A 40,804-nucleotide genomic window follows, 5' to 3' on the forward strand; every position below is an offset into this window, starting at 1 on the left:
CCCGTGGGAATCCTCCTTCCGCGCCCTCACCGCCATCGGGTACACCGGCCCCATCTCCATCGAATGGGAGGACGCCCGCATGGACCGCCTCCACGGCGCCCCCGAAGCCCTCGCCGCGCTCAAGAAGTTCGACTTCCCCGCAGCCCAGGGCAGTTTCGACGCCGCCTTCAGGCAGTAGCCCGATGACGCACACCATCCGGCAAGCAACAGCGGACGACGTCGGGCGGCTGGCTGAGCTGGCGGCCGTCACCTTTCCGCTGGCGTGCCCGCCGGCCTCCTCCCCCGAGGACATCGCGGCCCACCTTGCGGGCACGCTCAGCGAGCGCCACTTCCGCGCATACCTCGCCGACCCCGCGGTGACGGTGCTGGTGATCGACTCCGGCGGCGGCCTCCGCGGCTACAGTCTGCTCGTGAACAGGCCCGCCCTGGATCCGGACGTGGCCTCGGCGCTTACCGCGCTGCCCTCGGCGGAGCTCAGCAAATGCTACGTCCACCCTGACCACCACGGGCTCGGCGCCGCGGCTGACCTCATGCACGCCAGCATCGAGTCGGCCGCAGCCGCCGGGGCAAGGGGAATGTGGCTCGGCGTCAACAGCGAGAACACCAGGGCCATCCGGTTCTACGAAAAGTCAGGCTTCCGGAAGGTGGGGACCAAGTCCTTCCGGCTGGGAAGCGCTGTCGAACACGACTTCGTGATGGAGCGGCCGCTGCGCGGCTAGTTGGCGAGGTCCTTGTAAAGCGGCAGGCGGGGGTCGCTCCGGAGCTTCAGTGCCGGCGGCAACCCCTCCACGCTTCCCTCCCTGCCCCGGCCGTGGATGGTGATCCTGGAGCGGCCCAGGAGGACGTTATCTGCCCGGAAGTCGCCCATCCGGTCCGGAAGGATCGGTGCCAGGTGGACTTCGTTCCGGGTGAAGTCGGGGTCAAAACGCAGCAGGATGCGGGCCAGCTGCACCGGTGCCGCGGCCGCCCACGCCTGTGGGGAGCACGCCGTCGGGTATGGCACCGGTTCCGGGAAGTCGCTCCGGTCAAACCCGCAGAACAGCTCCGGAAGCTGCCCGCCAAAATGGGCCGCCGCCGCAAAGAGCCCGCTGGCAATCCGGCTGGCCTCGTCCACGAAGCCGTACCGCATGAGCCCGGTGGCCACGAGCGCGCTGTCGTGCGGCCACACCGAACCGTTGTGGTAGCTGACGGGGTTGTACGCGCCCATGTCCGAGGCCAGCGTCCGGATGCCCCAGCCCGTAAACATCTCCGGCGACATCAGGTGCTCCGCGACCATCGGAGCCTTGTCCTCGTCGACGAGCCCGACCCAGAGACAGTGGCCCATGTTGGATGCGCACGAGTCAACCTGCTGCTTGTCCTTGTCCAGGGCGATGGCGTAATAGCCCTTGTCGGGCATCCAGAACCGCTCGTTGAAGGACGCCTTGAGGCGTGCAGCGCGCCCGGCCCAGTGGCGTTCCAGGGAATCGTCGCCGGTCCAGCGGGCCAGCAGCGACCGTGCCACGTAGGCGGCGTACACGTAGCCCTGGACCTCGCACAGCGCGATCGGCGGCTCAGCCATCCTGCCGTCGGCGAAATTGATCCCGTCCCACGAGTCCTTCCATCCCTGGTTTAGCAGTCCGTGGGGGTTGGGCCTCAGGTACTCCACAAAGCCGTCACCGTCGCCGTCCCCGTAGTGCTCGATCCATTCCAGGGCACGATCCGCATGCGGCAGCAGCGAATCAATGATGTCCTCGCCGAGGCCCCAACGGCTGAGCTCCCCCAGGACGGCGACGAACAGCGGGGTGGCGTCCGCGGTGCCGTAGTACGCCGTGCCACCCAGCGCAAGGCCGGCATTGATGCCAAACCTCACCTCGTGCGGGATCCGCCCCGGCTCTTCCTCAGAATCCGGATCCACCTTTGTCCCCTGGATCCCGGCCAGGGTCTGCAGCGTCCCGGCGGCCAGGTTGGGGTCGACCAGCAGCGACATGTAGGCAGACAGCAGGGAATCCCGGCCGAAGAGCGCCATGAACCAGGGGGCGCCGGCGGCAACCGCAGCCCGGTCAGGGTGGGCATCGTCGAATATCCGCAGGGAACCCAGATCCTTCTGGCTGCGGTCCAGCACATTTTGAACGTTCCGGTCCATGACGGTCACCCGCGGCACATGCTCCTCCCATGCCAGGTGCCTCTTGACGCCCATCCGGTGGTGCGGAGGCGAGGCCTCGGAAAAGGGCTCCTCCGGCCCCACCCCATTGATCAGTGGAACCGCAATGACGGCGGTGGACCATTGTCCCCTGGCCGGAATCTCCACCCGGAAAGCCAGTGCATCCTCGCGGACCAGGGCCCCCGCTGCGCGGATGGCCACGCCCCGGCGCTGGCCGTTGCGCTCGGCTTCGATATGGAGCTCGGCGCCCTGGACCGACCTGCGGGTAACGGCACCGGTGGGCGCCCTGCCGCCCTTGACGTCAAAGAGGTCCGCCATGTCGGCCTCGACGCTCAGCTCGATGTCACAGTCGGCCGGCTCAGACGAGTAATTGATGAGGGTAATGTCATCCCGAAGGCCGGGTCCTATGTGCCGCTGGTGCCGGACCACCAGCGGGCTGTCGAACCTGCCGTCCGGCCAGCGCGCCCTGCCAACGAAGGTGGCCTGGAAAGCCCTGGGCGTCTGGGCCCCCAGCGGCTCGCGAAGGGACCCGTTGACCCGGAGCATCCAGCGGGAAATTACCCGTGTGTCCTGGTAGAAGACCCCTTGTGAGCCGCCGGGAATGATGTCGCCATTGTGGGAGGAGATGCAGAACGAGGACCCTTCGACCACGGTGACCGCGCCGGCTTCGGAGGGGCCCGCCTCCGTGTCGGCATTCCAGGCGTTCATGGGCTGGTCCCTTCCCTTGTACAGGCGCGGCCGGGGTCAGGTGCCCGGCGCCAGCGAATCGTGTATCTGATTCTCATGCACTGTGCCCGGATCGGGAACCCCGAAAGGCAACTTCTGCCCAAGCAGCCGGGTGAACAGATCCAGGTGGTCCGCGACCATCCGCTCCGAGCTGAACCGTTCCGCAACGGAGGCGCGGCAGGCCGCCCTGCTGAGCTCTTCGGCCCGGAGCAACAGATCCGGCAGCTCGTCCAGCGAGGACAGGTAGCCGGTGGATCCGTGCTCCACCACTTCGGGTGCGGCGCCAACGGGAGTGCCTATGACGGGGGTTCCCGTGGCCAGAGCTTCGATCATCACCAGCCCGAAAGGCTCGGACCACTGGATGGGGTTCAGGAAGGCGAAGGCCTCGCCCATCAGCGCGTACTTTTCGGCGTTCGCCAGCTCGCCAATAAATTCCTCGTTGGGCCCCATGAGCGGCTCGATAACCTCCCGGAAGTATCGCATTTCCTCGGGTTCGCGGATTTTTGCCGCAAGGCGCAGCGGGACTCCGGCCTTCCGGGCGATGGCGATCGCTTGGGCTGGACCCTTGTCCGGGGACATCCGTCCCACAAAGCACGCGTAGCCTCCCTGCCCGCTGCCTGTGGGGACGGCCGCCAGGTCCATCCCATGATGGATGACCCGGGCAACCGGAACGTCCGGCGCATGGCTGACCTGGTCGCGGGAAATGGCGACAATGCTCGCGGTCTTGCCGATGGCCCGGTAAACGTCCACCGCCGACGGCGTCAGCTGGCAATGGATGGTTGTGACCACCGGCACCGAGGCCGGACGGTGCGGATACAACGGGCCGGCCATCGTGTGATCGTGGATGATGTCCACTCCCCGCATGCCCCGGTAAGCGCGGATCACGTGACTCAGTTCCGAAAGCGTGAACCCCAGTTCGGCCGGTTCGGCCTGCCGCATGTCCGGGACCCGGGGAACAGGACATTCGCTGTCCGACGGGGCAGCCAAGACCACCTCGTGGCCGGCATCAGCAAAGCCGCGGGCAAGGCTGTCCACCACCCTCTCGGTCCCACCGTAAGCGGGCGGTGGAACCGGAATCCAGGGTGCTGCAATTAGTCCTATCCGCATGCCTGGCCTCCCAGCCCGCAGGCAGGATGCTTCCGCACAACGGTAGAAGCGCCTGCCTGGCGCCTCGTGGTCAACCACGAGTATGTTCGGACGAACACCATCCGACGGCTGACTTCATAACCTATGTCAAACGATAGGATCCCCGGTGCCGCCGGGCAAGACCGCCCGCCTTCAGGTTGGCTGTGGCCTAACCGACACCGCCGCTGAGGAATGCCACAGCTCGGGTGGAGGTTGTGGCAGGCATGAAGATTGAAATCTGGTCAGACGTCGCGTGCCCCTGGTGCTACATCGGCAAACGGCGCTTCGAGGCCGCCCTGGCCGAGTTCCCCCACCGCGATGCCGTGGAGGTGCAGTGGCGCAGCTACCAGCTGGATCCGTCCCTGCCCGAACACTACGACGGCACCGAACTCGACTACCTCAGCACCCGCAAAGGCATGGCCCCCGAACAGGTTTCTCAGATGTTTGACCACGTGGCGGCGCAAGCCAGGGGTGAGGGGCTCGACTACCGGTTCGACGCCGTCGTGGTCGCCAACAGCTTCACCGCCCACCGGCTGATCCATCTGGCGGCCGCGCACGGGAAGCAGGACGCCGCCAAGGAGCGGCTGCTCAGCGATCACTTCGAGCACGGCCAGGACATCGGCAGCCGCGATTACCTCACCGGGCTCGGCGGGGAACTGGGTCTCGACGCCGGCGCGGTGGCCGAGCTGTTCACCTCCGACAAGTACGCCGACGACGTCCGCCAGGACTTTGCCGAAGCGCGCGCGCTGGGCATCAGCGGGGTCCCCTTCTTCGTGATTGACCGGAAATTCGGTCTCTCCGGGGCCCAGCCCTCGGCAACTTTCAGCGTGGCCCTTGAACAGGCCTGGCAGGACGCCCATCCGCTGGCCATGGTCAACGCCGGCGGCCCCGGAACTGAGGACGGCACAGAGAAGGACGGCGGGGCGTGCGGGCCGCAGGGCTGCGCCGTCTGACGTTGCGGTTTTGGGCGGCCAACGCGCGCCGCCCCACGGCACACTAGCGGCGCAAAACGTGCACAAAACCCGCAGGGGTTTACTGACAGAGCGCGGTAAAGTGTGCGTATGCCACGGATTTCGGCCCCCAGCAATGCTGCGCAGCGCGCCGAGACCCAGCGCCGCATACTCACTGCCTTTGGCGAACTTCTCTTCACGCACGGGCTGCCCGGGCTGACCATGACGGACGTGGCCCGCCATGCAGGCATCGGGCGCACGGCCGTGTACAACTACTATGCGGACATCGAAGAGCTGCTCATTTCCTATGCGCTGGTTGAAACGGAGCGTTTCCTCGCGGAACTGAGGGAATCCCTGAACCTGCTGGAGAACCCGGTGGACCGGCTGGCGCTCTATGTGCGCTCCCAGGTGGAGGACCTCAGCCGCCGCCACCTTCCACCCGGCCCGGCCATGGGCGCCGTGCTCTCCCCTGCGTCCTTCGCCAAGCTCGCCGACCACGTCGGTGGCCTCAGCGACCTCCTGCAGGACATCCTGCGCGAAGGCATGGACCAAGGCTACTTCCCCGTGGCGGACGTCCGGCAGCAGGCCCAGCTGATCCACGGAACCCTGTCCTCCAGCGCGGCCCGCAGCAGCGAGGAGACGGACGACCTGGAGGAACGGGTCTCCCGGACAGTGCGGTTCATCCAGTTGGGTGCCGGTGCGAGGTTCGACGACGGCGGCCGGCCCGTCCGCATGGCGTGACCTCCCGCTGCTGCTGGCTAGCGGTCAGCCTTTGGCGCCCTGGGTGGGGACCACGGGCCACTGGCCGTCGTCGGCAATGCGACGGCTTTCCCGCGGGCACTCCAGCTTGCCTGGAGTCTGGTCCACCAGTTCCGGTTTGGCCAGGCCCCTGTAGTCGCCGGTGAGAATCACGTCAACGCTGGCATCGGAGCGCGCGTCCTGGAAATAGTCCGAACCCGGGAGGTTCCGCTGCACGGCGAAGGCCGCGGCCTGGCCTGCGGCGCCGGACACGATGGCTGCCACGCCGCGGTAGCCGGTTTCGATGTTGCCAACCTTGCCCATTGCAAATTTCCGGACCTTGAACTCGTTGGCTGCTGACTTCGCCAGTCCGGCCCTGGTGGTGGCGTTGAAGACATTGACGGTGACCTTGGCGTGCGGCGTGTAGTCGAAGGTCGTGGCGGGGCACGCGGACGCCTGCACCTCGGTGTTTTCCGTCCCGGGAAATTTGATTTGTCCGTTCATGATCGCCACAGCTCCCATGACGCTCGTAACAATCAGCCCGAGGAGCATGAACAGCACCACGCCGTGCAGGATTTTCCGGCGCAGCTTTCGGGAGTGGTCGGCCGCCTCGTCGTCGGGCACGAACGTGGCACGGAGCTCAGGACCTGTGATGACGCGGTGCCCATGCAGAACCGTGACGTCCTTGGGTTTTCTAGCCATCGATCACCAACACCCGGGCGTGGATGGCGGTGCGCTGGTGGAGCGCGGTGCGGACAGCCCGGTGGAGACCGTCCTCGAGGTAGAGCGTTCCCTTGTACTGCACCACATGCGGGAAAAGGTCGCCGAAAAAGGTGGAATCCTCGGCCAGCAGGGCTTCGAGGTCCAGGGTCCGCTTGGTGGTCACAAGTTCATCCAGCCGCACCGGCCGTGGCGGCAGCGCGGCCCAGTCCTTGGGCGTGCTGTAACCATGGTCGGGGTAAGGGCGTCCCTCGCCCACAGCTTTGAATATCACGTTGCAAGCCTAAGCACCTTGCCTGTTCTAGGGAATGTGGATCGGGTCCCGGATCGAGGTTGTAGCCAAACAGTAACCATGAGTCACATGCGGGGCACTCGCGTCCCCCTGGGGCGCCGCGGGGGCGGCGGCTGACAGAATGGAGCCATGACTGCTCCTCCCGCGAATGCCACCGCTGCCGCCTTCGGCTCCCACACGCCGTCGGCCCCGGCCCTTGCCCTCCTCCTGGACGTCGACGGCCCGGTCGCCAGTCCCGTCACCCGCGATGTGAAGCCCGGCATCATCGCCGATCTGGTGGCCCTTGCGACAGCCGGGGTACCGGTCATCTTCAACACGGGCCGCTCCGACGCCTTCATCCGGGAGCAGGTCATGGAGCCGATGATCGCAGCGGGCATGCCGAGCGGCACCCTGATCCATGCCATTTGTGAAAAGGGCGCCGTCTGGTTCAGCTACACCGCCGCCGGCGCCGGACCCGTCCACGTGGACCGTGAACTGGCTGTGCCCGCAGCCTACGGTGACGACGTCCGCCGGATGGTGGCTGAGGACTACTCCTCGCACATGTTCTTCGATGAAACGAAGCGCGCCATGGTCTCGGTTGAACAGCACATCGAGGTGCCGAACAGCGAGTACCTCGCCGAGCAGCGGCTCTTCGATGCAGAAGCCATGGAACTGATGCAGCGGCACGGCCTGGGTGTCGTTCGCCTGGACCACCACGCACCCAATTCCGACGACGAGATCGACTACCGCGTGGACCCCACCATCATTTCCACGGACATCGAATCAGTACGGCTCGGCAAGGACCTGGGCGCCAGCCGTGCAGTGGAATTCCTGGCAGCACAGGGCATCACGCCGCAGGCCTGGCGGACCGTGGGTGATTCCCGCACGGACTACGCCATGGCCGACTGGCTGCACCACAACGACCACGCGGTCAAGCATGTGGATGTCCGGCCCGCGGACGGTGTGCCGGACAAGCCCTACGACATCCTCACGGCCGCCGACCTCGGCCTGGATGCTACGGTGATTCACGACGACGCCGGTGCGGCTTTTCTCCGCAGGTGGCGCGAGGCGCTGGTGGGCTAAGCCCCTGCCGCCGCTTTGCGGGCGGCCCGCTCCGCCGGCAAATTATCCTGCAGTTTTTTCGGCAGGACTATCATGCAAGTAAGAGCCCACCCTCTAGCAGCACGGAGAATCACCATTACAGACGTAACGGTTCAGGATGACATCTACTATGGCGGACAGACTTCCGAGGACGTCCCCGCACTTGCGGAAGTAACGTCGCCGGCTGCTGTTGCGCGCCTCAAACATCGCCCCGACGTGGTCCGCACCTCAGGCCGGTATGCCCTTATAAACCAGAACCGGACGCCATACCAGGCCATGGTCGAGGACTTGCTCTTCCTGCGGAACGTGCTCGCGCAGGCCGGTTTGGATTACCTGCTGGTCCGCGGCAACAACGACCGCCCGGTCATCGCCCTGGACTGGAAAAACCGCAAAAAACTGCGCGCTGCCCTGGTGGATGCGTGCCGCAACGAGCCCTTCTACTCCATGACCGTGGATGCCAAGAAGAAGACGTCGGTGCTGGTGGCCGACGGCGAACTTTCCACCAACCGTCAGGCCAGAATCTTCAGGCTGTACAGGCCACGGGTTGAGCCGAACGGCGGCTTCGAGTTCGGCGCCTCGGCCGGCGTGCAGGTGGAGCTCTGGAGCTTCGAAGGCGATGAGGTGATCCTGCCGATCGAGAACTCCCTGACCCGGCGCACCATGCTGTCCCAGGACGCCGTGCGCGGAACGGTTGAACGGTACGGGCACACGTGGCCCACCATCGAGAATATGTTCGCGGACCACGCAAGTGACATCAGCTTCGACATCGATCTGGTCTTCTCCTGGGTGGACGGCAGTTCCCCCGAGTACATCGCGGCACGCCGGGCCAGGCAGGCCAACGCTGTTCTCGGCGAGGGTGACGACCACGAAGCGCGGTACCGGCAGATCAACGAGCTCAAGTACGCGCTCCGCTCCGTCTACATGTTTGCGCCGTGGATCCGCCGCATCTTCATCGCCACGGACTCCGCCGCGCCTGAGTGGCTGGCCGACCACCCGTCCGTGACGATCGTCCGGAGCGAGGAGTTCTTCGCCGATCCCTCCGTGCTGCCCACCCATAATTCCCAGGCCGTGGAATGCCAGCTGCACCACATCGACGGTCTCTCGGAGCACTTCCTCTACTCCAACGACGACATGTTCTTCGGACGCCCTGTTGGACCCGACCTGTTCTTCACGCCCGGCGGGATCACCAAGTTCATCGAGGCGGAGACCCGCATCGGCCTCGGGGAGAATGCGGCCGAGCGCAGCGGCTTCGAGAATGCCGCCCGGGTGAACCGCAAGCTGCTCTGGAACCGCTTTGGCCGGATCACCACCCGCCACCTGGAGCACAGCGCCGCGCCCCTGCGCCGCAGCGTGGTGGCCCAGATGGAGGATGAATTCCCGAGCGAGTTTGCCAAGACTGCTGCCAGCACCTTCCGCGCGGCGGACAACATCTCAGTGACCAATTCGTTCTACCACTACTACGCGCTGCTCACCGGGCGTGCTGTCACCCAGACCGCGGCCAAGGTCAGGTATGTGGACACCACACTCCGCGCCGGGCTCAATTATCTGCCCAAGCTGCTGTCAAAGCGGAACATGGATTTCTTCTGCCTCAATGACGGCAGCTTCCCCGAGGTTCCCGCCGAGGAACGGGCCGAGCTGGTCACGGACTTCCTGGAGAAGTACTTCCCCATCAAGGCGCCCTGGGAGAAGTAGCAGCACATAGGCCAGAGCCCCCGCAGTCATGAACTGCGGGGGCTCTGGCTTATGTGGCTAGTTTCGCGTGAGAACGGGCCGGTTCGCCCGCTCGGGAATGCGGATGCCGGCAGCTGCCAGACGCCGCTCCGTTTCCTCGGGGCTGACATACTCCCCCACGGTCGGCGTGCTTCCCAGCGGCACCACGGAATGCACGATGGTGTGCTCGTAGACGTGCACGAGGTTGAAGGCCTGCCCGCCGTCACGGCCGCGCGTGCCTCCCACCGGAACGTTGAGGTCCTGGGTGTAGCACGTGGCAGAGGCGACCGACACCGGGACACCGGCGAAGCTCGCCGTCGTCGAGTAGTGCAGGTGCCCCGCCAGGATGGTGCGGACGTCCGAGTTGCGCACTACGGTCTCCAGGGCAGCCTGGTCACGGAGCTCCACCAGCACGGACAGGTCCAGTACCGACGGTACCGGCGGATGGTGGAGCGCCAGGATGGTGCCGTCCGGAGCGGGCGTTTCCAGCTGCGCGGCCAGCCAATCCAGCTGGTCACTGCTGAGTTCCCCGTGATGGAACCCTGGTACGGACGTGTCCATGGTGATGACCCGCAGGCCGTTGACGTAATAGCTTTGGTCCACCGGGTCGTCATTGCCCGGCTGGTCCAGCAGGCCCGCCCGGAAGTTCGCGCGGTTGTCGTGGTTTCCCATGGCCCAGATGACTTTGGCGCCGAGGTCCCTGCACGCCGGTTCAACGATCGCGCGGAGTTTGGCGTAAGCCTCGGGGTCTCCCTTGTCCGCCAGGTCGCCGGTGAAAATCACGGCTTCCGGACGGGCGCCTGATGCCTGGACCTCATCGAAGAGCTGAATCAGGCGGGCTTCGCTGTCAACTGCGCCATAAAGGGGGTCCGGACCTCCCAACAAATGGGGGTCGCTCAGGTGGAGTAGAAAATGACGTGGCCTGGGGTGCTCGGCCTCGATGAGCTCCATTGCTGCCTTCGCGGTAGTTAGGAAGCGGGTGCTTCCAGTGTCCCTCTCAGTACGCTCCATCCAACCAGATAAAAAGCAAACTGTGGGGAAACTGAAGTTGGCATGTTGAAAAATTACGATGCCTGCCGCTTACCGGCTAACGCTCCTCGCTTTCGTTTCATCTGGGCGGACATCAGGCGATGACCGCGTTGGGGTGCCGCAGTTCCGGGATCACCGGAACAACGGCGGGGGCAGGACGCCCCACGTTTGTGTGTCCTCGGCCAGGGATATTTGCCTTGGCTTGAAGGGGAAATGTGACGCCCGGGGGCCGCTGGTCCCGGGCTGCGGACGTGCGGGAAGGCTCCTCAAAACCGGCGGTCTCGGATCCGGCTCCGTCCTTGGACGGCAGCCGGATCTTTCGGAAGGACTGCACATAGTGCTTTCTGGCCGGTTGCATGGTCGTCAATAATGACAACGGAAATGTACTCCGCTGCATTCCTTCGACCTCCTCACGGTTGGTGAACAGCCGGACGGCGAACCCCGCCGCGCCCTACTACGGCGCGGTTGTGGGGGCCGCCGTCACGGCTGTTTCTGTTCCTGCAGGTGCAGTTGCAGGAGCTTGGGTTGAGCCTGGAACAACCGTTGGCTCAGGCGTTGCTGAGGGAACGGGTGCCGGAGCAGGGGCGGGTGCCGGAGCTGGTGCCGGGGCGGGAACGGGTGCCGGAGCAGGGGCGGGTGCCGGAGCAGGGGCGGGTTCGATAATAACCGCGGTGGGCGTGGGCGCCGGGGCGGGAGGAGGTGCCGGCGCCGGGGCGGGCTCGACAACAATCGCGGTGGGCGGGGCCACCGGGGCAGGTGCCGGTTCCGGTGCCGGAGCAGGTGCCGGAGCCGGTGCCGGAGCGGGTTCAGAATACGGTTCCGGCGTCGGATCAACAGGAGGCGGACCCGGTTCGGGCTCGGGCTCCGGCGCGGGGGCAGGGTCCGGTTCCGGCGTCGTAGTCGGCGGCTCGGTCGTCGGCGGCTCCGTCGTCGCAGGCGGCTCCGTCGTCGGCGGCGTCGTTGCCGGCGGCTCGGTCGTCGGCGGCTCAGTGGTTGCCGGCGGCTCAGTGGTCGTAGGCGGCGCGGTCGTGGCCGGCGGCGTGGTGGTCGTCGGAGGCGTGGTGGTCGTCGGGGGTGCGGTCGTCGTCGGGGGTGTCGTCGTCGTCGGCGCGGTGGTTGTCGGCTTCGTCGACGTCGGCGGAGCGGGTTTGGACGTGGTCGACGGTTCGGGCGCGATGGTCTGCAGTGGACTGCTGTTGGCCTGAGGCGTTGAGGCAGCCCAGGTTGCAGTGGAACTGGGCATCAGCGAGGGGCTGGCGCCGCTGGAGGGAGTCCAGGTGTAAGGCCGGGCGTCGTAATAGGTGGAGGGCTCAGAGCTGCCGTCGCCAGTGTTCCCGCGAAGGAAGGGGATCGCCCAGCCGGCGAGATTGGCCGCAGCGGGATCAAAGCTGGTCATGACCGCCTGCTGCAGCTTGTCGACCTGCCGGATAGGCAGCAGGGTCCACTTGGCTGGATCCTGGTGTTCCCCGTCCTCGATGACCTCGAAGTGGAGGTGGCACCCGGTGGACGATCCTGTGGTACCCACCTGGGCAATGACCTCACCGACACGGACTCGGTCGCCCTTGGCAACTGCCACGGACTGGAGGTGGTTGTACGTGGTGATGAGCCCATTGCCATGGTCGATCTCCACCCTGTTTCCGCCGCCCCACGGATGCCATCCTGCGGCTCGCACAACTCCGGAATCGGCCGCGTAGACACGGGTGCCACAGGAAGCGGCGAAATCCTGGCCCCAGTGGAACTCACCGGATTCGCCCGTCAGGGGGTTATGCCGCAGGCCGAAGGAGGAACTCGGATACAAAACCTCGAGCGGGGCCATGAGGAAACCTGCACCCGGCCGCCTCAAGGCAGTGGATGCGACGCCTGGGGACTGTGGCTTGACCGTGCCAGTGGAGGCAACGCCCTTGGAGCTCGTCTCCACGACCGTCCGGCCAAAGGGTACTTTGGCAACCAACGCCGCCGCCGGACCGGCTACGGTGCGCCCCTCGGACGTGCTGCCCGGATCGAGCAGCGCCGGGCCAACGACGCCGGAGGGCGGTACGACGCGGACTGCAGCCTCGTCAAGCGCCCCAGTGGGGGTCTGGAAATGGCTGACCGGCGATTGGAACCCGAACGCGAAGACGGAGAAGCCTACGACAACTGCCGCAGACAAGCTCCGCAAAGCGATCCGTCCGGGGCCGTTCGCCCTGGCTGTACCTTGGTTTCCCCCATGAGTTGCCACAGAATTCTCCTGATGTAGGACCCGCCAACTCCTTGTCTCGACGAGCATGTCCTCCATTGTGGCCACACGGGAAGGCACCGGGAAACCCCTAAAACTGGGGGGTGAATCCCTGTGCTTTATAGGTTTAACCCCCCAATCCGCGCACGAACAAATGGAGTCCGGACCGTTTCCGCACGGCCTCTAAGATCCGGCAGGCGAGGGCGCTCAAAATCGTAGTCACACTCTCAGTTCAGTGCGCGAGAATGGAACATGCGCAATGTCCTCAGGGAATGGCAGGCGGAGGTCAGACGAACTCTGACAGGCAGCCCTTCTGCGCCGCCCGAATGGGCAGAAAAGTTTGCCCAGGGAAATGACCCGGGCTTTTACCTGCCTGGCTCGGCCGTCTGGGCCGTCCACCACGGGATGCCCACCATCGTCGCGGGCATCCGCTCCCTTCTCATGCAGACGCTTCACCCCGGCGTTATGGCCGGCGTCTATGAACACTCCAAATTCCATGAGGACTCACTCGGCCGTCTTGCGCGGACAACGCGCTGGATCCATGCAGTCACGTACGGTTCCACGGCTGATGCCCGCACTGCGACGGATTCGGTGCTGCGGATTCACGATACGGTCCGCGGACAATACGTCGACGGGACCGGCGCCACGCGCGACTATTCGGCGAACGATCCGGACCTGGTCCGGTGGGTGCACGTCACGTTTACTGATTCATTCCTCACGGCACACAAGAAATGGGGCGGACCCATTCCTGGCGGCCCCGACGCCTATGTCCGCGAATGGGCGCAGGCGGCGCGGCTGATGGGGGTCAGTTCACCGCCGCTCCGTGAAGTCGAGCTGACACGGGAATTGAACGACTGGTTCGCGGTGGGCGCCTTGCGCGCGGATGAACGGGTTGCCGAAACCGTGGCTTTCATCCGCAACCCTCCGCTGCATCCATGGCTGCTGCCCGGATACCGCGTGCTTTTCGCAGGCGCTGTGCTCAGCCTCGAGCCGAGGTACCGCGAGATGCTGGGGCTGCGGACGGCGCGGCTTGGCCCACTGCCCCTGCCGGTGGGATTGGCAACCAGGGTGACTCTCGCCGTCGTACGCCTCGCGCTGGGCCGGATGGGACCCAGCGAACTCGCCGCACGGCAGCGGCTGCGGCGGCTGGGCGTGGCGTAGCCGGCGGATGCCGGCAAAAGGAAAACCCGGTTCCGACAGAATCGGAACCGGGTTTCCGGTGGCGGAGAATGGGGGATTTGAACCCCCGAGGGCGTTAACCCAACACGCGTTCCAGGCGTGCGCCATAGGCCGCTAGGCGAATTCTCCAACTGCTTCTGAACCAAAAGCAGATACTAGAATACCCGAACTTTCCTGCATCTCCCAATTGAGCGTTTTGGCCGTCAATTCACCCACCGTCTGGCAGGCCGGGGAACTGCGACATGACAGCATCCCGCTGGCAGGATGGTGCCATGTCGCAGCTGCACGCCCTGGTGGTCTATGTCCCCGAGTCCCATGCCGAAGCAGTGCTGGCCGCCGTCGGAGACGCTGGCGCCGGACGGCTGGGCGACTACTCGCACTGCTCGTTCACATCGCCCGGCTCGGGCCGCTTCACCCCCTTGAGCGGCTCCCGTCCGTTTATCGGAGCCGAGGGCGTGCCCGAGCAGGTGGCTGAACTGCGCGTGGAGTGCGTGGTCGCCGATGAAGTGCTCGACGCCGTTGTGCGGGCACTGCGGGCGGCCCACCCCTACGAGGAACCCGCGTTCATGAGCTGGCCGGTGAACGGGCACCGGTAGCCCGGTGATCGGGGCTGTCCGGGCCGATTCGGGGCAGACCGAAACTTCGGGTAAAGTATCTGACGGCCCCTCATGTGGCGTCATCCTGTTGAACTCCCCCAGGACCGGAAGGTAGCAAGGGTAGACGGGCTCTGGCGGGTGCATGGGGGGTCTTTTATGTCAGCCCCGATTGGTAGGGTTTTCTCTGTGACTGTTACTACCGCCCTTTACCGCAGATACCGCCCCGACTCGTTCGCGGACGTTATCGGGCAGGAACATGTCACGGAGCCGCTCATGACGGCCCTGCGCAAGAACCGGGTGAACCACGCCTACCTGTTCTCGGGTCCGCGCGGCTGCGGCAAGACCACTTCGGCCCGCATCCTGGCCCGCTGCCTCAACTGCGCCCAGGGACCCACAGACACCCCCTGCGGCGTGTGCCCCAGCTGCATTGAACTGGCCCGCGGCGGCGCAGGATCCCTCGATGTCATCGAGATCGACGCCGCCAGCCACGGCGGCGTCGACGACGCCCGGGACCTTCGGGAACGGGCCACCTATGCCCCGGTCCGGGACCGCTACAAGATCTTCATCATCGATGAAGCGCACATGGTCACGTCGGCCGGATTCAACGCCCTGCTGAAGATCGTTGAAGAGCCGCCAGAACACATCAAATTCATCTTTGCCACGACGGAGCCGGACAAGGTCATCGGTACCATCCGCTCCCGCACGCACCACTACCCGTTCCGGCTCGTGCCGCCGGAGCCGCTCCTGGCGTACCTTGAGCTTCTCTGCAACCAGGAAAACGTCCCGGTGGCGCCCGGAGTGCTGTCCCTGGTCATCCGCGCCGGTGGTGGTTCCGTCAGGGATTCGCTCTCCGTGCTGGACCAGCTCATGGCAGGGGCAGGGCCGAACGGCCTGGACTACGAGCTCGCCGTTGCGCTTCTCGGATACACCCACGCCTCGCTACTGGACGATGTGGTCGAGGCCATTGCCGCCTCCGATTCAGCCACTGTCTTCCGGGCAGTGGACCGCGTCATCCAGACCGGGCACGATCCACGCCGCTTCGTGGAAGACCTCCTGGAACGCTTCCGTGACCTCATCATCGTCCAGGCCATGCCGGAGAGCGCCCAGTCCATCCTCCGCGGCATGCCCGCCGACCAGATCGCCAGGATGCAGAGCCAGTCGCACAACCTGGGCGCCGCGGAACTGTCCCGCGCGGCGGACGTCACCAACACCGCGCTCACTGAGATGACCGGCGCCACCTCGCCTCGGCTGCATCTCGAGCTCTTGTGCGCCCGCATCCTGCTGCCCAGCTCCGAACAGACCGAACGTGGAATCGCCGCACGTATTGACCGTGTGGAGCGGAGACTGAACTACTCGGGGAACGACGCCGGCACCACGGCCGCCGCTGTTTCCGAAGCCCCCGCTCCCTCAGCGCCTGTTGCAGCACCTGTTGCAGCACCAGTTGCTGCGCCCGTTGCTGCGCCGTCGGTTCCGCGCGCTGCCGCGGCGTCTGACGCTGTTTCCGCTCCGCAGCAGCCGCCATCCCCGGCGGAGCCACGCCGCCAGGCCCCTGAACCTGCTGCCGCCATGCCCGCCACAGCGCCATCGGGCACGGCGGAGACCCGCCCGCCGGCGGAGCGGGAGCCCGTCTCCGCCCCCCGGATCAGCACCAGCGACTGGCCCGTGGACGAACCGCAGTCCGGCGCCCGCAGGCCGTCCGGCGATTCGGTTCGTGGCAGCGGCCCCGAATCCGCGCCTCCCGCGCCGTCGGCGCCCGTGCAGCCGGCATCCGTACCTGAGGTCCGGCACGCGCCCGCCAGTGCGCCGACTGGCGCGCCGGGCCCCGCCTCTGCAGCACCCACGGGTGGCGGTGCCAACGTCGAGGTGCTCCGCCGTGCGTGGCCGGAGATCCTGCAAACCCTCACCAAGATCAAGCGCAGCACGTGGGCCCTTGTGGAGCCGAACGCCCAGGTCGGCCAGTTCGATGGCCAGGTCCTGACGCTTGTCTTCACGACGTCCGGACTGGCGGGCGCATTTGGGCGGGCCGACCATTCCGAGAACCTGCGGCAGGCCATCCACAAGACCATAGGCATCGACTGCCAGATCACCGCAACGGCAGGCGGAACCAACAGGCCAGCGAGCTCTGACCCAAACCCAAAAGGTCCTACTAGCCGGGACATACCGGCTACCACGACGGACGCGGACTGGGGACTGACCCCTGCCGTGCCCGACTCCGGACGGGAAGCACCAAAAGAGCCGGCGCCTGCTCCTTCGGTGGCCGCTCCTCTCCGGCCCGCTGCTTCCGTGCGGTCCGCCGATCCTGTGCAGTCCGCCGATTCGGTCCAGTCCGCTGCTCCCGCGCAGGCGGCGAATCCCGGGCAGCCCGCAAATTCGCAGCCCGCGAATCCCGGACAGCCTGCGACCCCGGGGCCCGCCGATGCCGAACGGGGCAATTCGTACTCCTATCCCGACGACGACTGGGGTCCGCCGCTCGACGAAGATGCGCCGCCGCTGGACGAAGAACCGCCCGTGGACTGGGAGCCCCCGGCCCCGCATGAGCCACGCAGCGTGCCTTCGCCGGCCGACGCTTCCGGCCCGGCCCGGGCCTCCGTCCAGGCCAGCGTGCCAGCCCGTCCGTCCGGGGACAGTTCAAGTGATCCTTGGTCGCGCGCCGTCGAACAGGCACCCGGAGTGTGGGCCCTCGGCTCGGAAACGAACGTCGGCAAATACATGAGCCGGCCCGACGACCACGCCGGGCAGGAACCGCCGGCGCCGGCCGCTCCCCGGTATGACCCTGCAACGGCCCAGGTTCCGCCCTCCGCGTACCCGACGGCGCCGGATCCTGCAGCTACTTCACGCCCGGCTCAGGTACAGGCAGAGGAGTACGCCCACAGCCCCTCAACGGTTCAGCCGGGGGCGCCCGAGCCGGACACCGCCGAGTTCGTTCCGGCTTATGCCATGGCCTCCGCGCCGGCGACGGGATCCGGCGCAGCCGCGTTCACCCCTGGTGCGGCGCCCTCGGCGCAGCCCCATCTGGCGCCTACAAGGGTGACCGCGCTGGGGACCGCATCCGCGGGGGCGCCTGCCGCAGCACAGGGCGCGGCAGTACAGGGCACGGCTGCGGTGGCAGCTCCGCCGGCCGGCAACGGCAAGCTGAGCCTGTACCAGCGGCTGTCGAACAGCCCGGAGGCTGAAGCAGGGCGGGCCAAGGCACCCACTCGCCAGCCGGAATCCGCAGCGTCCTACACACAGGACATCCCCAGCGCAGATGACGAAACCATCGAGGAATCGGGTGTGTTTGGCAGGGCCGCGGTTGAGCGTATTCTGGGCGGAAAGCTGATCGAAGAACGGTCGCTGGACGGAAGCCCGCTGCTGCCCCGCTACTAGCCGTCATGGAACCGCGCCGGCATTGGCGATCGGCATTCTGTGCCATCGGCACTCATGGCTGCGGCAGGCATGGCGTTCCGGCCCCGCTAAAGCCAGCCAATCACGGCCGCTAATCATCCAACCAGGTAATCGAGGACATTGTGTACGAGGGTGCAGTTCAAGAGCTGATCGACGAGCTCGGGCGCCTGCCCGGCGTAGGGCCCAAGTCGGCTCAGCGGCTGGCCTTCCACATCCTGGAGGCCGACCCCCAGGACATGAAGCGCCTCGTGGATGCCATTACCACCGTCAAGGAACGGGTGAAGTTTTGCACCGTCTGCGGCAATGTGACGGAGCAGGAGCTCTGCAACATCTGCCGGGACCCTCGCCGGGACCCGTCCGTCATCTGTGTGGTGGAGGAGTCCAAGGACGTCCTCGCAGTGGAACGGACGCGCTCTTTCCGCGGCAGGTACCACGTGCTCGGCGGGGCCATAAATCCGATCGCCGGCGTCGGCCCGGAACAGCTGCGGATCCGGGAACTCCTGACCCGCCTCAACGACGGCGCCATTCAGGAGATCATCATTGCCACCGACCCCAACCTTGAGGGCGAGGCGACGGCGACCTACCTGGCCCGGATGCTCAAGTCCATCGGCATCACGGTGACCCGGCTGGCCTCCGGGCTTCCCGTCGGCGGTGACCTGGAGTACGCCGATGAGGTCACGCTCGGCCGCGCCTTCGAGGGCCGGCGCAACGCCCTCAGCTGAGGAGCCACCGCCCCGCCGGATACCTGCCCTAAGCCGGAAACGGTCACAATTCAACGGCCGGCGTTGGGCGGCGATAAACTGTCAACATCAGTTACGCCGTCGTGCCGCAAGGCCGCCTGGCCTCCAGAACTCCGATTTGATCCAGTGAGGGTGCACGCATGAGTATGCCCAGTACCGATGTGAAGACCGAACCGCAGCCGCAGGAGCTGACCGTCAACCCGGCATCAACCGCCCAGCTCATTGTGCAGAAGTTCGGCGGTTCATCGGTAGCCGACGCTGACGGTATCAAACGGGTTGCCCGGCGCGTTGTCGACGCGCAGAAGGCCGGCAACGAGGTTGTTGTTGTGGTTTCCGCAATGGGTGACACAACGGACGAACTGCTGGACCTGGCCGCGCAGGTCACCGACTCGGCTCCGGCACGGGAGATGGACATGCTCCTTTCCGCCGGCGAACGCATCTCCATGGCACTGCTGGCCATGGCCATCAACAAGTTCGGCGCGTCCGCCCAGTCCTTCACCGGCTCCCAGGCCGGCATGATCACGGACGGCATCCACGGCAAGGCACGGATCATCGACGTGGATCCCCACCGCATCCGGACGGCCCTCGACAAGGGGCACATTGCCATCGTTGCCGGCTTCCAGGGCATGAGCCGCAGCACCAACGAAATCACCACCCTGGGCCGGGGCGGCTCAGACACCACGGCCGTTGCCCTCGCCGCAGCCCTGGACGCCGACGTCTGCGAGATCTACACGGACGTGGACGGCATTTACACGGCCGATCCGCGCGTGGTGCCGTCGGCCCAGAAGATCGACCGCATTTCCAGCGAAGAAATGCTGGAACTGGCCGCGTCGGGGGCCAAGATCCTCCACCTGCGGTGCGTCGAATATGCCCGCCGCTTCGGAGTGCCCCTGCACGTCCGTTCTTCATTCAGCCAGCACGAAGGCACGTGGGTCATGCCCGGTGCCGACGACAAGATCAAGACTCAAGAGGGAGTTGCCTTGGAGCAGCCAATCATCTCCGGTGTTGCACACGACCGTTCCGAAGCCAAGGTCACTGTGGTGGGTGTTCCGGACATCCCCGGGAAAGCCGCCGCCATCTTCCAGGTGATCGCGGACGCACACTCGAACATCGACATGATCGTGCAGAACGTCTCTACCCACGGGACCGGCCGGACCGACATCTCGTTCACCCTCCCGATTGTCGAGGGTGCGGACGCCCTTGCAGCCCTTCGTGCGGCTGAGGCAGAGATCGGTTTCGAGAGCATTGAATACAACGAGCAGATCGGCAAACTCTCGCTGATCGGCGCGGGCATGCGCTCCCACCCTGGTGTTTCGGCCACGTTCTTCAAGGCGCTCTCCGACGCCGGGATCAACATCAACATGATCTCCACGTCCGAGATCCGCATTTCCGTGGTGACCCACGCAGACCTCTTGGACGAGGCCGTGCGCGTCATTCACAAGGCCTTCGACCTCGACAGCGAAGCGGAAGCCACCGTTTACGGCGGCACCGGCCGCTAAGGAAGCGGGAACAGCACAAGGAAGCGGCCGCCCGCCTGGCAAAACCAGGCGGGCGGCCGCTGTCATGTCTGCGGTGAAGCCGTTTCCTACTCCAGGTACTTCAGGTCGCTCTTGCGTATTGCGTAGTGATGGCCTTCGGAATCTGTCTCGACTTCAAACTGCGAAAGATCTTCTTCCGAGGCGTGCTCGAAGTCGTCATGCAGGTGAACCACCGGCGCTGCGGAATCGCCCACGGAGGCGGGCCCGAATACGAACCGGAGCCTGTCGGTCAGGTTCATGAATCCAGTGAGTACATGTGCCACAAGTACCACCCCCTTCCCTGATCGAAGGTCGCGAGCATTTGCTCTTCGTTACTGCCAGTGCCCTTATTTTACGCCGGGGCGGCGGAAAAGGCCCCGCGCGTTGCGGCCTAGCGGAGGGACTTATCGTCGGGATTGCGGGGCACCACATACGTGCTGCCGTCCGGGCGGCGGACCGTCTCCCACTGCTGGGTTTCTGCCTCGCGCTGGGCGAGCAACCTGCGGTTTTCCTCGGTCATTTCGTGTCCCAGGGAGCTTCGGTTCGCGGGGCCGAAAACAGCCCTCAGCTTGCCGGTTGCGCGCATGAACCTTTGTGTTGCGTTCTCTTTTGCCACGGTGTCCACTTCTCCATCTCCACACTGCTGCTTGAAACAAGGATACACTAATAATTAGTGCACTAACTATTGAAGGGACACTTATGAGCGCATCACAGAGCGAAGGAACACAAGCCGTCGACGACGACCTCCTGCTGGAACGGCAGCTGTGCTTCGCCCTGACCGTTGCCTCCCGCAGCGTGGTTGGCGCCTACAAGCCGGTCCTCGAACGGCTGGGACTGACGCATCCCCAGTACCTGGTGATGCTGTGCCTCTGGGAGTCCAGCCCGCGCTCCGTCCGTGACATCAGCGAGGCACTCGCCCAGGAGCCGGCCACCATCTCGCCGCTCCTCCGCCGGCTGGAAACCGCCGGGCTGATTACCAGGCGCCGCGTCGAAGGCAATGAGCGCGCCCTGGCTGTCGCCCTCACTCCGGCCGGAGCAGCGTTGCGGCAACAGGCAACCTCGGTCCCCGGCACCATGATGGCCAAGCTCGGGCTTACCCGGGAACAGGTGGAAGCGCTGCACCGCACCATGATGGATCTCATCGCCGCCACCGCCGGCCCGCAGGCCTAGGTTCCGGCTCCGGAACACGGCAACACCGCTAACCGAACGACGCCGGCACCCACCACCCGAGGTGAGTGCCGGCGTCGTTCTGGCGCCCTGCCTTCCGGCAGGCCCGCCGGACCCGCCGCTACGGGGCGGCCACGGGCCGCACCGCCACCGGCGAGCGCACACTGTTCGCGGACGACGCCCACGTCAGGGAACCTGTGGCGAAGGTGTCCAGCGGGGCTCCTGCGGTGGTGAAGGTGACCGTGAACGTTGCACTCTCCCCCTCGCGGAGAGTCAGCTCCGCCGGGCTGACCGTGGCCTGCACGCCCGGAACCTCAATGGTGGCGCGGTAGGTTCCGGCCTTCACCGCGGTAACAGTGCGGGTGACCATCTGGCTGCCGGCGAGGGACCCGAGGGCCACGGACGGCACGTTGACGTCCTTGGCGGCCACCGGCACCACGCCCAGGTCAATGCCGAGGCCCTGCAGGAAACCGAACCAATCAGCGAGGCCGGCATCGTAAACCAGGCCGGGGGAGGCGAATCTGGAAGGATCCACATGGCCTGCGCCCTGGGCAAAGACGTCGTGGACCTTCGCTCCGTCCGTTCCTACAAGGTCATACGCGGTGGTCATGATGGCGGACTTGACGGCCGCCGGGGACCAATGCGGGTTCTTGCCCAGCAGCAGCGCACCGGATCCTGCAATGTGCGGCGCGGCCATGGATGTGCCGGACAGGAAGCCGAAGTTCTCGCCCTTGAATCCGATCGGCGAAACGGCTGCCAGGACAGCCACACCGGGGGCCGTGACATCGGGCTTCAGGAGATCGCCGTTGGATGCCAGCGTCGGGCCGCGGGACGAGAATTCGGCAATCTGCGGGACCGCGGGAAGCGGCGCCCCCGTGGTGTCGGTCGCCTTGAGGTTGGCGGTCAGTCCCGGATTCGCCGCGACCACGTCCTTGACCTTCGGATCACCAACGTGGACGGTCGGAACGCTGTGCATGTCGGCATCCAGTGAGCCTGGAACCAGGTTGACGAGCACCATGCCCACGCCCCCGGTGCGCTTGACCTCAACGCTCTTGTCCACCCGCGGAATGAGGCCGCGGTCGCACACCACGATTTTGCCCGCAGTCTTTGCGGGATCGAGCGTGTTCGGAATGCAGAGTGCCGCGTCCGCATCGGCGGCGGCGGCTGCCTTGACGGCGACGGCCAGGACGATCGGCTTCGAGGCCACCTCTTCGCTCATCACGCTCGCCCCGGAGAACTTCGATCCGTCGGAGAGCTCAACTGTCCCACGGAGTGAGCTGTCGAACGTCGAAGCGGCAACGCTGGTGAGCCAGGGGCCCGCATGGTTGACCGTGCTGGGACCGGGGCCCGAATTGCCGCCCGACGCCGCCACGAAAATCCCCGCGGCGGCAGCGTTGAGGAAGGCGAGGGAGACGGCATCAACTGTTGTGGTGTTGTTGCCCGAAATCGAGTAATTGATCACGTCCACACCGTCCAGGATGGCGTCCTGGACCGCCCTGACGATGTCCGATTCCAGGCATCCGGTCGTTGCGGGGGTAGCGCCCTCCCAGCAGACTTTGTACACCGCAATCTTGGCCGCCGGTGCGACGCCCGAACTGATCCCGAAATCGCGTCCGCCTGCCGTCTGGGTCACATCACTGTTTCCGGCGGCCGTACTGGCCGTATGCGAGCCGTGGCCGTTGACATCCACGGGAGAGAAAAGCTCAAGCGGGGACCTCTGCTCGGGCGGGACAACCGCCTTATAGGCCTGGTCGTAGAAGCGGGCGCCGATGACCTTGCTGTTGCACTCTGTTCCCTCGAACCCGTCACCGGCGACACAATCGCCCACGAATGTGCCGCCGTTGGCCTTGCGCATGGCTATCACGTTGCCCTGCAGGTGGTAGGGCCGGCCGATCTTTGGGCTCCCTGACAGCGGCGGAACAGCCTCGCCCGCGAAGAACGGATTCTCCGGCGAATAGCCCGTGTCCAAGACGCCGACGACGACGCCCTTGCCTGCGTCATCCCTGCCGTCGAACTGCTGCTTCCACACTCCGTCCGGGCCGGGGAGACCGAGAAAATCAGTGCTGGAGTAGTCTGGCTTGCGCATCGTATCCGGAACCACGGCCAGCACACTCCTGTCACCGGCCAGCTGCTTCGCCTGTTCCGCCGACAGCGCGGCACTGAAGCCGTTGACGGCCAGGGTGAAACTCTGGTCGATCCGCACGCCCTTGGCCGCCGCCGCCTGCCGCTGTTTGAACCTCAGGTGGGCGTCGTATTTGCGGGAGTTGGACCCCGACGCATTGAGCTTCTGGCCCTTCGGAACGGCCGTGCCCGGAATCCCGGCCACGCCACCCGAGTACGTGGCCAGGGGCTTGTCCTTGAGCATCACGATGTACCGGCCGTCGTCGAAAGCTGACTGGCCCAAGGACTCCCCGGGCGCGGCGGACGTGGGCGCGGCGAGCCCCTGGCCGATGACCAAGGAGAGGCCGACGGCCAGGACGGCAGGCAACCGCCTGCTGAGCTTAGGGCGGGAGGATTCTTGCTGGCTGGTCATGGGGAGATGCCTTCCTTGGTTCTTGGACCTGCAGACCTTCGGTCCCACGAACTGGACGCTCCGCCCCCCATAGGCGTCATCACTCTTTGGTTGTAGCCGCGCACCCGTCAATGTCAGAAAGATACCGCGGACGCCGTCAAGAATCGATACCCTTCCGTTAGCGATTGCCGGACACCGTTACCGGGCCGTTCCGGACCGCCGGATGGGGCGACGGTAGAATGGGAAAAACTTGAGGAGACCCGGCATGCGCAAGCAATTCATTTCTGTGCTGCTCGCCCTCGGAGTGATGGGCAGTCTGGCTGCCTGCACCCCGGATACCGGAACGGGGGAGCCCACCGCCACCCCCGGCGCCACGAGCGCATCACCGGGCTCCACGCCTGGGACCTCGGGTCCCGTCAGCCCGGAACCCGGTACGTCTGAGCCCGGCACCACTCCCCCGGACGCCGAGACGACGGCGCCGGCCCCTGCCCCGCCTGCACCCGCTCCGCTGCCTTCCGGACCCGGAACCGGGAATGCCGAACTCGCCATCACCGTCAAGCCCTCCCAGGACGGAACCGCCGTCAATTACACGCTCGTCTGCAACGGTGGCGCCCCGGTGGCCGAAAGCCAGCACCCGAGTGCTGCCAAGGCCTGTGCCGCATTGAAGGGTAATCCTGCCATCCTGAACCAGCCCGCACCCCGCAAGAACGTCTCGTGCACCCAGCAGTACGGCGGCCCCCAGGTGGCCACGGTCACGGGAGCTGTTGACGGTACGCCCGTGGAGACGACCTTCATGCTGCGCAACGGCTGTGAAATCGGCGCCTGGAACGCCGCCAAGGACATTCTGGGGTCTGCCGGTGGGGCAGTCTAGGGCCGTGCCCGGCGCACCGCTCGAACGGCAGGCTCAACCCCATGTGCTTCCAGCTGCCGACTGGCGCGAGCGGGAAGCCGCCCACGCCGCACGGGTGCGCCGCTACGCCGACCCCTACCTTGCGCGCCGCTCCGCCGGCCGGAAGCACCCGGTGGAGGATTTCCTCTTCACCTATTACACGCAGAAGCCCGGCCAGCTGCTGCGCTGGCATCCGGGTGACGGCGTGGTTCTCTCCGGAGCGGAGGCGGGGCCACGCAGCACGTGGAAGTACTACCGCGCGCTCGACGACGGCGAACTCGCCGTGTGTGGCCTGCCGCCCGGCAGCACGGCAGTCACCGTGGACCGCACGGCGTTTGTTGCCGCGCGCCGCGACGCCCTGGTTTTTGCCCAGGTCATCCTGGCCGGCACCGCCGCGCGTCCTGCCCAGTTCGGCTGCTTCGGCCTGCACGAGTGGGCCATGGTGTACCGCCAGGACAAGTTTGAGCTGCGGCACGAATACCTGAAGCTGCGGCTGGGTGGTTCCGGCACCGACCAAGTCGTCGAAGACAACCGGATCCGTTGTTCGCATTTTGACGCGTTCCGTTTCTACACGCCGGATGCGCTGCCGCTGAACGAGCTCTCGCCCAGCAGGGAGAACCAGCGGACCATGGAGCAGCCCGGCTGCCTGCACGCGAACATGGATCTGTACAAGTGGGCCTACAAGCTTTCACCCGCGCTGCCGAGCGAGCTGGTGATGGACTGCTTCGAACTCTCGTGGCGGGTGCGGGCCATGGACATGAAGGCCTCCCCCTACGACCTCGCCGACTGGGGATACCCTCCCATCAGGATTGAGACGGCAGAGGGCAAAGCCACCTACGTTGAGCAGCAGCGTGCGTTCTCCGCGGAGGCGCAGGTCCTGCGCGGCAGGTTGCTGACGGCACTCGCCCCGCTCTTCGAGGCTCTGGGCCCTGATCCCTCACGAGGCCAGCCGTGACCGGCGCCGGCGCCAATCCCCCCACGCCGGACCTGGACCTCGACCTGACCGTCGCCCTGACCGAGGCGCCCGGGGGTCCGGAGCGGACCTTTACCTTAGCCCGGCGGCCGGGACATCCCCCGGAATCGAACCTGCCGGACCCTGCGGGGGCGGTTGCCGCCGTCGAACGCTTCGGGGAAGGGATCTTCTTTCCCGTTCCGGGGCCTCCCATGCTTTGCACGCAGCAGTACGGAGGCCCGCAGGTGGCGGTGGTCACCGGAACGTTCGGCGGGCGGCAGGTGCACTCCCGGTTTTCCCTGACAGACGGCTGCGAAATTGCGCGCTGGCACGCACTCGCCCCGCTCCTGGGCGGAATTTCCGGGTCAACCGGCGCAGTCTGAAACAGGCGCAGTTTTGAAACAGCAGTGGCCGGCGGTGCGCGCACCGCCGGCCACTGCTGTCAGGGGTCCTCAACGGAACCCGGATCCGGGACCTTCCTAGACGGAGTTATCCGGATTCCGGGTCAGGTCCTCGTTGAGGACCTTTCCCTGCTCCTCTTTCTTTTTCTTCGGATCTTCCGAAGCCGGTGGAACGCCCGCGACGCCTCCCGGTGTCACCACGACGCTGACGAAGGTCGGTGCGCTGGCCCCGTCGAACGTGACCCGGCCGATGTACGAGCCGGGGACCAGGTTTTTCCACGACAGCGCCAGGTTGCCGGACCGGCCGTTGGCGAGGCGCACGGGGTCAGGGGCGACCGTGGCGTTTCCAACATTTGCTCCCAGGACCGCGGCGTCCACAGAGGCCTTGGTAGCTTGGCCGTTGGGGCTGTCGTACAGATTCACGTACATCCGGTAGGTTCCGGGTGCCGGGTTGGGGATGGACACCGATTCGCTGGCCGACGCTGTGGCCTCGACGATCGCCTGGTTACTCGGGGTGATGACCACCATGTCGAAGTCGGCATTTTCATCCGCCGAGAAGACGGACAGCTTGGCCAGCGGGGCGCCGGCCGGAACCTCGACGTTCTTCACGAAGTTTGAGGCGTCGGTCGCGTACCTGAACGGGCCGGGGACCAGTTCAACGGCGGAGGAATCCGCCTTCGACAGGCCGTCAAGGGTCACATCAGTGGGTGAGCCCGAGCCGGAGACGATGCCGATGTTTCCGGAACCGCGGCCTCCTTCAGAGGTGAAGGCCACGTTCTTGGGGGCCACGACGGACTGCGGGCGCACTGCAATCGGGGATGCCACGGTGGTGTCTGACCCCTGCCAGACCAGAGAGCCCATGGCGAACTGCCCGAGTTTGGCGTTCTGGTTCTCGAAGGAAACCTTGAACGTGCGCTTTTCGCCGGGCGAGTTGAAGGACATGATGGACGGGGTCACGGTAACCTTCACACCCGGCACGCTGGCCTTGGCACGATACACACCCGGGGCCAGCGCGGTCACGGTCCGGGTGACCTCGATCTTGCCTGCCAGGTTTCCGAGGGAGAAGGACGGGACATTCATATCGCGGGATTTCGTACTGCCAAGATCCGGAATGCCCAGGTCGACCCCGGTCCCCTGGATGAACCTCAGGTAGTCATCGCCGTCGGCATCGTAGACGAGGCCCGGACTCAACATCCGGCCCGGGTCCACCTGGCCGGCACCGGTGGCATGGACATCGGCGTTGTTGGAGCCGTCGGCAAGCTTGATGTCACCGGCCGTGGTCATCATGGCCGATTTCACAGCAGCCGGGGACCACAGGGCGTTCTTGCCCAGGATGAGGGCGCCGAATCCGGCAACGTGGGGCGCCGCCATGGATGTCCCGGACATGAACCCGAACGTGTCGCCTCCGGCACCGATGGGCGAAACGCCGGCCAGGACAGCAACGCCCGGGGCGGCGACGTCCGGCTTGAGAAGATCCGAGTCCGTGGCGAGCAGCGGACCGCGGGATGAGAATCCAGCGATCTGCGGCTGCCCTTCAGCCGGCAGCCCGGTGGTGTCCTTGTTCACGAGGGAAACCGTGATGGCCGGGTTCGCGGTCACCTTGGACTTGATCTCCTCCGTCGCGGGAGGGTTCACGTGGACTGTCGGCACTGAGTGCTTGTCCGCATCGAGGGACGAATTGGTCACATTGACCAGAATCATTCCGACGCCGCCGCCTCGCGCCACTTCGGCGCTCTTGGCTACCCGGTCATAGGTGCCGCGGTCGCACACCACCACCCTGCCGGAGATCTTCGCCGGATCCAGGGACCCCGGGCCGCACAGCCGAGGGTCGGGATCCTGTCCGGAACCCGCATTCGCGGCAAGGACCACCCCGGCCCCGGTAATTTCGCGGTTCATGATGCTTGCGCCGCGGAATTTGCTGCCGTCGGAGAATTCAGCCGTGCCCTGCAGTTCTTGGGAGAAATTGCTGGCCGCAACGGTCGTGACCCAGGGCTCCCCGTGGTTGACGGTGCTGGCCGCAGGTCCGGAGTTGCCGGCAGACGCCGAAACGAAGATGCCGGCAGAGGCTGCAGAGAGGAACGCCAGCGACACCGGGTCCGTCGTGGTGGATGTTGTGCCCGAAATGGAGTAGTTCAGCACGTCAACGCCGTCCAGCACCGCCTGGTTGATGGCGTCAATGGAGGCGGAGGTGTAGCAGCCTCCCGTGGCGGGGTCGTTGTCCTCCCAGCAGATCTTGTAGATGGACAGCTTGGCCGCCGGGGCAATGCCGCCGGTCAGGCCGAAGCTGCGGCCGTCCACGAACGTCTCGACGTTGGGGTTGCCAGCGGCGGTGCTGGCGGTATGGGTACCGTGGCTGCCGACGTCAACCGGGGAAATCAGCTCTTCCGGTGCACGGTCCGCCTTGTCCACGGTGTCCTCAAAGGCTTCCGAGAAGTAGCGGGCGCTCAGGACCTTGGAATTGCAGGCCTTGCCATCAAATCCCTCGCCCTTCTGGCACTCGCCCTCAAAGGTGCTGCCGTCCGACTTCAGCATGGCGATGTTGCCGCCCGCGGTGCGGTAGGGGACGCCGACCTGCGGCTCCCCTTTAAGCGGCTGCACCTCCCCTCCGGCGAAGAACGCGCTGGACGGTGTGTAGCCGGAATCAATGACCCCGACCACCACGCCTTTGCCCGCGCCCTCCTGGCCGCCGAACTGTGCGTTCCACGCGCCGTTGGGGCCGCTGAGCTTGAGGAAGTCGGTGGTGGAGTAGTCCGGCGCCTGCTGGATATCAGGAGCGACCGTGAGGACGCCCGGGTCCTTGGCAAGGTTCACGGCCTGGTCCGCCGTCAGCGTCGCGCTGAAACCGTTGAGGGCCGCAGTGTACCTGTGCCGGATCTGCACATTTTCCTGGTTGGCCAGTGCTGTCTGCTTGGCCTCAAGGTGCGCCTGGTACCGCTGCACTTCGGCCCGGCGGGCGTCGAGCTTCCTGCCCTTCTGCGGCCTGGTGGCGGCAAACCCTGCGGTACCGCCTGCGTACGTGGCTGCGGGCTTGTCAGCCAGGACCACGATGTAGCGCCCCGCCTGGAAGTCCTTCGGATCAATGGTCTTGTGCTGCCCCGCTTGCGTCATGCCCGGGGTCGGGGCGGCGACGGCCGGCGAAGCGGCAAGGGATGAAAGGAGCAAAGGCAGACCGACACACAGTGCCGCTGCTTTCCGGATCCCCCGGCTTCGGAAGAAGCTCTTTCCTGCAGAATTCACGAGTGATTTGAACCTTTCATCAGGACCGGTCCCGGCTGCGCTGCCGGGCTCATTCGGCCGAGCCGCGCGAGATTGACAGGTCCTGTCGATTCCCCCATGGTCAGCCGATCCCCACAGTACCTACTGGCAGGTATTTATGACATACGCCACAAACCACTTTTTATTTTTGTCATTCAAATCAACATGGTGCTTAAAAGACGGAAGCGGGCACCCGGAAAGGGCACCCGCAAATATCGGCTCAGGATCCGGCGCCCCGTAGGGCGTCGGATCCTGTGAGGCCTGCCTGGAGTGCTACTGGCGCGGAGTGCGGACCACGTCGCTGATCCACTGGCGGGTCTTCTCGTCCACAGGACCAGCCGTGCGGCTGTTCCTGGCGGCGCGGTCCGCTTTGATCTTTTGGAGAACCATCCTCCCCAGCCCCGCGAACACGGCGGCGGCGATCACTGGCAACAGTACGGATTTCGGTTTCTCAGCCATTCCGCAATCCTACTGACGGGGCCGACGGCGGGCCAGAGCCGCCGTCGGCCTTCACGCGAGGCCAGCGTCACTGGGGCCGAATACGGCGTGCGGCGCTGCGGCCGGTAGAATGGGCAAGCAAGCTCGCGGAGCGCCCGTCCATGTTGTGCCATTTGTGCCAAAATGCCGCAGACGAACGGCGTGAGACGGCACCACTCCGCTGCGCCCTTACCCAATGCTCACGCACAGGAGTTACCGGATGCCCCGGATCGTTGTCGACGTCATGCCCAAGCCCGAGATTCTGGACCCCCAGGGGAAAGCCATCGTGGGTGCACTCCCCCGCCTGGGCTTCACCAGCTTTAGCGCCGTCCGCCAGGGCAAGCGCTTCGAACTGACCGTCGACGGCGAGGTGACCGATGCGATCCTTGCCCAGGCAAAGGAAGCCGCGGAAACCCTGCTGTCCAACCCGGTGATCGAGGACGTCGTCAACGTCGAGGTCGTCGAGGCCTGATATGACTGAGCTTCCCCTGATCGGCGAGGCGGTCGCTGTCGCGGCCAGCCCGCGCCTCGCCGGCGCCAAGATCGGCGTCGTCACGTTCCCCGGCACCCTCGATGACCGCGACGCCGCGCGCGCGGTCCGCCTCGCGGGCGGCACGCCCGTCCCGCTGTGGCACGCCGACACGGCCCTGGGTGACGTGGACGCCGTCATCATCCCCGGCGGCTTCTCCTATGGCGACTACCTCCGGGCCGGCGCCATCGCACGTTTCGCGCCGCTGATGTCCAAGGTCATCGACGCGGCCAACTCGGATGCCAAACTGCCGGTGCTCGGCATCTGCAACGGCTTCCAGATCCTCACCGAGTCGCACCTGCTGCCCGGATCCATGATCAAGAATGACCACCTGAAGTTCATGTGCCGCGACCAGGTGCTGCGCGTGGAAAACAGCAACACCGACTGGACCCTCGATTACGCCGAGGGCCAGGAAATCACGGTGCCGCTGAAGAACCAGGACGGCCAGTACATCGCCGACGAGAAGACCCTGGACGCGCTCGAGGCGGAAGGCCGCGTGGTGTTCCGCTACGTGGGCTTCAACCCGAACGGCTCCCGCCGCGACATCGCCGGCATCTCCAACGCGGCCGGCAACGTGGTGGGCCTCATGCCGCACCCCGAGCACGCAGTGGAGCTGGGCTTCGGCCCCGAGTCCCTCGATGGCATCGGCGGATCCGACACTGACGGCCTGGGCTTCTTCACTTCCGTACTGAACAAGATCGTGGGAGCAAACAAATGACCGAGATCTCGACCAGCTCGATCACCGAGACCAAGAAGTTCAACATCGACACCGTCGAGAACGCTGCCAAGACGCCGGACACGGAACTCCCCTGGGCCGAGCTGGGTCTGAAGCAGAACGAGTTCGACGAGGTCGTGAAGGTCCTGGGCCGCCGCCCCACCGGCGCCGAGCTCGCCATGTACTCCGTGATGTGGAGCGAGCACTGCTCCTACAAGTCCTCCAAGAACCACCTGCGCCAGTTCGGCGAAAAGGTGACGGACGAGATGAAGAAGGACATGCTGGTGGGCATCGGCGAAAACGCCGGCGTCACCAACCTGGGCGACGGCTGGGCCGTGACGTTCAAGATCGAGTCCCACAACTCGCCGTCGTTCGTGGAGCCCTACCAGGGTGCCGCCACGGGCATCGGCGGCATTGTCCGCGACATCATTTCCATGGGCGCCCGCCCGGTGGCCGTGATGGATCCGCTGCGTTTCGGTGCGATCGACCACCCGGACACGGCACGCGTCATCCACGGCGCCGTGGCAGGCATTGGCGGCTACGGCAACTCCCTCGGCCTGCCCAACATCGGCGGCGAAATGGTCTTCGACTCCGTGTACCAGGGCAACCCGCTGGTCAACGCGCTGGCCGTCGGCGTCATGCGCCACGAGGACATCCGCCTCGCCAACGCCTCCGGCAAGGGCAACAAGGTGGTGCTGTTCGGTGCCCGCACCGGCGGCGACGGAATCGGCGGCGCGTCCGTGCTGGCCTCGGAGTCCTTCGATGACACCAAGCCGTCCAAGCGCCCCGCCGTCCAGGTGGGCGACCCGTTCGCCGAGAAGGTCCTGATCGAGTGCTGCCTGGAGCTGTTCAAGGGTTCCCTGGTGGAGGGCATCCAGGACCTGGGCGCCGCCGGTATTTCCTGCGCCACCTCCGAGCTCGCCTCCAACGGCGACGGCGGCATGGAGGTTGAACTGACCTCCGTCCTGCTGCGCGACCCCACCCTGACCCCGGGCGAAATCCTGATGTCCGAGTCGCAGGAACGCATGATGGCCGTGGTCACGCCCGAGAACGTCGCCGCTTTTGAAGCGGTCATGGACAAGTGGGCCGTGGAATACTCCTGGCTGGGCGAGGTGACCGACACCGGCCGCCTGATCATCACGTGGGACGGCGAGGTCATCGTCGACGTGGACCCCCGCACCGTGGCCCACGACGGCCCGGTCTACGACCGCCCGTACGCCCGCCCCGAGTGGCAGGACGCCGTGCAGGCCGATGCCTTCACCGGGTCCGTCCAGGACACCGGCCGCCCCTCCGCTCCCGCGGAACTGGCCGCCGCCGTCACCGAGCTCATTTCCTCGCCGAACATGTGCGACAAGTCCTGGATCACCGACCAGTACGACCGCTACGTCGGCGGCAACACCGCCATGGCGTTCCCGGACGACGCAGGAGTGGTCCGCGTGGATGAGGAAACGCGCCTGGGCGTGGCCCTGGCCACCGACGCCAACGGCCGCTACACGTACCTCGACCCGTACCACGGCGCCCAGCTGGCCCTGGCCGAGGCCTACCGCAACGTGGCCACCTCCGGCGCCGTGCCGATGGCCGTCAGCGACTGCCTGAACTTCGGTTCCCCGGAGGATCCCGACGTCATGTGGCAGCTCGCCGAGGCCATCCGCGGCCTGTCGGATGCCTGCATGGAGCTGGGCATCCCGGTCACGGGCGGCAACGTCTCGCTGTACAACCAGACCGGCACGACGCCGATCCACCCCTCCCCGGTGGTGGCTGTGCTGGGCAAGCTCGACGACGTCGCGCGCCGCACGCCGTCGGGCTGGCGCGAAGATGGCCAGGCCATCTACCTGCTGGGCACGACGGCGGCAGAGCTGGACGGTTCGGAGTGGTCCAACCTGCGCGGACACCTCGGTGGACTGCCGCCCAAGGTTGACCTCGCGGCGGAACGCGCCCTGGGCGAAATCCTGATCAACGCCTCCCGCGACGGCATGGTGGACTCCGCGCACGACCTCTCCGAGGGCGGCCTCGCGGCGGCCCTCGTGGAGTCCTCGCTCCGCTACGGCGTCGGCGCCCGGATCGCGCTGCAGGATGTCATGGACCGCGACGGCGTGGACCTCTTCACGGCGCTGTTCTCCGAGTCCCAGGGCCGCGCCATCGTGGGCGTCCCGCGCTCGGAGGAAGTCCGCTTCACGGACATGTGCACGGCCCGCGGTTTCGTTCACACCCGTATCGGCGTGGTGGACGCGGACAGCGGCAAGCTTGAGATCAACGGCGTGGAGGCACTCCCGCTCGACGCCCTGCGCGAAGCCCACGAGGCCACGCTGCCGAAGTACTTCGGCTAGTCCCCACCCACCACATCCATCGATTGCTCCGTAACTGCCCTTTTGCTCGCTCAGAAGGGCAGTTACGGAGCATTCGTTGTTAACCACCAGGCCGCCAGCCAGCCCGGACCAGGGCCGTCCGGACTTTGGCCACCGCCGCCTTGGCGTCGTTGACCATGTGGCGCTTGGAGATGCGGACCTCCGTCCAGCCCAAAGATTCGTATCGCTCGGAGCGGGCGATGTCCCGGACGATCTGCCCTTCGTCGCCATGGTGTTCACCCTCGTATTCGATGCCGATCCTGTATTTTCGGTACGAGAGGTCCGGCTGATGGTGCCTTGTTCCGTCGTCGTCGATGATGGGAACGTTCAGTTCCGGCTCGGGTAGCCCCGCCCTCGTCATGGCCAGCCGGAGCAGGGACTCCTGCGGGGAGTCGGAGCCTACCCGGATGAGCCTAAGGGCTTCCTTGGCTTTGCGGATGCCGCGCTTTCCCTTATGGCGGTCGATCATCCGCTGGAGGTCCTCCAGACTACACAGCGGCAAATCTCTGCCCTCCAGCTCGGAACACGGACGCAGCTGTCACCGGCGACCACGAGTTCGTCAACGCTTAGCATTTCGGCCAGGTCCAGCCATGTGCGCTCAGGAGTGGTGATGGGTATGCCGTCCAGCACTGTGACTTCGTCCTCGTAGAGCTTCATGCGGTGGACCATCACGTGGGGACGGTTGAGATGGGCTGCGCCCTCCGGTCGGATCACGTGGTACATCTGCTGTGCCTCCTTCTGCCGGCGACACGGCAGCGATGAGAGCTCCGCGGCGGTGAGGTGGGATGCGGCGCATCCGTCATTGACCTCGATGAATGGCCGCACTCTGACGCTTAGGGGGAGTTCCTTCGTCGAGCCCTTCGACCGGATACCTCGTCCCAGGGCCGTCAGCGACCGGTGGCGCAACCGCTTCGCGGTGACGCCGGCGCGGCCTGCCTCGGCGACGGTGAACGGGCGTCCTTCTAACTCCGCGGGGAGCCGGCGTGCGGTTTTCATGGATTCATCAGATCAGAACCCCATGTGCGGTGCAGAAGTTATCCACACCCTCCATCGACTGCTCCGTAGCGGCCCTTATGGACGCTCAAAAGGGCCGTTACGGAGCAATCGATGGTCGGGTTCAGTCTTCGCTGTGGAGCTCGCGCTGGCGGGCACTGAGGAGTTCCAGCTCGGGACGGTAGGCCACGAAACGTTCGACGGCGGTGAGCACCTCCACGAGGTGCGCCCGGTCCGCTGCAACCAGGCCGGCGCCGAGCCGGGCGCGCCGGTACTGCTCCTGGTCCCCCACCTCTGCCACGGAGACGTCGTAGCGCCGTTTCAGCTCCGCGAGCAACGGCCTCACCAGGGAGCGCTTCTCCTTCAGGCTGTGCACGTCGCCAAGGAGGATGTCGAACTCAATCCATCCGATCCACATGCCCTCATGCTAGCGGCGTCAGATGGTGAGTTCCCCCATCCGGTCCCAGCCCTCGCCGTCGAACTGGCGGCTGATGATCTGCGGCGTCTCGGCCAGGGCCTGCGGCATGTCCGCCATGGCCTTCTGGAAGTGCGCGCTGTTGACGTGGTCCCCTGCGGCGTCATCCTTGAACGCTTCCACGAGGACGAACTCGTTGGGGTCATCGACGCTGCGGGACCAGTCGAACCAGAGGTTCCCCGGTTCCTGGCGGGTGGCTTCGGTGAAATCCGAGACGAGCCCCAGCCACTTGTCGGACCAGTCGGGCTTGACCTTGAATTTGACGACGATGAAGATCATGGGCAGTTGCCTTTCGTTTGGGGTTTTGGGTTGAGCCAGGTGCGGGAAGCCGGTTAGCTGGCGAGGGCGTGCTCGCATTCGGCGATGGCATCGCGCGCGTACTGCTGCTGGGCCGGGGTTCCCACCCGTTCCGCCCACTGCTCGGCCAGTTGGAACTCCACGAGCGCCTCCGTGAGCCGGCCGGCGCCGTGCAGGGACCAGCCGAGGTTGTTGTGCAGGGCCACCATCCACCGTCTGGTGCTGGGGTCGTGTGCGGTGGAGGCATACTCCAGCGCGCTGCGCGTCCAGAGTTCCGCGTGGTCTGCGTCGGCAATGGCGAGCATGTGCAGGGCATCCACGGCAAGGAACTCCTCACCCAGGTGATCGCCCAGCTCCGCGGCCTGTTCAAACAGCGGCACAGCCATCGCCGCGTGCCCGCTGGAGTTCAGGAGCCGTCCGCGCTCGAGAACAATACGGACACCAATGGTGGGTTCGTCTTCGCCGTCGATGGCGTCCAGCAGGGCATCCGCTTCCTCGAAGCGGCCCTGCAGGCCGATGGCCCGGCCCAGCTGTGTGGCGAGCTCGGCCCTTTCATCGGCATCGTACTTCCCGTCCGCCATCGCTTCGCGGAAGCGCTGTTCGGACAGCTCGGGGTTGTCGAAATCCCACAGTCGGTCAAGGGTCTTCTGGTCCAGCATGTACCGTCTCCTCCTCAGCTTTCGCCGGTTGCGAGTTGGCGTGCCCCTTCAATGTATCGGGAAGTGACGTGCCGTTGCGCCGCCCTGGTCAGCAGGCCGCCCGCAGCGTAGAACCAGTTCGAGGGCCTGCTGAACGCCGTGATCTTCAGGAACACCGCGCCTTGGGCGTCCAGCATCACTTCGAAGGCCTCCTCACCGCGCGCGGGATGGCCCGGGAGTGTTCCATAGCCGAAGCCGGCTGACTGCGGGCCGGCGCCGGGCGCCGGCTGCCGCACCCACACCACCTCGCAGGGCGCTTTGATGCGGACGGGCCCGACGCCGAAGCCACTTACGACGCGCGCGCCGGGAACCACGGCGACGGACTCGGTGCGGATCCTCAGCCCGGAGCGGCGCTGCAGCTCCCACGTGAGAATGCCCCGGGCCACCCTGTGGTAGGTCGCGGCGCCCTCTCCCAGATACGCCTGCGTGACCAGGCAAGGGAATCCCTCAGGGGGCACTCCGTCCTGCGTGGAGCCAATACCCGGGTAGTTCAGGTCGCCCCGCGCCAGGCGTTTGTCAGTCATTGCCAACCAGCCTGGCCCATCCCAGTTGCTCACGCTGCTTCCGGCTCAGCGACGCCACCACGAGGTCATAGGAGTCCTCCACCATGTCGCGGACCATGTCGTCGGGCAATGAGCCGTCCAGCCGGACGCCGTTCCAGTGCGTCTTGTTCATGTGCCACGCGCCGGTGATCTCGGGATGCACGGCCCGCAATTGCTCGGCCAGGGCCGGTTCGCACTTCAGGCTCACCGACCAGTCCTCCGGATCCATGGTGGACGCCGCGAACATCTTGGCCTCGTGCCGGGCCCCTCCTGCTACGGCCGCCCTGACTTTGAAAACCGACGTTTCCGGGCCGAACGGGAAGTCCTCGAAGGCGCCCGGAAATGACAGGCAAATATCCCTCAATGCGGCTGGATCCATGCAGCGAGCCTACAAAGCCTTCCCCTGCGGTGCTAGTCTGCGAGCATGTCACCCGCTCAGGAGACAATACCGGTCCTGGATCTGCGAACGGCACGTCGGGCCGATGGGTCGTTCAATCCGGAGTTCATTGCGCAGCTCCGCGATGCCACACACCGGGTCGGCTTCTTTCAGGTCATTGGCTACGGAGGCGGCCCCGGCCAGGCGGAGGAGCTGCTGGCACTGATCAGGCGCTTCTTTGACCTGCCCCTTGAGGAGCGGATGAGGCTCGATAACCGTCTCTCCCCCCATTTTCGTGGCTACACCCGGATGGGCACGGAAGTCACGCAGGGGAAAGCGGATGCGCGCGAGCAGATCGACTATTCGCCAGACCGCCAACCTCTGCAGGACTATCCCCCCGACCAGCCCTACTGGCTTCTTCAGGGCCACAACATGTGGCCCGATGAGTCGTTGCCGGAACTGGAGCCGGCGGCGATGGCCTGGGCCGAGCTCATGTCCAGGGTGGGGGCGGAGCTGATGCGCGCCATCGCCGTTTCCCTCCGGCTGCCGGAGGACTACTTTGACGAACCCTTCCGGGACACGCCTGCCTGGATGGGCAAGCTGGTCCACTACGTCGGCGGGGTTGTGGAAGAGGCCGGCGATCAGGGCGTCGGCTCCCATGCGGACTACGGCTTCGTGACCCTCCTTCTTCAGGATGCAGTGGGCGGCCTGGAAGTACTTCCGCCGGGAACCAGGGACTGGGTTTCCGTGGAACCCACCCCGGAAGCCCTGGTGGTGAACCTCGGCGAAATGCTGGAAGTGGCTACCGAGGGCTACCTCGCCGCCACCATCCACCGGGTGCAGGCACCGCCGCCGGGCGTGGACCGCTACTCCGTACCGTTCTTCTGGTCGCCACGGCTCGATGCGGTGATCGATCCGGTTCCCCTCCCGGCAGAACTCAAAGCGCAGGCCCGCGGCATCTCGGACGACCCGTCCAACCCGATGCTCGCCTCGTTCGGCCTGAACATGCTCAAGGGCCGGATGCGCGCCCACCCTGATGTGACGGAGCGCCATTATCCGGAGCTCATGAAGCCCTGAAAGCCTACGCGCCGGCGCCAGAGTATCCCGGAGTAAGAGATTCCCGGCTTCAGAGCCCGAAGTGCCAGCCTTCGCGGGCAGGGCAGGAGTTCACCACGACGTCCAACCCAGCGGCCCTGGCCCGCTCCACGGCGGCATCGTCGAAAACACCCAACTGCAGCCAGACTGCCTTGGCCCCGACCGCGATTGCCTGGTCAATCACCGGCCCGACCTTTTGGGAGTTCACAAAGCACTCCACGACGTCGATCGGATGCTTCTCCGCCGGTATGTCGGCCAGCGTGCGGTACCCCTTTTCCCCATGGACATCGTCGCCATGCAGATTGACGGGGATGATCTCCATGCCCATGCGGTCGCGGACGTACAGGGCCACGTCGTAGGCTGAGCGCCATTCGTTCGTGCTGAGGCCAACGATGGCCCACGTCCCCTTCGTTCGCATGAGGCGTTCAACCACTGCCCGATCGTTAACGTGTGCCATGCATCAAGCCTACTCTGGCGGACTTTGCCCACGATCATCGAATAAATGAGCACCAGCGGGCGGCGACCCGGGCAGCACAGAGACGGCATTGAGGCGGCGCAGAGGGCCCCGGCGGATACCGCCGTCGGGCTCGAAGACTGCAGAATGGGCCGGAATATGAAAAATGCCGGGCTGGACATTGATGGGGGACAATGACCAGCCCGGCACTCTCACTGGGGTAATCGACGGGCGGGCCCGAAAGGTTACGCGGATTCCAAAAAACTTTGAAAACTTTTCCCGGGCGGGGTCAGGGCTTTCCGGGGACAGGGTCTGCCGGGATCGCGGTGGGCACGCTGCCGGGCACAGGGTGCGGCAGCGAGGGAAGTGACGGCAGCGGCTTGGCCGGCAGCTTGGGAGCCGCGCCGGTCCCCGGAACGGCGGGTACCTGCGCGGGCAGGTCGGATGCCGGCGTCGGGCTCTGATTACCGCCGCGGGGGTCAGCTGAACCGTTCGAAGGGCCCGGTTCGGCCCCCGCCGGCGCTGTCGGCGAGGTGGTCCCCGCCTGGACCGGCGCTGAAGCCACCGTCCCGGTGCCCGTCTGCCCCGGCAGCGGAGGCATGTCGGCGGGTGCAGGAGGGGCGTTATCGGTCTTGGGTGTGGTCGTCTGGCCAACAGGCTGGAGAATCCTCACCACCGTGTGGCCGACGCTGCGGCGGAAGTCCTCGCTGGCTGCGGCCACGGCGCCGGCGCCAAGGCCCATTGCCCCGACCACTGCGGCGCTCACCACGATGCCCATCCTCCGCTGCTTCTTGCGGCGCCGGACTTCCAGGCTGGACACGCCCGGTGTGAGCAGCGCGGCGAGGTCCGCACGCGGCGCCGGGGCAGCGACCTGTGCCAGTCCGCGCAGTTCCTCGAGGGACCTGCGAAGATCGGCGTCCTCTTCGAGCCCGGAATCCAGGAGGATCGCCTGGATCTCTCCTTCTTCGCGGCCTGTCGGCGTGACACTCATGATGCTGCGTGGTCCTTTTCCTTGACGAGTTCGCGCAGGGCAAGGAGCCCGCGCCGCTGGAGCTGTTTGATGGCTCCGGGAGTCTTGTTCATAATGCCGGCCACCTGTTCGACCGAAAGGTCTGCGACGATCCGCAGGACCAGGACTTCCCGCTGTTCATCGTTGAGCATGGAAAGCGTGGAGGCGATTCCGCCCAGCGACCCGAGAACCTCGTCCTCGGCGGAGCGGGACCACCTCTGGTCCTGCAACGGGTCGAATTCGGTCAGCTGGGGCGTTCTGGCGGACCGGCGCCGGTAGTCGACGAGCCGGGCGTGCGCCACTGAGAAGATGAACGTTCGCAACCCGGCGTGGCCGCCTTTGACGCCGGTCAGTTTTGGCAGCACATCCACGAAAACGTCCTGGGTCAGGGCTTCGGCATCGTCCACGCCGCGGGCGCGGAAGTAACCGAGAACGGCCGGGGAAATCGTTGTGTAGACAGCGCTGAAGCCGGAGGGGTCGCCAGCAAGGGCGGCTGACAATTCGTCATCGCTCAGCTGGGCTGCCAAGAAGCTGTCCTTCCCTTACTGCTGGTGTGCGGCGGTAGTAAGCCTAGCCGCCGCACACCTTGCACCCCTATTTGGGGATCGCCCTGTTGCGCGATCCCAGTGCGGGATCGTGTTACTTGCCAGCCTCGGGCAGGTCGGCAGGGGCGTCTGCTTCGGCGTGGACGTCGGCGCCGCCGGACACGGACGGCGCGGCCGGCTTGGCCACGTTGTCTGCAACCTCCGGAACAGCCGGGGTGGCGGGAACGGCCGGGGTGGCCGGAACGCCGGCGCCGCCCGGAACAGCCGGGGTGGCGGGAATTGCGGCGGTCACGTCAGCACCTGCAGCGTTGCCGGCGCCCGAGGCGTTGACCTTGGCGTTGACGGCGTCCTTGTCCGCTTCCACAGCGGCATCCGCGGCGTCAGCAGCCTCGCCGGCAGCCTTGGCCTTGGCGTCCGGCGTGGCCGGAACGGCGGGGGTGGCCGGAACGGCAGGAACAGCCGGCACCTCGGGGGTGGCGGGAACGTCCGGCGTGGCCGGAACGGCGGGCGTAGCGGGGGTCACCTCTGCATGCTGCGAGCTGGCTACCTGGGCAGCGTTGGCCAGTCCAATGCTGGAGAAACCTCCGACAGCGATGATGGCGGCACCGACAGCGATCCGGGTGGTCTTGCTAACACTCTTCATAAGAAAAAAACATCCTTTGGTTGACTGAAGGCCGGACCGGGGACCGATGGGGGACAGCCCCGGCCCGGCGCTTACACATACGTAATCGCAGCGGACGGTGCGCAGGTTACGCGGCAACGAACATTTTTTTCAGGCCGGATACACGACGACGGCGGCGGGGGCCCCCCCCCACGGGGCCCCCCCCCCCCGGGGGTTTACCGGCCCGGAAAAAATTTAGGTGGGGCCCGACCAGCCCCCCCCCCCCCCGGCGGAAGGCTGTTTTTTCCCCCGGGCCCGGGGGGGCCCCCACCCGCC

The 40,804-nt window shown here is 66.1% G+C and carries 41 protein-coding genes, 1 tRNA gene, 1 other RNA gene and 2 pseudogenes; 21 read left to right on the top strand and 24 right to left on the bottom strand.

What is annotated here, in order from left to right:
• Together JYA52_RS01730 and JYA52_RS01735 are read left to right on the top strand one after the other, a co-directional pair.
• Positions 1–178: pseudogene (locus JYA52_RS01730) on the top strand (sugar phosphate isomerase/epimerase); the annotation flags it as partial.
• 4 nt (positions 179–182) lie between these two features.
• A complete protein-coding gene (locus JYA52_RS01735) occupies positions 183–719 on the top strand; it encodes a GNAT family N-acetyltransferase (RefSeq protein WP_205651427.1) in 537 nt (178 codons plus the stop codon).
• Here JYA52_RS01735 and JYA52_RS01740 read toward each other — a convergent pair.
• Together JYA52_RS01740 and JYA52_RS01745 are read right to left on the bottom strand one after the other, a co-directional pair.
• The gene (locus JYA52_RS01740; RefSeq protein WP_205651428.1) at positions 716–2,848 is read right to left on the bottom strand and encodes an amylo-alpha-1,6-glucosidase; all 2,133 of its coding nucleotides are present in this window, start codon (positions 2,846–2,848) and stop codon (positions 716–718) included. The genes JYA52_RS01735 and JYA52_RS01740 overlap by 4 nt on opposite strands.
• A 36-nt stretch (positions 2,849–2,884) precedes the next feature.
• Positions 2,885–3,973, bottom strand: a complete 1,089-nt coding sequence (locus JYA52_RS01745) for a glycosyltransferase family 4 protein (protein WP_205651429.1) — start codon at positions 3,971–3,973, stop codon at positions 2,885–2,887.
• Between the two features lie 242 nt (positions 3,974–4,215).
• Here JYA52_RS01745 and JYA52_RS01750 point away from each other — a divergent pair, with 242 nt between their 5' ends.
• Together JYA52_RS01750 and JYA52_RS01755 are read left to right on the top strand one after the other, a co-directional pair.
• The gene (locus JYA52_RS01750; RefSeq protein ID WP_205651430.1) at positions 4,216–4,944 is read left to right on the top strand and encodes a DsbA family oxidoreductase; all 729 of its coding nucleotides are present in this window, start codon (positions 4,216–4,218) and stop codon (positions 4,942–4,944) included.
• 108 nt (positions 4,945–5,052) lie between these two features.
• Positions 5,053–5,682, top strand: a complete 630-nt coding sequence (locus JYA52_RS01755; RefSeq protein ID WP_205651431.1) for a TetR/AcrR family transcriptional regulator — start codon at positions 5,053–5,055, stop codon at positions 5,680–5,682.
• 24 nt (positions 5,683–5,706) lie between these two features.
• Here the strand turns inward: JYA52_RS01755 and JYA52_RS01760 are convergent, their stop codons facing one another.
• Together JYA52_RS01760 and JYA52_RS01765 are read right to left on the bottom strand one after the other, a co-directional pair.
• Positions 5,707–6,381 carry a LytR C-terminal domain-containing protein gene (locus JYA52_RS01760; protein WP_205651432.1) on the bottom strand — a complete coding sequence of 225 codons (675 nt, stop codon included), beginning with the start codon at positions 6,379–6,381 and terminating at the stop codon, positions 5,707–5,709.
• Positions 6,374–6,673, bottom strand: coding sequence for a type II toxin-antitoxin system VapB family antitoxin (locus JYA52_RS01765; protein WP_205651433.1), 300 nt, complete (start codon positions 6,671–6,673; stop codon positions 6,374–6,376). The genes JYA52_RS01760 and JYA52_RS01765 overlap by 8 nt, the downstream gene beginning before the upstream one ends.
• Before the next feature lie 147 nt (positions 6,674–6,820).
• Between JYA52_RS01765 and JYA52_RS01770 the strand changes: the two genes are divergently transcribed.
• Together JYA52_RS01770 and JYA52_RS01775 are read left to right on the top strand one after the other, a co-directional pair.
• Positions 6,821–7,753, top strand: a complete 933-nt coding sequence (locus JYA52_RS01770) for a Cof-type HAD-IIB family hydrolase (RefSeq protein ID WP_205651434.1) — start codon at positions 6,821–6,823, stop codon at positions 7,751–7,753.
• 72 nt (positions 7,754–7,825) lie between these two features.
• Positions 7,826–9,463 carry a stealth family protein gene (locus tag JYA52_RS01775; RefSeq protein ID WP_205651435.1) on the top strand — a complete coding sequence of 546 codons (1,638 nt, stop codon included), beginning with the start codon at positions 7,826–7,828 and terminating at the stop codon, positions 9,461–9,463.
• Between the two features lie 57 nt (positions 9,464–9,520).
• On the opposite strand, the gene JYA52_RS01780 is transcribed toward JYA52_RS01775, so the two are convergent.
• A complete protein-coding gene (locus tag JYA52_RS01780) occupies positions 9,521–10,432 on the bottom strand; it encodes a phosphodiesterase (RefSeq protein ID WP_205651436.1) in 912 nt (303 codons plus the stop codon).
• 172 nt (positions 10,433–10,604) lie between these two features.
• On the bottom strand, positions 10,605–10,844 hold the full coding sequence (locus tag JYA52_RS01785; RefSeq protein ID WP_205651437.1) for a hypothetical protein: 240 nt from the start codon (positions 10,842–10,844) through the stop codon (positions 10,605–10,607).
• 85 nt (positions 10,845–10,929) lie between these two features.
• On the opposite strand from JYA52_RS01785, the gene JYA52_RS22895 reads away from it, so the two are divergent.
• The gene (locus JYA52_RS22895; protein ID WP_307869281.1) at positions 10,930–11,715 is read left to right on the top strand and encodes a hypothetical protein; all 786 of its coding nucleotides are present in this window, start codon (positions 10,930–10,932) and stop codon (positions 11,713–11,715) included.
• Between the two features lie 257 nt (positions 11,716–11,972).
• Here the strand turns inward: JYA52_RS22895 and JYA52_RS22900 are convergent.
• Positions 11,973–12,785 (bottom strand): annotated as a pseudogene (locus JYA52_RS22900) (M23 family metallopeptidase); the annotation flags it as partial.
• A 192-nt stretch (positions 12,786–12,977) separates the two neighbouring features.
• On the opposite strand from JYA52_RS22900, the gene JYA52_RS01795 reads away from it, so the two are divergent.
• Positions 12,978–13,886 carry an oxygenase MpaB family protein gene (locus tag JYA52_RS01795; protein ID WP_205651438.1) on the top strand — a complete coding sequence of 303 codons (909 nt, stop codon included), beginning with the start codon at positions 12,978–12,980 and terminating at the stop codon, positions 13,884–13,886.
• Between the two features lie 59 nt (positions 13,887–13,945).
• Here the strand turns inward: JYA52_RS01795 and JYA52_RS01800 are convergent.
• Positions 13,946–14,033, bottom strand: a tRNA-Ser gene (locus JYA52_RS01800).
• Between the two features lie 143 nt (positions 14,034–14,176).
• Here JYA52_RS01800 and JYA52_RS01805 point away from each other — a divergent pair.
• The 5 genes from JYA52_RS01805 to JYA52_RS01825 all read left to right on the top strand — a co-directional run bounded on the left by JYA52_RS01805 (position 14,177) and on the right by JYA52_RS01825 (position 20,123).
• Positions 14,177–14,500: a YqfO family protein gene (locus JYA52_RS01805; protein ID WP_205651463.1), complete on the top strand. Its 324-nt coding sequence runs from the start codon at positions 14,177–14,179 to the stop codon at positions 14,498–14,500.
• 61 nt (positions 14,501–14,561) lie between these two features.
• An RNA gene (gene ffs / locus JYA52_RS01810) (signal recognition particle sRNA small type) lies at positions 14,562–14,658 on the top strand.
• Positions 14,657–17,866: a DNA polymerase III subunit gamma and tau gene (locus JYA52_RS01815; RefSeq protein WP_205651439.1), complete on the top strand. Its 3,210-nt coding sequence runs from the start codon at positions 14,657–14,659 to the stop codon at positions 17,864–17,866. The genes ffs and JYA52_RS01815 overlap by 2 nt, the downstream gene beginning before the upstream one ends.
• Before the next feature lie 140 nt (positions 17,867–18,006).
• Complete coding sequence (gene recR, locus JYA52_RS01820; protein ID WP_205651440.1) at positions 18,007–18,606, top strand: recombination mediator RecR; 600 nt, start codon at positions 18,007–18,009, stop codon at positions 18,604–18,606.
• 158 nt (positions 18,607–18,764) lie between these two features.
• Positions 18,765–20,123, top strand: coding sequence for an aspartate kinase (locus JYA52_RS01825; RefSeq protein ID WP_205651441.1), 1,359 nt, complete (start codon positions 18,765–18,767; stop codon positions 20,121–20,123).
• Between the two features lie 86 nt (positions 20,124–20,209).
• Here JYA52_RS01825 and JYA52_RS01830 read toward each other — a convergent pair whose 3' ends face one another.
• Positions 20,210–20,401: a hypothetical protein gene (locus tag JYA52_RS01830; protein WP_240459854.1), complete on the bottom strand. Its 192-nt coding sequence runs from the start codon at positions 20,399–20,401 to the stop codon at positions 20,210–20,212.
• Between the two features lie 131 nt (positions 20,402–20,532).
• Entirely contained in the window at positions 20,533–20,727 is a 195-nt protein-coding gene (locus JYA52_RS01835) for a hypothetical protein (protein WP_240459855.1), read from the bottom strand.
• A 113-nt stretch (positions 20,728–20,840) separates the two neighbouring features.
• Between JYA52_RS01835 and JYA52_RS01840 the strand changes: the two genes are divergently transcribed.
• Positions 20,841–21,311 (top strand): MarR family winged helix-turn-helix transcriptional regulator, encoded by a 471-nt coding sequence (locus tag JYA52_RS01840; RefSeq protein ID WP_205651444.1) that lies wholly within the window; start codon positions 20,841–20,843, stop codon positions 21,309–21,311.
• A gap of 118 nt (positions 21,312–21,429) precedes the next feature.
• Here JYA52_RS01840 and JYA52_RS01845 read toward each other — a convergent pair whose 3' ends face one another.
• Positions 21,430–23,841 (bottom strand): S8 family serine peptidase, encoded by a 2,412-nt coding sequence (locus JYA52_RS01845; RefSeq protein WP_205651445.1) that lies wholly within the window; start codon positions 23,839–23,841, stop codon positions 21,430–21,432.
• Between the two features lie 244 nt (positions 23,842–24,085).
• Between JYA52_RS01845 and JYA52_RS01850 the strand changes: the two genes are divergently transcribed.
• Genes JYA52_RS01850 through JYA52_RS01860 form a run of 3 tightly spaced genes read left to right on the top strand, consistent with a single transcriptional unit; the run spans position 24,086 to position 26,044 of the window.
• Positions 24,086–24,691, top strand: coding sequence for an SSI family serine proteinase inhibitor (locus JYA52_RS01850; protein ID WP_205651446.1), 606 nt, complete (start codon positions 24,086–24,088; stop codon positions 24,689–24,691).
• Positions 24,692–24,734: 43 nt separating this feature from the next.
• Positions 24,735–25,664 carry a 3-methyladenine DNA glycosylase gene (locus tag JYA52_RS01855; protein WP_205651464.1) on the top strand — a complete coding sequence of 310 codons (930 nt, stop codon included), beginning with the start codon at positions 24,735–24,737 and terminating at the stop codon, positions 25,662–25,664.
• Positions 25,661–26,044 carry a serine protease inhibitor gene (locus tag JYA52_RS01860; RefSeq protein ID WP_205651447.1) on the top strand — a complete coding sequence of 128 codons (384 nt, stop codon included), beginning with the start codon at positions 25,661–25,663 and terminating at the stop codon, positions 26,042–26,044. Before JYA52_RS01855 ends, JYA52_RS01860 begins: the two co-directional genes overlap by 4 nt.
• 96 nt (positions 26,045–26,140) lie before the next feature.
• Here the strand turns inward: JYA52_RS01860 and JYA52_RS01865 are convergent, their stop codons facing one another.
• Together JYA52_RS01865 and JYA52_RS01870 are read right to left on the bottom strand one after the other, a co-directional pair.
• The gene (locus JYA52_RS01865) at positions 26,141–29,170 is read right to left on the bottom strand and encodes a S8 family serine peptidase (RefSeq protein ID WP_240459856.1); all 3,030 of its coding nucleotides are present in this window, start codon (positions 29,168–29,170) and stop codon (positions 26,141–26,143) included.
• Between the two features lie 420 nt (positions 29,171–29,590).
• Positions 29,591–29,776 carry a hypothetical protein gene (locus tag JYA52_RS01870; protein WP_205651448.1) on the bottom strand — a complete coding sequence of 62 codons (186 nt, stop codon included), beginning with the start codon at positions 29,774–29,776 and terminating at the stop codon, positions 29,591–29,593.
• Between the two features lie 238 nt (positions 29,777–30,014).
• On the opposite strand from JYA52_RS01870, the gene purS reads away from it, so the two are divergent.
• The 3 genes from purS to purL are packed head-to-tail and all read left to right on the top strand — an operon-like array spanning position 30,015 to position 33,365.
• Positions 30,015–30,266 carry a phosphoribosylformylglycinamidine synthase subunit PurS gene (purS, locus tag JYA52_RS01875; protein WP_205651449.1) on the top strand — a complete coding sequence of 84 codons (252 nt, stop codon included), beginning with the start codon at positions 30,015–30,017 and terminating at the stop codon, positions 30,264–30,266.
• A 1-nt stretch (position 30,267) separates the two neighbouring features.
• The gene (gene purQ, locus JYA52_RS01880; protein WP_205651450.1) at positions 30,268–31,041 is read left to right on the top strand and encodes a phosphoribosylformylglycinamidine synthase subunit PurQ; all 774 of its coding nucleotides are present in this window, start codon (positions 30,268–30,270) and stop codon (positions 31,039–31,041) included.
• Positions 31,038–33,365: a phosphoribosylformylglycinamidine synthase subunit PurL gene (purL, locus tag JYA52_RS01885; RefSeq protein WP_205651451.1), complete on the top strand. Its 2,328-nt coding sequence runs from the start codon at positions 31,038–31,040 to the stop codon at positions 33,363–33,365. The genes purQ and purL overlap by 4 nt, the downstream gene beginning before the upstream one ends.
• Positions 33,366–33,444: 79 nt before the next feature.
• Here the strand turns inward: purL and JYA52_RS22315 are convergent, their stop codons facing one another.
• The 7 genes from JYA52_RS22315 to JYA52_RS01915 form a co-directional block, all read right to left on the bottom strand.
• Complete coding sequence (locus tag JYA52_RS22315) at positions 33,445–33,852, bottom strand: endonuclease domain-containing protein (protein ID WP_240459857.1); 408 nt, start codon at positions 33,850–33,852, stop codon at positions 33,445–33,447.
• Positions 33,849–34,379, bottom strand: a complete 531-nt coding sequence (locus JYA52_RS22320; RefSeq protein ID WP_240459858.1) for a type IV toxin-antitoxin system AbiEi family antitoxin — start codon at positions 34,377–34,379, stop codon at positions 33,849–33,851. Before JYA52_RS22320 ends, JYA52_RS22315 begins: the two co-directional genes overlap by 4 nt.
• Before the next feature lie 121 nt (positions 34,380–34,500).
• Positions 34,501–34,794 (bottom strand): DUF503 domain-containing protein, encoded by a 294-nt coding sequence (locus JYA52_RS01895; protein WP_205651452.1) that lies wholly within the window; start codon positions 34,792–34,794, stop codon positions 34,501–34,503.
• Positions 34,795–34,812: 18 nt separating this feature from the next.
• Positions 34,813–35,130, bottom strand: a complete 318-nt coding sequence (locus JYA52_RS01900) for a putative quinol monooxygenase (RefSeq protein ID WP_205651453.1) — start codon at positions 35,128–35,130, stop codon at positions 34,813–34,815.
• A gap of 53 nt (positions 35,131–35,183) precedes the next feature.
• A complete protein-coding gene (locus JYA52_RS01905) occupies positions 35,184–35,807 on the bottom strand; it encodes a tetratricopeptide repeat protein (RefSeq protein WP_205651454.1) in 624 nt (207 codons plus the stop codon).
• Between the two features lie 14 nt (positions 35,808–35,821).
• Positions 35,822–36,370 carry a DUF1990 domain-containing protein gene (locus JYA52_RS01910; protein WP_205651455.1) on the bottom strand — a complete coding sequence of 183 codons (549 nt, stop codon included), beginning with the start codon at positions 36,368–36,370 and terminating at the stop codon, positions 35,822–35,824.
• Entirely contained in the window at positions 36,363–36,767 is a 405-nt protein-coding gene (locus JYA52_RS01915; RefSeq protein WP_205651456.1) for an MmcQ/YjbR family DNA-binding protein, read from the bottom strand. Before JYA52_RS01915 ends, JYA52_RS01910 begins: the two co-directional genes overlap by 8 nt.
• Before the next feature lie 45 nt (positions 36,768–36,812).
• Here JYA52_RS01915 and JYA52_RS01920 point away from each other — a divergent pair, with 45 nt between their 5' ends.
• Positions 36,813–37,841, top strand: a complete 1,029-nt coding sequence (locus JYA52_RS01920) for an isopenicillin N synthase family dioxygenase (RefSeq protein WP_205651457.1) — start codon at positions 36,813–36,815, stop codon at positions 37,839–37,841.
• A gap of 49 nt (positions 37,842–37,890) precedes the next feature.
• Here JYA52_RS01920 and JYA52_RS01925 read toward each other — a convergent pair whose 3' ends face one another.
• The 4 genes from JYA52_RS01925 to JYA52_RS01940 form a co-directional block, all read right to left on the bottom strand.
• Complete coding sequence (locus tag JYA52_RS01925) at positions 37,891–38,316, bottom strand: CoA-binding protein (RefSeq protein ID WP_205651458.1); 426 nt, start codon at positions 38,314–38,316, stop codon at positions 37,891–37,893.
• Between the two features lie 286 nt (positions 38,317–38,602).
• Positions 38,603–39,304, bottom strand: a complete 702-nt coding sequence (locus tag JYA52_RS01930; protein ID WP_205651459.1) for a hypothetical protein — start codon at positions 39,302–39,304, stop codon at positions 38,603–38,605.
• The gene (locus JYA52_RS01935; RefSeq protein ID WP_205651460.1) at positions 39,301–39,849 is read right to left on the bottom strand and encodes an RNA polymerase sigma factor; all 549 of its coding nucleotides are present in this window, start codon (positions 39,847–39,849) and stop codon (positions 39,301–39,303) included. Before JYA52_RS01935 ends, JYA52_RS01930 begins: the two co-directional genes overlap by 4 nt.
• A gap of 112 nt (positions 39,850–39,961) precedes the next feature.
• On the bottom strand, positions 39,962–40,510 hold the full coding sequence (locus JYA52_RS01940) for a hypothetical protein (protein WP_205651461.1): 549 nt from the start codon (positions 40,508–40,510) through the stop codon (positions 39,962–39,964).
• Positions 40,511–40,804 lie beyond the last annotated feature (294 nt).

Origin of the sequence: Arthrobacter pascens, from assembly GCF_017052465.1 — a bacterium.
Classification (GTDB): domain Bacteria; phylum Actinomycetota; class Actinomycetes; order Actinomycetales; family Micrococcaceae; genus Arthrobacter; species Arthrobacter pascens.

Coding starts and splice junctions, on each gene's coding strand:
- JYA52_RS01735 (WP_205651427.1), top strand. CDS start 183: ATGACGCACACCATCCGGCAAGCAACAGCGGACGACGTCGGGCGGCTG.
- JYA52_RS01740 (WP_205651428.1), bottom strand. CDS start 2,848: ATGAACGCCTGGAATGCCGACACGGAGGCGGGCCCCTCCGAAGCCGGC.
- JYA52_RS01745 (WP_205651429.1), bottom strand. CDS start 3,973: ATGCGGATAGGACTAATTGCAGCACCCTGGATTCCGGTTCCACCGCCC.
- JYA52_RS01750 (WP_205651430.1), top strand. CDS start 4,216: ATGAAGATTGAAATCTGGTCAGACGTCGCGTGCCCCTGGTGCTACATC.
- JYA52_RS01755 (WP_205651431.1), top strand. CDS start 5,053: ATGCCACGGATTTCGGCCCCCAGCAATGCTGCGCAGCGCGCCGAGACC.
- JYA52_RS01760 (WP_205651432.1), bottom strand. CDS start 6,381: ATGGCTAGAAAACCCAAGGACGTCACGGTTCTGCATGGGCACCGCGTC.
- JYA52_RS01770 (WP_205651434.1), top strand. CDS start 6,821: ATGACTGCTCCTCCCGCGAATGCCACCGCTGCCGCCTTCGGCTCCCAC.
- JYA52_RS01775 (WP_205651435.1), top strand. CDS start 7,826: ATGCAAGTAAGAGCCCACCCTCTAGCAGCACGGAGAATCACCATTACA.
- JYA52_RS01780 (WP_205651436.1), bottom strand. CDS start 10,432: ATGGAGCTCATCGAGGCCGAGCACCCCAGGCCACGTCATTTTCTACTC.
- JYA52_RS01795 (WP_205651438.1), top strand. CDS start 12,978: ATGCGCAATGTCCTCAGGGAATGGCAGGCGGAGGTCAGACGAACTCTG.
- JYA52_RS01805 (WP_205651463.1), top strand. CDS start 14,177: ATGTCGCAGCTGCACGCCCTGGTGGTCTATGTCCCCGAGTCCCATGCC.
- JYA52_RS01815 (WP_205651439.1), top strand. CDS start 14,657: ATGTCAGCCCCGATTGGTAGGGTTTTCTCTGTGACTGTTACTACCGCC.
- JYA52_RS01825 (WP_205651441.1), top strand. CDS start 18,765: ATGAGTATGCCCAGTACCGATGTGAAGACCGAACCGCAGCCGCAGGAG.
- JYA52_RS01830 (WP_240459854.1), bottom strand. CDS start 20,401: ATGAACCTGACCGACAGGCTCCGGTTCGTATTCGGGCCCGCCTCCGTG.
- JYA52_RS01835 (WP_240459855.1), bottom strand. CDS start 20,727: ATGCGCGCAACCGGCAAGCTGAGGGCTGTTTTCGGCCCCGCGAACCGA.
- JYA52_RS01840 (WP_205651444.1), top strand. CDS start 20,841: ATGAGCGCATCACAGAGCGAAGGAACACAAGCCGTCGACGACGACCTC.
- JYA52_RS01845 (WP_205651445.1), bottom strand. CDS start 23,841: ATGACCAGCCAGCAAGAATCCTCCCGCCCTAAGCTCAGCAGGCGGTTG.
- JYA52_RS01850 (WP_205651446.1), top strand. CDS start 24,086: ATGCGCAAGCAATTCATTTCTGTGCTGCTCGCCCTCGGAGTGATGGGC.
- JYA52_RS01865 (WP_240459856.1), bottom strand. CDS start 29,170: ATGACGCAAGCGGGGCAGCACAAGACCATTGATCCGAAGGACTTCCAG.
- JYA52_RS01870 (WP_205651448.1), bottom strand. CDS start 29,776: ATGGCTGAGAAACCGAAATCCGTACTGTTGCCAGTGATCGCCGCCGCC.
- purS (WP_205651449.1), top strand. CDS start 30,015: ATGCCCCGGATCGTTGTCGACGTCATGCCCAAGCCCGAGATTCTGGAC.
- purQ (WP_205651450.1), top strand. CDS start 30,268: ATGACTGAGCTTCCCCTGATCGGCGAGGCGGTCGCTGTCGCGGCCAGC.
- purL (WP_205651451.1), top strand. CDS start 31,038: ATGACCGAGATCTCGACCAGCTCGATCACCGAGACCAAGAAGTTCAAC.
- JYA52_RS22315 (WP_240459857.1), bottom strand. CDS start 33,852: ATGATCGACCGCCATAAGGGAAAGCGCGGCATCCGCAAAGCCAAGGAA.
- JYA52_RS22320 (WP_240459858.1), bottom strand. CDS start 34,379: ATGAAAACCGCACGCCGGCTCCCCGCGGAGTTAGAAGGACGCCCGTTC.
- JYA52_RS01895 (WP_205651452.1), bottom strand. CDS start 34,794: ATGTGGATCGGATGGATTGAGTTCGACATCCTCCTTGGCGACGTGCAC.
- JYA52_RS01900 (WP_205651453.1), bottom strand. CDS start 35,130: ATGATCTTCATCGTCGTCAAATTCAAGGTCAAGCCCGACTGGTCCGAC.
- JYA52_RS01905 (WP_205651454.1), bottom strand. CDS start 35,807: ATGCTGGACCAGAAGACCCTTGACCGACTGTGGGATTTCGACAACCCC.
- JYA52_RS01910 (WP_205651455.1), bottom strand. CDS start 36,370: ATGACTGACAAACGCCTGGCGCGGGGCGACCTGAACTACCCGGGTATT.
- JYA52_RS01915 (WP_205651456.1), bottom strand. CDS start 36,767: ATGGATCCAGCCGCATTGAGGGATATTTGCCTGTCATTTCCGGGCGCC.
- JYA52_RS01920 (WP_205651457.1), top strand. CDS start 36,813: ATGTCACCCGCTCAGGAGACAATACCGGTCCTGGATCTGCGAACGGCA.
- JYA52_RS01925 (WP_205651458.1), bottom strand. CDS start 38,316: ATGGCACACGTTAACGATCGGGCAGTGGTTGAACGCCTCATGCGAACG.
- JYA52_RS01930 (WP_205651459.1), bottom strand. CDS start 39,304: ATGAGTGTCACGCCGACAGGCCGCGAAGAAGGAGAGATCCAGGCGATC.
- JYA52_RS01940 (WP_205651461.1), bottom strand. CDS start 40,510: ATGAAGAGTGTTAGCAAGACCACCCGGATCGCTGTCGGTGCCGCCATC.